General features: G+C 35.8%; 60 protein-coding genes (1 of these 60 running past the window's edge). 4 read left to right on the top strand and 56 right to left on the bottom strand.

Annotated elements, in window-relative coordinates; translation table 11 throughout:
• Positions 1-31, bottom strand: partial view of a VanZ family protein gene (locus BAQ46_RS14905; protein ID WP_001080713.1) — the 5' end (the start) only. It extends 455 nt beyond the left edge of the window; only the first 31 of its 486 coding nucleotides appear in the window; its start codon is at positions 29-31; its stop codon lies off the left edge, out of view.
• Between the two features lie 110 nt (positions 32-141).
• Between BAQ46_RS14905 and BAQ46_RS14900 the strand changes: the two genes are divergently transcribed.
• Positions 142-366: a DUF1659 domain-containing protein gene (locus BAQ46_RS14900; RefSeq protein ID WP_000257701.1), complete on the top strand. Its 225-nt coding sequence runs from the start codon at positions 142-144 to the stop codon at positions 364-366.
• Between the two features lie 66 nt (positions 367-432).
• On the top strand, positions 433-648 hold the full coding sequence (locus tag BAQ46_RS14895; protein ID WP_001197595.1) for a DUF2922 domain-containing protein: 216 nt from the start codon (positions 433-435) through the stop codon (positions 646-648).
• Between the two features lie 19 nt (positions 649-667).
• On the opposite strand, the gene BAQ46_RS14890 is transcribed toward BAQ46_RS14895, so the two are convergent.
• A complete protein-coding gene (locus BAQ46_RS14890; RefSeq protein WP_000747726.1) occupies positions 668-1,066 on the bottom strand; it encodes a DUF4359 domain-containing protein in 399 nt (132 codons plus the stop codon).
• A gap of 194 nt (positions 1,067-1,260) precedes the next feature.
• Here BAQ46_RS14890 and BAQ46_RS14885 point away from each other — a divergent pair, with 194 nt between their 5' ends.
• The gene (locus BAQ46_RS14885) at positions 1,261-1,767 is read left to right on the top strand and encodes a competence protein ComK (RefSeq protein ID WP_000997432.1); all 507 of its coding nucleotides are present in this window, start codon (positions 1,261-1,263) and stop codon (positions 1,765-1,767) included.
• A gap of 55 nt (positions 1,768-1,822) precedes the next feature.
• Here the strand turns inward: BAQ46_RS14885 and BAQ46_RS14880 are convergent, their stop codons facing one another.
• From BAQ46_RS14880 to nuoA, 54 genes are all read right to left on the bottom strand, one after another.
• The gene (locus BAQ46_RS14880) at positions 1,823-2,293 is read right to left on the bottom strand and encodes a sigma-70 family RNA polymerase sigma factor (RefSeq protein WP_000801289.1); all 471 of its coding nucleotides are present in this window, start codon (positions 2,291-2,293) and stop codon (positions 1,823-1,825) included.
• A 216-nt stretch (positions 2,294-2,509) separates the two neighbouring features.
• The gene (yknW, locus tag BAQ46_RS14875) at positions 2,510-3,187 is read right to left on the bottom strand and encodes a YknW family membrane protein (RefSeq protein ID WP_061185479.1); all 678 of its coding nucleotides are present in this window, start codon (positions 3,185-3,187) and stop codon (positions 2,510-2,512) included.
• 113 nt (positions 3,188-3,300) lie between these two features.
• Positions 3,301-4,503, bottom strand: coding sequence for an ABC transporter permease (locus BAQ46_RS14870; RefSeq protein WP_000054372.1), 1,203 nt, complete (start codon positions 4,501-4,503; stop codon positions 3,301-3,303).
• Positions 4,500-5,180 (bottom strand): ABC transporter ATP-binding protein, encoded by a 681-nt coding sequence (locus tag BAQ46_RS14865; RefSeq protein ID WP_000631600.1) that lies wholly within the window; start codon positions 5,178-5,180, stop codon positions 4,500-4,502. The genes BAQ46_RS14870 and BAQ46_RS14865 overlap by 4 nt, the downstream gene beginning before the upstream one ends.
• A complete protein-coding gene (locus BAQ46_RS14860; RefSeq protein ID WP_000249049.1) occupies positions 5,177-6,370 on the bottom strand; it encodes an efflux RND transporter periplasmic adaptor subunit in 1,194 nt (397 codons plus the stop codon). The genes BAQ46_RS14865 and BAQ46_RS14860 overlap by 4 nt, the downstream gene beginning before the upstream one ends.
• Before the next feature lie 240 nt (positions 6,371-6,610).
• Positions 6,611-7,945, bottom strand: coding sequence for an MFS transporter (gene pgtP / locus BAQ46_RS14855; protein ID WP_000477605.1), 1,335 nt, complete (start codon positions 7,943-7,945; stop codon positions 6,611-6,613).
• 19 nt (positions 7,946-7,964) lie between these two features.
• Positions 7,965-8,999: an ABC transporter substrate-binding protein gene (locus BAQ46_RS14850; RefSeq protein WP_071742098.1), complete on the bottom strand. Its 1,035-nt coding sequence runs from the start codon at positions 8,997-8,999 to the stop codon at positions 7,965-7,967.
• Positions 8,996-9,778, bottom strand: a complete 783-nt coding sequence (locus BAQ46_RS14845) for a DUF3919 family protein (RefSeq protein WP_071742097.1) — start codon at positions 9,776-9,778, stop codon at positions 8,996-8,998. The genes BAQ46_RS14850 and BAQ46_RS14845 overlap by 4 nt, the downstream gene beginning before the upstream one ends.
• A gap of 66 nt (positions 9,779-9,844) precedes the next feature.
• A complete protein-coding gene (locus tag BAQ46_RS14840; RefSeq protein WP_000054049.1) occupies positions 9,845-11,275 on the bottom strand; it encodes a HAMP domain-containing sensor histidine kinase in 1,431 nt (476 codons plus the stop codon).
• 11 nt (positions 11,276-11,286) lie between these two features.
• On the bottom strand, positions 11,287-11,958 hold the full coding sequence (locus tag BAQ46_RS14835) for a response regulator transcription factor (protein WP_048552971.1): 672 nt from the start codon (positions 11,956-11,958) through the stop codon (positions 11,287-11,289).
• 121 nt (positions 11,959-12,079) lie between these two features.
• On the bottom strand, positions 12,080-13,072 hold the full coding sequence (gene galE / locus BAQ46_RS14830; RefSeq protein ID WP_071742096.1) for a UDP-glucose 4-epimerase GalE: 993 nt from the start codon (positions 13,070-13,072) through the stop codon (positions 12,080-12,082).
• 90 nt (positions 13,073-13,162) lie between these two features.
• A complete protein-coding gene (locus BAQ46_RS14825) occupies positions 13,163-13,981 on the bottom strand; it encodes an SGNH/GDSL hydrolase family protein (RefSeq protein ID WP_071742095.1) in 819 nt (272 codons plus the stop codon).
• A 98-nt stretch (positions 13,982-14,079) separates the two neighbouring features.
• On the bottom strand, positions 14,080-14,994 hold the full coding sequence (tagU, locus tag BAQ46_RS14820) for a polyisoprenyl-teichoic acid--peptidoglycan teichoic acid transferase TagU (protein ID WP_071742094.1): 915 nt from the start codon (positions 14,992-14,994) through the stop codon (positions 14,080-14,082).
• Positions 14,995-15,140: 146 nt separating this feature from the next.
• Entirely contained in the window at positions 15,141-16,298 is a 1,158-nt protein-coding gene (gene cps2T / locus BAQ46_RS14815; protein ID WP_071742093.1) for a beta 1-4 rhamnosyltransferase Cps2T, read from the bottom strand.
• Complete coding sequence (locus BAQ46_RS14810; RefSeq protein ID WP_071742092.1) at positions 16,299-17,687, bottom strand: glycosyltransferase; 1,389 nt, start codon at positions 17,685-17,687, stop codon at positions 16,299-16,301.
• A 140-nt stretch (positions 17,688-17,827) separates the two neighbouring features.
• The gene (gene rfbB / locus BAQ46_RS14805; RefSeq protein WP_044791964.1) at positions 17,828-18,850 is read right to left on the bottom strand and encodes a dTDP-glucose 4,6-dehydratase; all 1,023 of its coding nucleotides are present in this window, start codon (positions 18,848-18,850) and stop codon (positions 17,828-17,830) included.
• A 1-nt stretch (position 18,851) separates the two neighbouring features.
• Positions 18,852-19,706: a dTDP-4-dehydrorhamnose reductase gene (gene rfbD, locus BAQ46_RS14800; protein WP_071742091.1), complete on the bottom strand. Its 855-nt coding sequence runs from the start codon at positions 19,704-19,706 to the stop codon at positions 18,852-18,854.
• 5 nt (positions 19,707-19,711) lie between these two features.
• Positions 19,712-20,272 carry a dTDP-4-dehydrorhamnose 3,5-epimerase gene (gene rfbC / locus BAQ46_RS14795; protein WP_030029423.1) on the bottom strand — a complete coding sequence of 187 codons (561 nt, stop codon included), beginning with the start codon at positions 20,270-20,272 and terminating at the stop codon, positions 19,712-19,714.
• Positions 20,273-20,287: 15 nt separating this feature from the next.
• Positions 20,288-21,166: a glucose-1-phosphate thymidylyltransferase RfbA gene (gene rfbA / locus BAQ46_RS14790; RefSeq protein ID WP_044791959.1), complete on the bottom strand. Its 879-nt coding sequence runs from the start codon at positions 21,164-21,166 to the stop codon at positions 20,288-20,290.
• A gap of 176 nt (positions 21,167-21,342) precedes the next feature.
• Positions 21,343-22,785, bottom strand: a complete 1,443-nt coding sequence (locus BAQ46_RS14785; protein ID WP_044791958.1) for an O-antigen ligase family protein — start codon at positions 22,783-22,785, stop codon at positions 21,343-21,345.
• A 15-nt stretch (positions 22,786-22,800) separates the two neighbouring features.
• Positions 22,801-23,697, bottom strand: a complete 897-nt coding sequence (locus BAQ46_RS14780) for a glycosyltransferase family 2 protein (protein ID WP_044791957.1) — start codon at positions 23,695-23,697, stop codon at positions 22,801-22,803.
• 34 nt (positions 23,698-23,731) lie between these two features.
• On the bottom strand, positions 23,732-24,778 hold the full coding sequence (locus tag BAQ46_RS14775; RefSeq protein WP_044791956.1) for an alcohol dehydrogenase catalytic domain-containing protein: 1,047 nt from the start codon (positions 24,776-24,778) through the stop codon (positions 23,732-23,734).
• A gap of 1 nt (position 24,779) precedes the next feature.
• Positions 24,780-25,490, bottom strand: coding sequence for a 2-C-methyl-D-erythritol 4-phosphate cytidylyltransferase (ispD, locus tag BAQ46_RS14770; RefSeq protein ID WP_044791955.1), 711 nt, complete (start codon positions 25,488-25,490; stop codon positions 24,780-24,782).
• Positions 25,490-26,590 (bottom strand): CDP-glycerol glycerophosphotransferase family protein, encoded by a 1,101-nt coding sequence (locus tag BAQ46_RS14765; RefSeq protein WP_071742090.1) that lies wholly within the window; start codon positions 26,588-26,590, stop codon positions 25,490-25,492. The genes ispD and BAQ46_RS14765 overlap by 1 nt, the downstream gene beginning before the upstream one ends.
• 36 nt (positions 26,591-26,626) lie before the next feature.
• Positions 26,627-28,006 carry an MATE family efflux transporter gene (locus BAQ46_RS14760; protein ID WP_145925673.1) on the bottom strand — a complete coding sequence of 460 codons (1,380 nt, stop codon included), beginning with the start codon at positions 28,004-28,006 and terminating at the stop codon, positions 26,627-26,629.
• Positions 28,007-28,073: 67 nt separating this feature from the next.
• Complete coding sequence (locus BAQ46_RS14755) at positions 28,074-28,754, bottom strand: sugar transferase (protein WP_071742088.1); 681 nt, start codon at positions 28,752-28,754, stop codon at positions 28,074-28,076.
• A 17-nt stretch (positions 28,755-28,771) separates the two neighbouring features.
• Positions 28,772-29,653 (bottom strand): UTP--glucose-1-phosphate uridylyltransferase BpsC, encoded by an 882-nt coding sequence (gene bpsC, locus BAQ46_RS14750; protein ID WP_044791947.1) that lies wholly within the window; start codon positions 29,651-29,653, stop codon positions 28,772-28,774.
• Positions 29,654-29,893: 240 nt separating this feature from the next.
• Positions 29,894-30,661, bottom strand: coding sequence for a tyrosine-protein phosphatase (locus BAQ46_RS14745; protein ID WP_071742107.1), 768 nt, complete (start codon positions 30,659-30,661; stop codon positions 29,894-29,896).
• Positions 30,662-30,773: 112 nt separating this feature from the next.
• Positions 30,774-31,475, bottom strand: coding sequence for a CpsD/CapB family tyrosine-protein kinase (locus tag BAQ46_RS14740; RefSeq protein ID WP_071742087.1), 702 nt, complete (start codon positions 31,473-31,475; stop codon positions 30,774-30,776).
• Positions 31,465-32,208 carry a YveK family protein gene (locus tag BAQ46_RS14735; protein ID WP_071742086.1) on the bottom strand — a complete coding sequence of 248 codons (744 nt, stop codon included), beginning with the start codon at positions 32,206-32,208 and terminating at the stop codon, positions 31,465-31,467. Before BAQ46_RS14735 ends, BAQ46_RS14740 begins: the two co-directional genes overlap by 11 nt.
• A 273-nt stretch (positions 32,209-32,481) precedes the next feature.
• Positions 32,482-33,159 (bottom strand): CpsD/CapB family tyrosine-protein kinase, encoded by a 678-nt coding sequence (locus tag BAQ46_RS14730; protein WP_000467939.1) that lies wholly within the window; start codon positions 33,157-33,159, stop codon positions 32,482-32,484.
• A 367-nt stretch (positions 33,160-33,526) separates the two neighbouring features.
• On the bottom strand, positions 33,527-33,961 hold the full coding sequence (gene fabZ / locus BAQ46_RS14725; protein ID WP_000931956.1) for a 3-hydroxyacyl-ACP dehydratase FabZ: 435 nt from the start codon (positions 33,959-33,961) through the stop codon (positions 33,527-33,529).
• A 422-nt stretch (positions 33,962-34,383) separates the two neighbouring features.
• A complete protein-coding gene (gene mreB, locus BAQ46_RS14720) occupies positions 34,384-35,385 on the bottom strand; it encodes a rod shape-determining protein (protein ID WP_000457987.1) in 1,002 nt (333 codons plus the stop codon).
• A gap of 161 nt (positions 35,386-35,546) precedes the next feature.
• The gene (gene spoIIID / locus BAQ46_RS14715; RefSeq protein ID WP_000544012.1) at positions 35,547-35,819 is read right to left on the bottom strand and encodes a sporulation transcriptional regulator SpoIIID; all 273 of its coding nucleotides are present in this window, start codon (positions 35,817-35,819) and stop codon (positions 35,547-35,549) included.
• 307 nt (positions 35,820-36,126) lie between these two features.
• A complete protein-coding gene (locus tag BAQ46_RS14710; RefSeq protein WP_000008903.1) occupies positions 36,127-36,261 on the bottom strand; it encodes a hypothetical protein in 135 nt (44 codons plus the stop codon).
• Positions 36,262-36,402: 141 nt separating this feature from the next.
• Positions 36,403-37,308, bottom strand: coding sequence for a stage II sporulation protein SpoIIQ (spoIIQ, locus tag BAQ46_RS14705; RefSeq protein WP_001214941.1), 906 nt, complete (start codon positions 37,306-37,308; stop codon positions 36,403-36,405).
• Between the two features lie 161 nt (positions 37,309-37,469).
• Positions 37,470-38,174, bottom strand: a complete 705-nt coding sequence (locus BAQ46_RS14700) for an ABC transporter permease (protein ID WP_071742085.1) — start codon at positions 38,172-38,174, stop codon at positions 37,470-37,472.
• A complete protein-coding gene (locus tag BAQ46_RS14695; protein ID WP_000170856.1) occupies positions 38,174-39,016 on the bottom strand; it encodes an ABC transporter ATP-binding protein in 843 nt (280 codons plus the stop codon). The genes BAQ46_RS14700 and BAQ46_RS14695 overlap by 1 nt, the downstream gene beginning before the upstream one ends.
• Before the next feature lie 181 nt (positions 39,017-39,197).
• Positions 39,198-40,205 (bottom strand): LytTR family transcriptional regulator DNA-binding domain-containing protein, encoded by a 1,008-nt coding sequence (locus tag BAQ46_RS14690; RefSeq protein ID WP_071742084.1) that lies wholly within the window; start codon positions 40,203-40,205, stop codon positions 39,198-39,200.
• A 98-nt stretch (positions 40,206-40,303) separates the two neighbouring features.
• Positions 40,304-41,323 (bottom strand): stage II sporulation protein D, encoded by a 1,020-nt coding sequence (spoIID, locus tag BAQ46_RS14685; RefSeq protein ID WP_044791935.1) that lies wholly within the window; start codon positions 41,321-41,323, stop codon positions 40,304-40,306.
• Positions 41,324-41,531: 208 nt separating this feature from the next.
• On the bottom strand, positions 41,532-42,836 hold the full coding sequence (murA, locus tag BAQ46_RS14680; RefSeq protein WP_061131866.1) for a UDP-N-acetylglucosamine 1-carboxyvinyltransferase: 1,305 nt from the start codon (positions 42,834-42,836) through the stop codon (positions 41,532-41,534).
• Between the two features lie 39 nt (positions 42,837-42,875).
• Positions 42,876-43,580, bottom strand: coding sequence for a YwmB family TATA-box binding protein (locus BAQ46_RS14675; RefSeq protein ID WP_000767901.1), 705 nt, complete (start codon positions 43,578-43,580; stop codon positions 42,876-42,878).
• Between the two features lie 51 nt (positions 43,581-43,631).
• Positions 43,632-43,868: a DUF1146 family protein gene (locus BAQ46_RS14670; protein ID WP_000940742.1), complete on the bottom strand. Its 237-nt coding sequence runs from the start codon at positions 43,866-43,868 to the stop codon at positions 43,632-43,634.
• Between the two features lie 213 nt (positions 43,869-44,081).
• Positions 44,082-45,596 (bottom strand): NADH-quinone oxidoreductase subunit NuoN, encoded by a 1,515-nt coding sequence (gene nuoN / locus BAQ46_RS14665; RefSeq protein WP_071742106.1) that lies wholly within the window; start codon positions 45,594-45,596, stop codon positions 44,082-44,084.
• Between the two features lie 7 nt (positions 45,597-45,603).
• Entirely contained in the window at positions 45,604-47,106 is a 1,503-nt protein-coding gene (locus BAQ46_RS14660; RefSeq protein WP_071742083.1) for an NADH-quinone oxidoreductase subunit M, read from the bottom strand.
• On the bottom strand, positions 47,103-48,965 hold the full coding sequence (nuoL, locus tag BAQ46_RS14655; RefSeq protein ID WP_071742082.1) for an NADH-quinone oxidoreductase subunit L: 1,863 nt from the start codon (positions 48,963-48,965) through the stop codon (positions 47,103-47,105). The genes BAQ46_RS14660 and nuoL overlap by 4 nt, the downstream gene beginning before the upstream one ends.
• A gap of 29 nt (positions 48,966-48,994) precedes the next feature.
• Positions 48,995-49,309 (bottom strand): NADH-quinone oxidoreductase subunit NuoK, encoded by a 315-nt coding sequence (gene nuoK / locus BAQ46_RS14650; protein ID WP_071742081.1) that lies wholly within the window; start codon positions 49,307-49,309, stop codon positions 48,995-48,997.
• A complete protein-coding gene (locus BAQ46_RS14645; protein ID WP_001012803.1) occupies positions 49,302-49,826 on the bottom strand; it encodes an NADH-quinone oxidoreductase subunit J in 525 nt (174 codons plus the stop codon). The genes nuoK and BAQ46_RS14645 overlap by 8 nt, the downstream gene beginning before the upstream one ends.
• Entirely contained in the window at positions 49,823-50,242 is a 420-nt protein-coding gene (gene nuoI, locus BAQ46_RS14640; protein WP_000677191.1) for an NADH-quinone oxidoreductase subunit NuoI, read from the bottom strand. Before nuoI ends, BAQ46_RS14645 begins: the two co-directional genes overlap by 4 nt.
• A gap of 25 nt (positions 50,243-50,267) precedes the next feature.
• On the bottom strand, positions 50,268-51,269 hold the full coding sequence (gene nuoH, locus BAQ46_RS14635; RefSeq protein WP_071742080.1) for an NADH-quinone oxidoreductase subunit NuoH: 1,002 nt from the start codon (positions 51,267-51,269) through the stop codon (positions 50,268-50,270).
• Positions 51,269-52,369, bottom strand: a complete 1,101-nt coding sequence (gene nuoD / locus BAQ46_RS14630; RefSeq protein WP_071742079.1) for an NADH-quinone oxidoreductase subunit NuoD — start codon at positions 52,367-52,369, stop codon at positions 51,269-51,271. Before nuoD ends, nuoH begins: the two co-directional genes overlap by 1 nt.
• Before the next feature lie 4 nt (positions 52,370-52,373).
• Complete coding sequence (locus BAQ46_RS14625) at positions 52,374-53,711, bottom strand: NADH-quinone oxidoreductase subunit C (RefSeq protein WP_071742078.1); 1,338 nt, start codon at positions 53,709-53,711, stop codon at positions 52,374-52,376.
• Positions 53,708-54,226: an NADH-quinone oxidoreductase subunit NuoB gene (nuoB, locus tag BAQ46_RS14620; RefSeq protein WP_000236331.1), complete on the bottom strand. Its 519-nt coding sequence runs from the start codon at positions 54,224-54,226 to the stop codon at positions 53,708-53,710. The genes BAQ46_RS14625 and nuoB overlap by 4 nt, the downstream gene beginning before the upstream one ends.
• A complete protein-coding gene (gene nuoA / locus BAQ46_RS14615; protein WP_000179275.1) occupies positions 54,217-54,585 on the bottom strand; it encodes an NADH-quinone oxidoreductase subunit NuoA in 369 nt (122 codons plus the stop codon). Before nuoA ends, nuoB begins: the two co-directional genes overlap by 10 nt.
• 290 nt (positions 54,586-54,875) lie before the next feature.
• Here nuoA and BAQ46_RS14610 point away from each other — a divergent pair, with 290 nt between their 5' ends.
• Positions 54,876-57,602: a putative bifunctional diguanylate cyclase/phosphodiesterase gene (locus BAQ46_RS14610; RefSeq protein WP_071742077.1), complete on the top strand. Its 2,727-nt coding sequence runs from the start codon at positions 54,876-54,878 to the stop codon at positions 57,600-57,602.
• The last annotated feature ends 69 nt before the right edge of the window (positions 57,603-57,671 follow it).

Raw genomic sequence — 57,671 nt, 5'->3', positions numbered from 1 at the left:
CAGGAATCCAAAATAACCATTTACGATTCATTCTTCCGAAACCCCTCTCTTATTCTTTTAAGAGTACCAAAAAAAAGAATAAATTTCACGCCAAAACATGACATTTGCATCCTATTTATATAGTGAAAGGGGGTGATAAACATGGCAGTCGAAACAATCGTAATGGATTTAACTTTACGTCTCGTCTTAAACAATGGATTAGATAAGAATGGAAAAACAGTTTTTAAGAACAAACAATTTAAGCGCGTAAAAACAAACGCAAACTTAGAGAAAGTACAAACCGTAGCTCGTGCTCTAGCTTCTCTACAAGCATCACCACTTCACGCTGTACAACTTGTTAGCACATCAGATCTTTCTAACCTTTAAGGTGGCAATGTAATCAGTGGGGATGTCCCCACTGATTACAGATAAATAAAAAGGAGGAAACAACGTATGCAAGTACTAGAATTAATTTTCGCGAAAGAAGATGGAAAAACAGTTGTCTTTTCTATCGAGAAGCCGATCACACCTATTGATGCACAAGTCGTAAATCAAGTAATGGATACGATCCTTGCCTCATCTGTATTTTCATCAATTAATGAAAATACCCGAAAAAAAGGAGCTCGTCTCGTAGAAAAGACTGTATCTGAAGTTCCTATTACCTTATAGACAAAAAGACGAATCTGCATCATTTTGCAGATTCGTCTTTTTTCTTCGGCATTTCAATTGGAATAAAGATTTTTGAAAAACCGACGCATACATATTTATAATGTTCTCCGCCGATATCAAATTCCGTCTTATATGTTGAGAAGAATATATAATCATCTCGCTTCGTATAATGATCGATTAATAATCCAACTTGCGGCTCAACATATTTTTTCGCCAACTTCTTACCAGCCGATGCTAAATCGCCAAGGAGACCCTCTTCATTTTCCTTTTGAACTTCATCTAGCTTCTTACTTACATCATTACGTTTCATAAACTGCTTTGCTGCCCAATCTGTATATTCACCTTTACTCGGATTACTATTTGCTAAATATACTAGAAGAACAACAACTAGAGCCATAATAATATACCTTTTCTTCATACTATCTCACCGCCTACTCTTTTCTATTTTCATATATATGTACAAGCGATGCAAATTAGAAAGACTATCATCTATTGATTGTAAACGAATAGCCAAAATTTACAATATGAAATAAAAGATTAACAATCAATTTACTTAATTCGTATATAATTATATTGAGAATTGTTATCATTTATAAAGGGGGAATTAAATTTATGAATGACGAAAATGCTATTATTATTTCTAATTCAACAATGATGTTAGAACCTTGCAAGCACCCTTCTTATTACACAAAAGTGATCGACAGTAGTGGGAACCATCTTTACTCCTGTCAAACCGCTCTCCAGCTCATAAAAAAATCTTGTTTAACCAATGTTCACTCTACTTATCAAGGCAGGCGGAAAGCAGTTCAAACAAACTTTCATTTCAAACAAAATGTCCCGATTCCAATTAATCATCGAGAATATATTTGTGCTTTCCCAACAGAGTCTCCTTCTTCTCCAAACTGTATATGGCTGTTTTATAACCATATAGATGACATAGAGTTTTTCAAAAAAAGTAAAAAAGCTACCATTCATTTTTCAAATGGCACAACTACAACTATACATATCAGTCCCCATAAGTTAAAACAACAATTATTAAAAGCTGGATATGTATTATCACGTATGAACATGCAAGATTCACTACAATTTAAAAACCTCTTATTACATTTACTACCTTAACAAAATAAGTAGAATGGAAAGCAATATCCCTTGCCTTCCATTCTTATGATACTATTTATCCTCTTAAGCTATTTCGCATTTTCTCAAGCGCCTGCCGATATATCCACCTCACTTGATAATAGGTCATCTCTGTCTCTAAAGCGATTTCCCCCATCGTCTTTCCTACAAAAAAACGTTCAAAAATAATATACTTCTCCTTCTCATCTAATACACTCATAAAATCCTTCACTTTCATTTCAATATCTTCAAAACGAAAGATATCCTCATACTCTCCTACACATACACACTTTTCTTGCACTGTGAATTCTTTTTTCAACCTCTCTAATATATAACCACGTACCGTTACAACTGCATATGCAGGAAAACTCCCTTTCTCCGCATCAAACTTTTCATACGCATGCCAAAGACCGATTAACCCACATTGATAATACTCTTCATAATCTTGATAAATCCCTAACTTCTTTATTTGATTTACGATCATTCCCTCATACAAAACAACTGCCTCTTTAAAAGTCGCTGGCTTCACACAGTACCCACTTCTAAAAGGTATACCTCTTTGTTATTCCGCCGGTACCTCCACAATATAAAAATAAAGAGGGGAATTCACTATGAGTAATTTTAAATAGTATCGCTGAAATTTGAAATTACAATGGGTAGAATTTGAAATTTTGTTGGTGCTATTTGAAATAGGGGTAAAAATAAAAAAGGTGACTCCGAAGAGCCACCTTTTTTAACAAATATATTATGCACCAATGCCAGCTAAACCTTTTACAACACCTAATGCAACTGTTAGAACGAAGAAAATTACAATTAATGTTGTAGCTTGTTTCTTACTTAAGCCAGCTACAATATGTAACCCTAGTCCCGTTAGAACTAAACTCCAAATATTGAAAATTTCAATTGAAGAGCCAATTCCATGTAACACTGTTCCTTTTTCAAATAAAGGAGCTAAACTTGTATAAACATCAACACCATTTCCATCAAATACAAAACCTAATGCTACATTTAACAATCCGCCGATATAATAAACAAGGTTAGCATATAAGTAAATAGATAATATCTTCATGTACGGAGTATCATTGCTCATAAACATCATAATAATTTTATAAAAACCTGCTGCAATAAATAGGCCTATAGGCGTACCTAACACACCAACAAGTGCTCCTCCACCAAGGGTAAATCCTTTTACCATTGCCCCTGCTTCACCATTCAATTCTTTTGCCAATTCTGGCGTATTAATTAATGTTAAGTATGCTGCACCTGTTGCCATAATCGTTCCCAATAAAATAAATAAGACAAATGCGCCCCAGACCGGACTTTTCATCTTCATTCTCTCAAACTGTTCACCTGGAGAAGTAATCATTCCAAATAATGATGGCTTTTTTGAACCTACATCTTGCGTATTAATATTTGCTTCCATTATAACGCCTCCTTCTATTTATATAACCCGTTCTAACGGGCGGTTCACTTCCTCATATAGAGGCTACGAACCGCCCACTAGAACGGTAGTGTATAGTTCTACTACACTAGTAATTACTCATAACGTAATGCTTCAATTGGATCTAATTTCGCAGCTTTGTTTGCTGGAATTAATCCGAAAATAATGCCGAGTGTCATCGAGAATAATACGCCGCCAACGACAACTTCCCATGAAACAAGAGGTGGCCATTTTGCGAACGTGGAAACGATATATGCTCCGCCATATCCAAGACCAATTCCGATCAAACCACCTAGAAGTGTTAACATAACTGCTTCAATTAAAAACTGTAATAAAATTTTACTACGCGTTGCCCCAAGTGCTTTACGTATCCCAATTTCGCGCGTACGCTCCGTTACAGATACGAGCATAATGTTCATAACGCCAATACCACCAACGACTAATGAAATACCCGCGATACCACCGATAATCATCGTCATAATATTAGTTACCTTAGAAACATTTTCTTGGAATTCTTTTAAGTTTACCAGTTCATATTTACCTGGAATTTCACTTGGCTTACGACTATTTAATACATCAACAGCCTGTTTCCCAGCTGCTTCTAAATCATCTACATTTTTAGCTTGAATTGCGATGTTTTGAATCTCATCTGTCCCGTATAAAACAGGCCATAACGTAAGAGGGATTAGCGCTTCTTCCATTTCAAATCCCATAAACTCATTATCAGAGGTATACACACCAACAATTTGCATTGGCTGCCCCTTCATCTCAATAATTTGTCCAACTGGGTTTACGTCCTTAAATAACGTTTCTTCAGTTTTTGTACTAATCATCACAACGTTATTTGCATGAGTAATATCTGATTCACTTAAAGTACGTCCCTTTACGACCTTTACTTTATTAACTGCAAAATATTCATTATCAAGACCAATAACATTCAGATTTGCCTTTTTATCATTTACGTCAAGCACCTCTGAATTCCGGTTTGTCGTAATAACGTGTGAAACATCTTTCACTTGTTTTACTTCCAAAATATCCTCTTCCGTTAACTTTGGCATTTCAAATCCACCCATAGCAAACTCATCATTAATATCTGGTTGAAATTGAATTGGCATAAGATTATTACCACCAGAACCTGCGAATTTCGACTTCAGCATTGCTTCCCCGCCTTGCCCAATCGCAACGACAGTAATAATGGAACCAACACCGATAATAATACCGAGCATCGTAAGAGCTGAACGCAGTTTATGAGCTAAAATAGAAGAGAGGGCAATTTTTATACTATCTAGTAAACTCATACCGCACACCTTCTATCTTCTGTAATTTTCCCATCTCGCAGTACAATGCGTCGGGAAGAATACGCTGCTACTTCCTCTTCATGCGTAACCATAACAATCGTCGTACCTTCCGCATTAAGCTTCGTGAAAATATCCATAACTTGCTCACCAGACTTCGTATCAAGTGCACCAGTCGGCTCATCGGCCATAATGAACGTTGGATTATTCGCGATCGCTCTTGCAATTGCGACACGCTGCTTCTGTCCACCTGACAATTCGTTCGGTAAATGATGCACGCGGTCTGCTAATCCGACTTTACCAAGCGCCTCTAAAGCACGCTTGCGACGTTCTGCTTTCTTTATGCCACCATATACGAGCGGAAGCTCAACATTTTCGACTGCTGAAAGACGCGGCAGCAAATTAAAGTGCTGAAACACAAAACCGATATATTCATTACGAATTAAAGCAAGCTTTGACTCGTCTGCTGTTAAGATATTCACATCATTGAGCATATATTCGCCTTCTGTTGGACGATCTAAGCAACCGATAATATTCATAAGCGTTGATTTACCAGAACCAGACGGTCCCATAATCGAAACGAACTCGCCGCTCTGAATCGTTAAACTAATACCGTGCAAAATCGGCACTGCCAATTTTCCTTGATAATACGTTTTAGCAATATGGTTTAACGTAATCATTTCTCTTTCACTTCCATTCCGTCATACACATCGTCGGAAGGATTTTTAACCACCTTTTGCCCCACTGTTACGCCTTCAGTAATCTCTGTCCAGTCTCCATCAGTAGAACCTTTTTTCACATTTTGTTTACGAAGCTTTCCTTTATCCTCAACATAAACAAATGCATCATCGTCTTTTTCTACGATACTCTTAGTCGGAACAGCAACCATCTTCTTATTCTCTAAATTTACTTGCAGAGAAACGTGATAACCTGGAGATAAACCATCTTGACTATCTAGACTTGCTTTATATGTATATTGAGACATATTTTGAGTCGCTTCACCCATACCGCCAGCTTGCGCCATCTCTGCACTCGTTGGGAATTCGCTTACCTCTGTAATTTTACCTGTCCACTTCTTCTTATTATTTGCTTTCGCAGTTACAGTAAATGTTTGATCCTTTTGAATTTGTGATTTTTGAAGCTCCGTTAACGTACCTTGAATTTGGAATGGATCTTTAGAAGCCACTTGTAAAAATGCTTTCCCTTGACCACCTAACGCTTGAGATGAACTTTGCGCCGCATCCTTATCTAACTTTTGAACGACACCAGCAAAATTACTATAAATCGTAAGCTCTTTCTGCTTTTTACTTAATTCTTCTTTCTGCAACTTCCCTTTTTCTTTCTCAAGATCCGTTGTCTTTTGTGCTATCTCTAACTCACTTACTTGCTCTTCCATCGGATCTGTTACTTCTTTCCCAGCTCCGCTATCTTTCGCTTTCTTAATTTCTTTCTTCAGCGAATCAATTTTCTTCTTCCCTTGATCATAACGCATATCTGCCATCTTCTGATCAAGCTCAGCTTGTTTCATTTGAAGATTAATCTCTTCATTATCATAAGAGAATAACTTCGCACCTTTTTCAACCTCTTGTCCTTCTTTTACCTGAATATCTTTCACTTTTCCTTTAGTCGGATCCGCATAAAAACTTTCAATATTCCCAGGTTTCACCTGACCAGAAATTAACTTCGTATTATTCAGCTTACGCTCCGTTACCTTCTCGAAACTTACTGCATCAGCAGACGTTGATGCCCCCTTCTTCTTACCTTGCATAACAAAAATATTAACTGCTGCTACAATAACAATTAGTGCAATAACCCCGATAATAATCCATTTCTTCTTCTTGTTTGGAGTACGAACCGTATTTGGTACCATATTCTCGCTCCTTTTTATAACTTAATAGTTTAATATAAAAATTGTATAAAACTTTCTGAAAATGAATTACATATTATTACATTCTTTTTACAAAGTTTTACACATCCATTTATATTGTAACAAAAATTCCAATGATTAGAAATATGACATTATGTCTTTTAAGATAGATTTAAGGAAAGATTATCTTAATATAAGAAAAGCTATCCAAAATAATAATTGGATAGCTTTTCAAACAAAATATTACGCTGCTTTAGGCGCTTTGCTTTCATGTCCACGTTGAACAATGAACAAGAAGATCGTTGATAAAATAGCACCTGTTAATAGTAAGATGAAGCAACCATCCCAGCCAGAACGATCAACAATAACACCAATTGCTGCGTTTGCTACAAGACTTCCACCTACGTAACCGAACAGACCACACATACCAACTGTCGTACCTACTGCAAATTTCGGTACTAATTCCATCGCACTTAAACCGATTAAGAATTGTGGTACATAAATTAAACAACCGATAATAGAAACTGCAATACTTACAACAAGTATGCTAGTTGCTTGCCAATATACAAACGTACCAATAACAACTCCGACCATACTAATGATACATAATGGCATACGTTTTCCTTTAAATAATTTATCACTTAAAAGACCAACGATTAATGAACTTGGAATTGCCATACCTTCAAAGATTGCGTACGCCGCATGTGCTTCATTTTTTGAGAAACCTTTAACTGTCGTTAAATAAAGTGGAACCCAGTTAATAACGCCGAAACGAATTAAATAAACGAATGCATTTGCAATACATAAGAACCATACAAATTTATTTTTCACTACATACTTCATTAAAATTTCTTTTGGTGACATCTTGTTAGCATGATCTGCTTTTTCAAGATTTTCATAGTCATTACGATACTCATCAATTGGAGGCAGACCTTCTGATTCCGGTGTATCCTTCGCATTAATCCAAACAAGAACTGCAATTACCATTGCGATAATCGCTGGGAAAATAAACACGCCGCCTTGCCAATGGTTTTCACCAAAAATACCTACACCAATTCCGACAAGTGGTGGCACAAGCATTCCACCAACGTTATGTGAAATATTCCAAAGACCTGTTTTCGTACCACGTTCTTTCTTCGAGAACCATTTCGTCATAACGATACTACAAGGAGGTGCACCCATACCTTGTACAATACCATTCACAACAAGTAATGTAACGATCATCCCAAATGAAGATGCAAAACCGAAGCAAATATTTACAAGCCCTGATAAGAATAAACCGACTGCGATAAAGCGCTGGGCGAAAGCTTTATCTGATAAATTCCCCATAAAGAACTTACTAAATCCATAAACAATTGCCATTACTGAACCTAGTAGACCAATTTGAGCTGTACTAAAACCATATTCTTGTACTAAATACGTACTTGATAACGTAAAGTTACTACGAACTAAATAATAAGCAGCATATCCAACTGAAATTCCGATTAACACACGAATACGTAGTAATCGATATACACGGTCGATCATATCCGCAGGCAATCTTTCAATTGCAGGTGCTGGCTTGAGCCATTTAAACATATTCTTTCGTCTCCTTTTCTCACTTCTGAGAGAGACGTTGTCTATTCCATATCTCGATTATTCCACTATTTGATATATGTTGGTTCGTTCTTCTAACCGGCTGTCCTTCTATTTCTTTCTCGTTCTTCGCAAACATCGTTGGTACGCCAAACGAAACCTTTTCTAAAATGTGACCCGCTTCTTCTGATAAACAATAATCAATAAATAAATCCGCAATAATACCATTCGGTGCACGCTTTAGTTTCGAAATCGCATTAACAGATAGCCCTGTTTGCTCAGGTACGATACTTACAACTGGAAAGCCTTGTTTTTGAAGCATTCTCTGATCTCCCATGAAATTGATGCCTATCATATACTCACCACTCGCAACAAGCTCTACTGGCATGTAACCATTCACCGTTACTTCACCAACTTGCCCTGCAAAGTTCTTAACATATTCTTTCGCTTCCTCTTCATCTACAGTATCAATAAGTGATTGAAAAAACGTATATGCTGTTCCTGAAACATTTGGATCTGGCATAACAATCTTTCCCTTATATACTGGATTTAATAAATCTTGCCACCTTGATGGATAAGGAAGTCCGAGCGGGGCTAATTCTTCGTTCCACCGCTCTTTATTGATTGCAATTGCCAGCTTCTCTACTTCATAACCGTACCAATAACCATCTTTATCTTTCACAGTTTTTGAAATACGGTTCGCATGCTGACTCGTAACAGGAATAGATAGATTTTTTTGCTTCATCATTTGATGCGCGTCTACCGTACCGCCAATAATAATATCCGCTTTCGGATTTCCAGCTTCCTCTTCTACCCTCCGAAGAAGCTCTTCTGTCGAAAGACGAATAAATTCATACGTACAGCCGCGTGGTTTACAAAATGATGAAAGCAACGCTTCCCCAACTTCCTCGCGAGCCGCTACATACGCAACAAGATGACGATCATTCAAAATAGGGAGACCACTTTTATTATATTTAATAGAGGTCGTATCTCGAGAGCAACTAGACATCGCTCCTCCAATTACTAGCAAAAAGAAGAAAAAGGCTATCTTTCTCATGACACATTCTCCTTTACAAATACATTTGCGAGGGAGCTTTTCATATACATGACATTCCCATTATTATCACCGAGATATTGCACAACAAAATACGATGGATACACAGAAATAGTAAGAATGTCTTCACGCTCATTCTTTATACGCTTACCAGTTTTATAAGCGGTAATATAAGCGATCGGTTCATTCTGTGATTGTAATAATTTCTGGATTTCTCCGTAATCTGTAATTTGCTTTGCATACCGAATCGAATCAAGTATGTGCGTAACATTCACCGCACGTTCTACATCACCTTGACGTACTATGACATCCTGTGCTGACGCAAAAAAATCATGAATACGTTCTGGTGTGTAATACAGGCTTAACAAATACGTTTGAAATGCTGAAATCATTGGATCCGTACCATTCTTTCCGTACATATCAGCCCCGTACTGGAACAAGTCACCTACTGCAAAAGTACGCTTCTGTCCATTCAAGTACGTTACTTCTCCAGTAAATACTTGTTCTTGGTCCTTAGCTTCTCTCGGTTCTATTCTAATTCGATCAAAGAATGAAACAATCGTATGCAAACGAACTTCATCCGTTATAACAATTTCTCCCCACTTTTCATGCCTAACTTTCATTTCAGTAGGCAGGGATTCATTCACTTTTTGTAAAACAGCTTGTTTGTCATTCACGATTGTGATTCGATTATATATTTGCTTCTCCATCACATAAAACAAAATAAGAGAAACAATTATACAAAGGACAAACATAAGAATTTGAAATGATAGCCTTTTCATTTCTGCCTACCTCCAAGATAAAAAAACGTTGTTTCGAAAATACCGCATAATTGTTTCATAAATGTATCATTTAACCGCTTTCAAGTTTTTTATGTCTTCCATCCGTCTCGGAAGCAAAAATGTAATAAATATGGTAGTACCTACCTCTTCACTACTCTCAATCCGCATACTTCCGCCCTGCTTATTCATAATCTCCTGACAAATATACAAACCGTAACCATTCCCGTAACTAGAAGAAAGTACCTTCCCTTCTGGCGATTCATTCCACTCTGCCAGCACCCCTTCATCGATTCCAATGCCATCATCATGAACAAACACCTTTGCCTCACGTTCATTTACAATGACATTCATACGAATTTGCGTAGCGTCGCTATATTTTATCGCATTATCAAGCACATTTAAGAAGATCTGTTTCGTCTTATCGAAATCCGCAACAACATATACATCTGTTAACTCATTAATAACTTCAATCTCAAACTTCTGCAGACGAGGTTTCACGATTGAAACTGCTTCTTCGGCTAACTCCTTTATATTCACAACTGTAGGTGATATTTCAAACGTACTCGTACCGTACTTTGAAGACTTAAGTAATTCCTCTACAAGTGATAATAAACGCTCACTTTCTACAGCTACATAACGCAAGCTCTCCTGTACATCTTCCTTCGCCTTTAACTTCGGAATTAAATCCACATAGCCAATAATCGCCGTTAGCGGTGTTTTTAGCTCATGCGTAATACGGTCTAAGAAATCTTTCTGCTTCTCTTTCTCTTCCTTCAATTGCTTAATATGTAGTTCAATCCCATCAGCCATCGCATTAAAAGACGCTGAAAGCTGCGCAATTTCCACATATTCATTTAACTCAATCTTACTTTTATAATCACCATTCGCAAGCCGGTGCGCCATTTGTCTTAACTGATCAATCGGCTTATGAAGAGACTTTGCCAAACGAATTGCAAAGAAAATACCTGCAGCTACGAGACAAAGAGACGTCATTAAAAACGTCCAACCAACATTTGTTAAAACTTCCTTCTCACCCGTTAACTCATTTATAAAACGAACACTACCAATGACATCGTTTCCATAATAAACCGGGCTTGAAAACAAAAGAATTGGAGCTGGGTCTCCCTCTTCAAACACATAAGATTTCTTTCCCTTCAAGGAACTCTCGATATCAATATTCCGATGAAGAAGCGCTCCCTTTTGCGTATCCGCCACAACATCCCCATTCTTCCCGATCATCTGTACACGGACATCCATGCGCTTCGCTAAATACGAAGCAATTAAAAGTGAATTCGGACCGAGCGTCTCGACCTCTGCTTCCTTCTCTAAATAATTCATCGTATAAATTTGTGCTTCTACACTTAACTTTTCTAAAGAATTTGCCGCGTTATGATACATATTCTTTTCTAACGTAATATAAACAACTGCGTACAAAAGAACAAAAATCGGAATTAACAGCCCAACGATTCCAAACACCATATTTCTTTTTAAAGACATACTATCACCACTTAACAATCCAGTTTATAGCCAACGCCATAAATTGTCTTAATATATTCCCCGCTACTCCCGAGCTTCTTTCGCAGTCTTTGCACCATAATATCAACCGCTCTCGTATTTCCGATATACTCAAATCCCCATACTTTCTCAAGTAACTCATCTCTCATAAATACACGCTGCGGATTTGAAACAAACAACTGACATAAATTAAACTCTCTGTACGTTAACTGAATTTCTTGTCCACTCACATGCACTTTTCTTTCCTTAGGACAAATCGTTATCTCTCCCGCCCCAATTACTTCATGGCTTACCGTTACCTCTTTCTTCTTCACGCGGCGCGTCATATTCTTAACCCGAAGAATAAGCTCCGCATAATTAAACGGCTTCGTCACGTAATCATCTGCACCAAGCTGCAAACCGAGCAATTTATCATTCATCTGACTCTTCGCAGTTAACATAAGCACTGGAATATCCCGATCCTTCTCACGGAACAAACGAAGCAACTCATACCCATCTGTATCTGGAAGCATAACATCCAAAATCAAAACATCCGGCCCTTCATTCCATCTCTCTAAAGCTTCTCTCCCGTCAGCCGCCGTAAGCACTTCATATCCTTCCATCTCAAGCTGCATCCGAATCAAATTACGAATACTCGACTCATCATCCACTACAAGTATCTTCATTATTCTCCTCCTTCCATCCTGTATTATAGTACAGTTTAGTATAGCAAAAATCTTATAAAAAAAGAGAGGGTATTGTCGAACATATATTGAACGACAATACCCCTCTTTCACTTATTATATTTTATTTCTCATACCCATTAGGTTTCTTCTGATGCCAATTCCAAGCATGCTCAATGATTGTCTTCACATTTACATACTGAGGGTCCCAACCTAACTTCTCTTTCGCTTTCTGAGAAGAAGCAACTAAACGTGCTGGATCTCCCGCACGACGCGGCGCTATTTCAGCAGGAATTTCATGATTTGTAACTTCACGAACTGCATCAACGATTTCTTTTACGCTGAAACCATTACCATTTCCTAAGTTATAGAAATCACTTTCTCCGCCGTTCTGCAAGTCTTTAAGACCTAAGAAGTGAGCCGCTACTAAATCTTCAACATGAATATAATCACGGATACAAGTACCGTCTGGTGTATTATAATCATCACCAAACATCATAATCTTCTCACGTTGACCTAACGCCACTTGCAATACAAGAGGAATTAAATGTGTCTCCGGACGGTGATCTTCCCCGATAATACCATTTGGAGTTGCACCAGCCACGTTAAAGTATCTGAAAATCTTATAACGTAAATTAGAAGCTTGGCTATACCAATGAAGCATCTTCTCGATTGCTAACTTCGTTTCTCCATACGTATTCGTTGGATTTGTCATCGTTTCCTCAGTAATAAGGTCTACATCTACCTCACCATACGTCGCCGCAGTAGAAGAGAAAATAAACTTATCTACCTTAAACTCATCCATTACCTCTAATAAACAAAGTGCACCATACACGTTATTATTATAATATTGAAGAGGCTTCTCCATACTAACTCCAACTAAAGAATCAGCTGCGAAATGCATAACCGCCTCAATATTTTCTTGTGTAAACACATCTCTTAAAAATGCTTTATCACGAAGGTCGCCATTATAAAACTTTGCACCTTCCGTAATTGCATCCTCATGACCCGTTTGTAAGTTATCTACTACTACTACAGATAAACCTTCGTCTACTAATTTTTTCACAGCGTGCGAACCGATGTATCCAGCTCCGCCGCAAATTAGGATTGAACTCATTGTCTTCCTCCTACTATATATTAGGATTTCTTATTCACTCTCTTATTATAAAAGGTATACGATTGCTCGTATACCTTTTGTGTACCTTTATTACTTAGCAACGAAATAATCCGTTACATATTGTGCCCAAACTTCGTGACCTTTAGCACTTGGGAAACCGAACTCTTCTGTTAAGTACGGCAAGACAGCTTTCGTTGATGCATCAGGCCATGCTCCCCAATGATCCACATATGTATAACCATTTTGCGTCGCAAATTGCTTTAACGCCTCAATTGCTTTTGGATAATTCTTCGCACCATACACTGGGTTTGATGGCTGAATCATAATTGTAGCACCCTTCGCGCTAGTAGAAAGTGCTTGTACAAACTTCTGTGTACTCGCAACAGAGTTTCCATTACCAGTTTTACCATTGTCAGTAATAAATGGTGGTTCAAATAAAATCACATCTGGATTTTCCTTCGCAATCTCTTTATCACGTTTATTTACAATTAACTCGTCTGTACTTTCACCCTTATATTCCTTTACAGTCACATTCCATAAACCTTTACCATAAGCAGTCTCTAAATTAGCCGTTAACTTAGCTGCCCAAGCACCTTTTTCAGATGAAGAAGCTTCATCACCAACAATAACAAGATTTACTGCCTTTTTCTCCTCAGCAGCTTTCTTTAACTTCTCTTTCACTTCATCTGGTAAATTCTTTGCATATGCTTCATTAAAAGATGACTTTGCATCTTGTTTTTTCTCTGCTTTCTTCGCTCCACTATCTTTCACTTCAGACTTCGTTTTCGTTACTTCACTCGTCTGTCCCGTCGCATTCGCAATCTTCTTATTCCAATATAATTTACCGCTCACAACCGAAGCGACAAACAATACAAAAATAACTAGGACAAGTACTGCTTTCTTATTCATCGATTCACCTCATCTATTATTCTCACAACATATAATACTAATATAAATTCACGCAAAAATAAACCCAACTCCTACCAAAGGAGTTGGGTTATTACATATTACTTAGTCACTTCAAGATGCGTTCTTAACTTATTCGTAATATCTTGTTTCGCTGCATCTGGAACGTAATAGTACCAAATACCATCAGCGGCTTTGTGGCCGTCCCCTGGGATTTGGATTTCTTCACTATTCTCCATGCAGTCTTTATAGTTCTTTTGAATATCAAACATTTGATCCTGAGTTAAACTTGTTTTAACGTTTTTCTCAATCGCTTTTAACACATCACCGTAATTTGCTAGAGAAGATACGCTTGCACCTTTTTTAATTACAGCTTGGATAACTTGACGTTGGCGCATTTGACGGCCGAAGTCACCGCGTGGATCTTCGTAACGCATACGAGTATATTTTAAAGCTGTTTCACCATTTAAATGGATATTACCTTTAGCAAAATGTGATCCCCTTGATGTAAATTCCAAATCATTATTTACATCAACACCACCAACAGCATCTACAATATCTTTGAATCCAGCCATGTTTACCTCAATATAATGATCCACTGGTACATTAAGAAAATTCTCTACTGTTTTTACAGACATATCGATGCCACCGAAAGCATAAGCGTGGTTGATTTTATCTTTTTTACCTTTACCAACAATTTCAGTATAAGAATCACGTGGAATACTTGTAATTTTCATCGATTTTTTTTGGGGATTTAAAGTAAATAACATAAGTGAATCTGATCTACCTGTTCCATTATCTTCTTGGTCTACACCCATAAGTAAAATAGATATAGGTTTATTATCTGCAATCTCTACTTTCTTATCTCGTTTATCAGACTTATCACGATCCAAAGGCTTATGCACTGCATTTAACGCATTAGACACATTAGAATATACTGTATATGCATATACACCACCAGCAATAACAAGAACACCAATGATACCTAAAATCCAAAATAGAATCTTTTTCTTCATCGTTTTTCCTTCTTTCGGGTAACAATTTCAACATTATAAATTTCATTCCATATAATACTATACGGATATACACATAACTTGTAAATGACTTGTAAACTAAATACTACTCTAATATTTCATTAGTAGAAGACATACATGTTTATATATCAAGAATTTAAAAATAAATTCTCATAATCATTCACTATTTTTTCCCACGAATATTCATGAATAATTCGATTCTTAGCTTTGTTACTTAACTTATCAATTTCATCTTCAGAATAAGCCTCTACTTCTTGAATTAAATTAGCTAAAGCGCCGTCTTCTTTAGAGAAATAAACCGCACCTTCTTCGCCAACTTCTTTATTGAATACTACATCCAAAAGCAGATTCAATTTCGTAGACGCTAACGCCTCTAATAATGATGGGTTTGTCCCACCCACTTCATGTCCATGGAAATAAGCAAATGCATCTTCACGAATTTTTCTTAGCAAATCTTGGTCATATACAGTACCAACGAATTTAATACGTGGATCTTTATTAAAATTCGTTTTTGCTAATAATTCTTGATAAAATTGATTTTCTTCAACATTAGAAATGATAACAAAATCCTTTTTTGAATTAGATTTCATAAATTCACGAACCATTAATTCATAGTTATTCTCTGGAACAAAACGACCAACTACCAAATAATATTCATTCACAGCTACATCATGTTTCTTATACCATTCAATTAATGTGCTATCATCCGCTTTTAAAGAAGAAGTTTTAACATCCGCACCATAGGCAATAAATGTTGTCTTTGGTTCATGCTTTTTATAATCTTTTTGTATATAAGACTCAATACCTTTAGAATCACATACCAGTAAATCAGCATGTTTGACCATTAGATTTTCAGATATTTTCCAATAAGCTCTAATAGCTGGACTCCATTTACTTCTTTTCCATTCGTGACCATCTGGATTTACAAAGACTTGAACACCCATTTTTTCTAACTTCTTTTTATAGAAAGAGAAAAATGGACCAATACGACATGCGAGTATATATACAATACAGTTTTTAAGATTATTTTTTTTTATATAACTAATACACTCTCTTAAACTCAATATATCATACGCTACAGCTTTCGCACTCCCAATTTCAGGGGTCTTCACGTTGAAACATCTCGCCTTATTATGCTGAAATTCTTCATTGTTATCTGCTAAGCAAGATACATGATACTGAATATTTTCACTTTGCTTACGTTCTGTTAAATACTCTACAAATGTTTCAAATCCCCCATACTTTGCTGGAATTCCTTTCGATCCAATAATAAATACGTGTTTCATCTATTCTTCTCCCGCTCTTACCTCTTGATACAGGTTTATTATTTCTTTAGTATGTTGCTCCATTAGATGAGGAAAATCCAATTTCAATAGATTTTCATTTACATAATCTAACAATGAAGTATCATCAAGAATCATTGATAATTTATCAATAAAATCATGCTTATTTACTTTATATATAAAGCCAGTTTCTCCATCTTGTACTAAGTCCTTGAAACCCACATATTCAGAGACCATGACTGGAATGCCATACGATTGTGCTTCTAACCCAATAAATCCAAAGGTTTCCTTACAAACACTAGGAATAATTAGTAAATCAACTTCACTAAAAATATCTTTTAATTGACTATAATTATATCGGCCATAAAAGGTATAATATTCAGGATTATATGTGTCTGGATCATTTACAAAATCACCATAAACTCCTAGGTGCCAATTAGTATATCCCTTTTCCTTTAAAGAATCCAATTGATTTTTTAAAGAATAAAATCCTTTATAGGTATCTATGGGTCCTAAATATCCTAACTTAACTACTTCATTTCCTTTTTGTTTAACTTTACGCTCTTGACGATAATCAGAAATGTCTTGATGACTAATAGGGACTATCTTCCCATTCACATCAAGATATTTTTCAAATTGCTCTTTTGCTATAGAACTATTGAAATGGAAGTAATCTACTAATTTGAATATGGTTAAATAATAATCGCGTAATTCTATATAATGCGTCGCTAAATTCACATCTATTTCTTCGACTTCTCGTTCCACACTAGTAGCTACAGTATTATTTTTAGTTTGATTCTTTTTAATTTTTCTAAGCGATTTTACGATACTACTATCTTTTAAATAACGATATGGATACGATTGCATCACATGAACCATTGGAAGACTTAATGCATTCACATTACATTCTATACAGCTTTTCCCATCATCAAAATCATTACAAATGTTTCCTTTTGAGTCCATCAAATTTACTTTTGGACAAAGACCAAAATAATCATGTGTAGTAAATATAATTTTTATATTTAATCTCTTTGCCGTTTCAAAAAATTCTTTGTGTATCCCCATCAAGGTATGTACATGAATTACCTCTGGTTTTAATTCTATTAAAAATTCCTCATATACCTTATGATCTATTTCCTTCATAAAATGTTCAGGTTGATTAATCCCATTTAATAAAGGAATCGGTAAAGGGTTTACTAATTCATATACCGATATACTTCCATATGATTTATTTTTCTTAATAGCTGTCCTTTTCGAAAAGGTAAATTTACCCGGATACAAAAGAAATACTTGATGCTCTTGTCCTTGTGAATGCATTAAATCTACTGAGTATTTTGTTAACCCACCCGTGCGATACGGTGGTAATCCCAGTGAAATATGCAATATTTTCAATTTGTACTCTCCTTAGTTTCGCCATGGGATTATAAATTTTCCATGTTATTATTTATAAAAAAATGAAGGTAATAAAATCTATCACCTTCACCTCAAAATCATTCTATTGAATGATACTTAATATTAATAGCCTCTATTGCTTATAGATTTGTATATTGTTTCGCAAAATAGCTCTTGTATTCACCCGATACAATTGCTTTCCACCATTCTTCATTATCTAAATACCACTGGATTGTTTGAGCAATTCCTGTTTCAAATGTGTAAGTTGGTTTCCAACCTAATTCCTCTAGTTTTGTTGGATCAATTGCGTAACGCTTATCGTGACCTAGTCGATCTTGAACAAACTCGATTAGTTCTTCCGATTTGCCAAGTGTACTAATAATAGTTTTTACTACTTCTAAATTTGTACGCTCATTATGTCCACCAACATTATAAACCTCTCCATTTGCACCCTCATGCATAACTAAATCAATTGCAGCACAATGATCAATAACGTGTAACCAGTCGCGAATATTTTTACCGTCCCCATATACAGGAACCTTTTCATCATTTAATACACGTGAAATTGTTAATGGAATCAATTTTTCTGGGAAATGGAATGGTCCATAATTGTTTGAGCAGCGTGTAATATTAATTGGTAAACCGAATGTCTCATGATATGCTCGAACTAATAAGTCAGAAGAAGCTTTACTTGCACTATATGGGCTATTTGGTTGTAAAGGTGTATCTTCTGTGAAGAATGTAGTTGGATCAAAATCTAATTCGCCGTATACTTCATCTGTTGATACGTGAACAAATTTAGTAATGCCATACTCTTTTGCTGCATCTAATAACACTTGTGTCCCTAATACATTTGTGCTAATAAATACTTCAGGTTCAGTAATTGAACGGTCGACATGACTTTCTGCAGCAAAATGAACAACATAGTCGAATTTTTCTTGTTCAAATAGTTGTGTTACCGCTTGACGGTCTACGATATCAACCTTAGCAAATGAATAGTTATCTTTATTCTCAATATCTTTATGTTTTGTTAAATCTCCCGCATATGTTAGTACGTCTAAATTAACAATATGGTATTGAGGATATTTATTTACCATATACTGAACAAAGTTCCCCCCAATAAAGCCTGCGCCACCTGTTACTAATACTTTCTTTTTTTCCAACTTATTTCACCTCTTGTTGTAATTGTGTAATATAATGTTTTATTGCTTTCTTCCAATCTTGTAATGGCTCAAATCCATTATCAATTAATTTCTGCTTCGACATACGTGAATTTTTAGGACGTACTGCGCGAGTAGGATACTCTTCTGTTGTAATACTATTTACTTTTACATCTTGTCCTGCAATCTCAAAAATTTCTTGTGCAAATTCAGCCCAACTGCAGAAACCTTCATTTGTAGCATGATATGTACCATATTTCTCTGTTACGACCATATCAACTAACAAACGAGCTAAGTCATATGTGTAAGTTGGTGATCCTATTTGATCTCCCACAACGTTCAGTTCATTACGTGTTTCGCCTAAACGAAGCATTGTTTTAATAAAGTTATTTCCATTAATACCGAACACCCATGAAATACGCACAATAAAGTTGCTATCTATTAGGCTTCTAACTACTTTTTCTCCCTCATACTTTGTTAAACCATAGTATCCAACCGGATTAGGTGCGTCAGTTTCTACAAATGCATGAGTTCCTTCTCCATCAAATACATAATCCGTACTAATATAAACAAATTTAGCATTTAATTTTTTTGCTGCTGTAGCAAGGTATTTTGTACCTTCTACATTCACATTCCAACAAAGTTCTTTATCATCTTCAGATTTATCAACAGCCGTATATGCTGCACAATGAATAATTGCATCTGGTTTTACTTTATCTACAAATTCATAAACCGCAGCTTCGTTTGTAATATCTAAATCTTCTATTCCAATACCTTGCATTTCTAGTCCTTGCTTCTCTCCACGTTTTACTACGTCATATCCAAGCTGACCATTATAACCGGTTACTAAAATTTTCATTTTTTTTACTCCCCGTATACAAAGTTAGTTTCTGCTTCTTTTAATGAAGGTGCTTTTTCATCTTTTTCAGATAACACTGGTTGAATTTCCATTGGCCACTCAACACCAATTTCAGCGTCGTTCCAAACAATGCCTCGATCACACTCCGGAGCATATAATTCATCAACCTTATACTGAACCTCAACATCGTCTGTTAATGTCATAAATCCATGTGCAAATCCTTTTGGAACTAATAACTGTTTTTTATTTTCTGCACTTAGCTCAATACCGAACCATTGACCGTATGTAGGACTTCCCTTACGAATGTCGACCGCTACATCAAAGATTGATCCACGTGTACAACGTACAAGCTTAGTTTGTGCTTTAGGATTTAACTGATAGTGTAAACCACGAAGTGTTCCTTTTGTTGCAGAAAAGGATTGATTGTCTTGTACAAATTGCAGATCAATTCCAGCTTCTTTCATTGCCTTATCGCTATAAGTTTCCATAAACCAACCACGATGATCTCCAAATACTTTTGGCTCAATTACTTTTACACCTAACAAATTTGTATCTAAAACTTTCATTACGTTCACTCCAAATTAGTATTTAATACTACCGTTTGCTACTTTTAATAAATATTGACCATAGCCATTTTTAGCGCACTGATTACCTGATTCAATTAAAGTTTCTTTATTAATCCAACCATTAATAAAACCAATTTCTTCAAGTGCTGCAATTTTAATTCCTTGATGGTCTTCAACTGTTTTGACAAAGTTTGTTGCATCCACAAGACTTTGATGTGTACCTGTATCCAACCATGTGTAACCACGGCCTAATAATTCAACTTCTAACTCACCATTATTTAAATATGCTTCATTTATAGATGTAATTTCTAATTCTCCACGTGCCGATGGTTTAACATTTTTCGCAATTTCAACTACACGATTATCATAGAAATATAAACCAGTAATTGCGTAATTTGATTTTGGCTCTTTCGGTTTTTCTTCTACACTCAATACTTTCCCGTTTTCATCGAATTCAACTACACCAAAACGCTCTGGATCATGTACATGATAACCAAACACTGTAGCTCCACTTTCTTTCTGAGCTGCACGCTGTAACATTTTGCGCATTCCGCTACCATAATAAATGTTGTCCCCTAGCACCATCGCTACAGAATCATCACCAATAAATTCTTCACCAATAATAAATGCTTGTGCTAATCCATCTGGACTTGGTTGTACTTTATATTGAAGAGAAATACCAAATTGAGATCCATCTCCTAACAAAGATTCAAAACGTGGTGTATCCTCTGGTGTTGAAATAATTAAAATTTCACGAATTCCCGCTAACATCAGTGTAGATAGTGGGTAATAAATCATTGGTTTATCGTATATAGGTAACAATTGTTTACTTGTTACCATTGTTAATGGATATAATCTCGTTCCACTTCCACCTGCTAAAATAATGCCCTTCATATAACTCTCATACTCCTTTTCATTATAAACAAATGAGGAATGAATCTAATTAGAAACATTCCTCATTACCTCCAATATATTTAATTATTGACAGAACTTTTTTAATACTACTATATTAATTTAAAATTGATATAGTAATAAATTCTATCTTACAACATTAGTCTATTAATGACATATTATTGCTCCTTGTACTTAGCTGCAATTTCATATTCAACATATAAATTAAATGCTAAACCTGTTAAACATAGAATAATAATTTGAACTTCAGCTTCCTGAAAACTAGGCAAAAAGAAATAAGAAGCACTTACTACAATCCAACTATAAAATACACTTTTTATAAATGAAGACTCTTCTTCTCTTAAAAAAGTAAACCTTTTCTTAAACGTCCATAGGATCGACATGTTGAATATAAGAAATACGAACAAACCTATTATTCCTAGCTCATATGCTATTAAAAAATATGAACTTTCTACATTAAGAAATTCACCTGTTAACGCGGATGCCTTGGGCCCAGCTATACCTAAGCCAATACCAAATGGATTATTTGCAATAAAGTTAATCCCTTCAACCCAAGAATTCCAATGTCCTAATGATGAAGAATCCTCTAAAGTTATTGTCTTTATCAAATAACTTACAATAGTATTATCAGGATTTGCAATTAACACTATAAAGAAAAGTAAACAACCTAGTGTTGCTATAAAAACAATGATCATAAATATATTTTTTTTCTTCTCTAACAATACATATATAATTATACACATGATTAGCCCTAACCAGGCACTCCGTGAAAATGTTTCTATTAAAGAAATACATTGTATCGTTAAAAATGTATAATATAACCATTTATATTTGAAATAATTTCTAAAATACACTGCAATAATTATACTAATTCCAACAAATACACCATAGTTATTAGGAGCTGCCAACGTCCCCATAGCCCTTTGGAAAGTATGCCCAGCAATAAAATATGCTGGATCCAAGCGTCCATTATTTCCATAGCCATTTTCAAATAAAAATTTAGTTCCAAGAATATTTGCTTGAAATAAGGCCCATATCGCTAAAAGAAATGAGAATATCAGGAATAATTTTAAGAAATTAAGCAATTTTTGTCTATCGAACTTCAAGTTATAAGCTGCGAATAAAATTAAAAACGGCTCATAATCATACCTATATCCACTTAAACTACTAATAAAATCTGACTTAATAAAGAGATAGGATGTCCCTAAAAATATAAAGGCTAATAAGTAAAGAAATGCATTAGGTAAAAACTTATATTTTTGACTCCCCCTAATATCCAAAAGACTCCTAAGAAATATCAATAACAACAAAACATCTTTCCAAGATAATACAATTTTTTCAGTGATTCCTGTTAATTGAAATTTAGTAACTAATATTTTACTTACTAACATAGGATGAAGAATAAATCCAAAAGTTAACAAAACTAAAAATAAAAAAGGATATCTAAAAACTAAAACTACTAATAACACACCAAACACTAATAGCAAAGATAGCCACGGATAAAATAATGCTAATACTAGTATTATTAAACTGAATCCTATGTACAAACCTAAAAAAGTAAATTTATGATCTTTAAATTCCCTTTTTACTAATAACTCCATAAATACAGGTACTCCTTATTTATTAAAAATAATTTTTCTTATAGGATATATATACCGTCTTAATAATAAGATTAAAATTTTCTCTAATTTAATAAACGGAATTAAAGCTTTAAATAGTATTCCGTTACCCTTTGAAATATCTAAATATTTTCGATGATATATATTTTTACTCTCTAATAAGATTTTCTGTTTCTTTAAATCACTAACAAATTTACTAATTGTAACAGAGTGATCATGAATATATGTTACTTTACCTAATAATATATTCTTAAAACCTACTTTTTTTAATTTATAAGCCAGTATTCTCTCTTCACAATATAAAAAGGTTTCCTCATCAAAATAATCTACCTTTTTAAAAACATCTGCTCTCGCTCCAAATAAAGAACCAGGAAGGACATCAACTTCATTTAAATCTTTTGATAACCCTTCATGATAGAGTAACGGATCACCCATTAGCTTTTTAACTATCTCAAATGAAATTACTATATCATCTTTCAATGTTGGTAACTTCCAAGCAGGAACTGCATCCTTACCATTAGAATTTACCATTGTAGGTGCTACCAAACCTATTTTATTATCAGACATACCTACCTCAATAACCTTTTCGATAACTGGTTCAGTAAATAAAACGTCCGGGTTGGAAATGATAACAAACTCTACATTTAACTCTTCTATAGCATATCTTATCCCTACATTGTTACCATATGCATATCCACCATTTTTCTCACTCTTAATAACTTTAATCTTATTACTCTCATAAACTTTTAATTTGATATAGGATTCATTTGTAGAATTATTATCCACTACAACTATATTATTAATTACACTATAATCCTTTATTGTCTCAATAAGGCCACATGTCGTCTGATAATCATTATAGTTAAGTATTACTACTGCCACATTCTGCTTCATTTAAATTTAACCCCTACTGATTTTAAAATTCATTTTACAAATTAAACTTTAAAAGGTTTTTCCCTAAACTTCTATTTTTACTCTCTAATTCAAAAACACTATAGAATTCTTTTATGTTTTTAATTGAATACTCAGTTATAATTAACTTTTTAATCAAATCAATAAATTCTTTTGATTGAAATAGTTCAATTCCACTTCTAAAATCTTCAACATTACTTCTAGTCACACCATACATACTCAAACCTTTTTCGAGTATCTTTCTCGTGTTTATCCCTACATTTTGCTCGCTAACACCTGTTAAAACAATTTTCCCACCAATACTTATAACATTAATAATTTCTTCAATAGCACTTCCTGCTCCATTTCCACCTACGCACTCAAATGCTATATCTATATTTAATTCCTTTAATCTGTTTTCCCCTATATAGAACTTATCTGTTACTAAAAATTCATTGAGTTTATGCTCATTTTTACCAACAATAAATATTTCTCCACTATGAGTTTGTCTTAATACACTACATAGAATATACCCTAATATTCCATCTCCCCATACAGCTATTGTTTCATCACCTTCAATCTTGACCCTTCGAATCGTACTCATACAAACAGAAATTAATTCACTAAATACCCCTATAGAAAAGGGGAGATCATCTGGAAGTTCCACTAAATTTCCAACAGGATAATTTACATACTCTCTTGCAAACCCGTTATAATTACTAGATGCAAATAGTGCATCGGGACAATAGTTTTCTCCTAATTCCGTTTTACTGCAAGCACGATGCTTCTCATCATTTTTATTACAATCTAGGGCAAGATTTGGAACTAACGCTACTTTTTGCCCCTTCTTAAACGTACCAGTTGGATCCTTTACAACAGTTCCAACAGCTTCATGTAACAAATTCATAGGATATTTTAGTGCTAGAAGTCTAGGATCCCTATTTCCAAGATAATATCTTAAATCCGCCTTACAAACCGCTGCGGTATCAATTCTAACTGTTGCATGATTAGGCTTACTTTGTACTTCTTCCATATATAATTCAAATTGCTTTGAATTAACAATTTTGAAACTTTTTCCAAACATGTTAAACTCTCTCCAATTTACTTAATTTTATAATTGATTTGAGTAATAATAAATCTTCAGGTGTAGTAATTTTAAAATTCAATTTTTCTCCTTCAACCAAGTAAACATTTTTATCCATTTTAAGAACTAGTTGACAATCGTCTGTAGCATCCTTTACTTCACTACCCAATACTTCCTCATGAGCCTTACTAATTATTGAATATTTAAAACTTTGTGGTGTTTGACCTAAATAAAGTTCCTTTCTAGTAGGTACATCCTTTATTGTTTTTGCATCCAAACTTCTTACAATCGTATCTGCAGTAGGAATAACCGTATCAACAGCTCCATGCTCTTTTGTATATTTTATATTGTCACCAATAATTCGATGTGAAATTAATGGTCGTGCCGCATCATGTATCACCACAATATCATCATCTTCCATAAAACTATTTAAGTATTTTAAAGAATTATAAATAGATTCTTGTCTTGTACTTCCCCCATCAACTATAGCTTTCACATTGTTAATTTCATACTTCCTTAGCCATATTCTAATATCTTCATGCCATTCTTCTAGTGCTACTATAACAATACCATCAATCTCAGGATGAGTATCAAAACTCTCTATAGTATGGATAATTAGAGGCTTCCCATATATCTCAATGAATTGCTTAGGAATGTCAACATTCCCCATTCTCATACCTACGCCACCAGCTAAAATTACACCTATATTCATCATTTTTCTCCTTTATTCTGTAAATTAAGTTCTTGTAGTATTAGATTCCAAAATCTTTTACAACTTTCGCCATCATAATAACGATAATATAGTTTTTGCGATTGTTGTCTCACTTGCTCATAATCATCCTGTCCCTTTATTACATCTTCAATATATCCCATTACTTCTTTCATATTACTTAGTTTTGGACCTGGGGTTTCTATGTCATTTTGGAAATCTATGGCTAAACCTCTATGCCTATCATACCTTTCTTTATCGAAAGGAATAAATGCAATTGCTTTTCCAATAGCCAAGAAATCTATATAAATAGAACTATAATCTGTAATCAACAAATCTGTAGCACATAGAATTTTCTGTGTATCTGGCTCTTCCTCAAACCCCACAATTTGTATATTACTTAATTCAGTTATTAATTCCTTTGTAACTATTCCTTCTAGATAATGCCCTCTATACAAAAATTTACAATTCATTCGCTTTAGGAACTCATTTAATTGAATAAAATCTTCTCTAGAGAAATTAAATTCATTTTTTAAATCATATCCTCTCCAAGTGGGAGCATATAAAACTACTTTTTCATCTGAATTTATTCCTAATTCCTTCTTTAAATCCCTCGTGTTATTTTCTATTTGAATATTATTAAATAACATATCATTTCTGGGTAATCCTAATGGAACGTACTCTGGTAAACGATGCTTTTCTAACGTTGCATGGCGCATATAATAATCCTCATCTCTTTGAGATAAAGTTACTATATAATCAACATTTTTTCTCATTGAACGATAAAAATTCATAGTTTTTTTATTATTCAACTCATCATTACCAGGTGTTTTTTTTGTACCATAGCCATGACTAACAAAAATTCCTTTTTTACTAGTTGCATAAAGTTTTGTTGGATAATCCGAAACTATTAAATCGTACCTTCCGAACATATCAATTATTCTTTTGGATAATTTAATAAACTTACTATCTTTATATTTGTAATGATTTACATACTTGATTTTTATTTTATTACCATATTCATTTTTCAAATATTGATTATAATAATTTATTAATGCCGTAATATTTCCTTCATTGTAAGTATTAAACAATATTTTCTTCAAACTTGTTCTCTCCTATAAAATATCCTTATTTAATAATTAACCTTTATTTTTTCTTGATAAAAATATAGCTTTTTGGACTTCTGAAAAGAAACAGATTACTATCAATATTAATATTCCTATCAAGTAAATTATTCCACCGAGTAATGTATTCATACTTAAAGAGCACCATAAGAATAATATTACATACAAAATTAAAAACACAGATTCTCGTATATTACTTTTCATATCCTTGAATTCTCTTCCTGAATATATATACCAGACATAAAACGATATACTTGTTGCTATTGCTATTGATTCTATCCCTGCATATATATGTATAGCTAATAAATTCATCAAAACGTTAAATACTAATACACAAAATATAGTAAGAAAATATTTCTTTTGCCTTCTTTGCAATTTATATAAATTAGAATACAAGGCATTTATAACAATAATAGCCGGAAAACTTACAAATAGAATGGATATAATTGATAAAGATTCTATATATTTCGCTATAAAACACTCTACAATAAATGCGAATAAAAAATAACTTGAACTTAATAATGCTCCTAAAATTTGAAGGTATACTCTAATATTATTTTTTATTAGTTGTTTATTCCTTGCTAAATAAGGGTATAAAGTTGTAGTCACTGCACTTATCAAAACTGTGATTACCGTCATCATCGAGATAGCAAATGAATAAAATGCAAAACTTCGAACATCCATATAATATTTAACAAACCACCTATCAATTGTATAAAACAATATAGATGAAAAATTACCAATCATCACAAAAATACCTACACGAAAATTATCTATCAACTCATCTTTATTATAGATAGCCTTAATATCTTTCTGTTTCTTTAAAAATATCAATTCCAATATAATAAAAATCAAATAATTACAAGCTATATTAGCTAAAACATAAAACTCAAAATTATCAACCTTAAAATAAAAAATTAAACATAAATTAAATATAAAAGTTATACTTGGTGCTAAAAGCGTTATTCTTGAATACACTTTAAACTCACCTATAGCTTGATAAAAAAACTTGAATAAACTTTGAATATTAATTGGAAGAATACATAATGCTATTCCTATACATATATAATCCCTTAAGTAAATACCTATAACTAAAAGCATACCTGTTATTACTATTTGGAAATATAAAAAAAATAAATTTTCACCCTTTAGTACCCTTAAATTAATATTATTTTTATGTTCTCCTCCATATTTAAGAAACAAACCATCTATATAACCAAAATGTAACAATCCTACATAAGTCAGATATAAAGTAAAAGTTTTCAAGTACGCATATTGATCAATAGGTAAAAATGCCGGTAATAAAAAACCAGTCACTATACCTATAAGAAGATTTAGTACATTGACATTCAAAACTCGTATAAAATCTTTTTTAAAATTCATCTTTTCACCCAAAGTATATTTCTATATTTATATTCCTGCCATATCTATTAGGTATAGCAACAAGACATCTTAATACTTTTTAATAAGCATTGTTTGACCCTAATAATACCTTCATCGTTTTTAATATAATTCTCACATCATAGAAAACACTTCTATTCCGTATGTATTCTAAGTCCAATTCGACCATTTCAGAAAAACCAACACTATTTCTTTCCGTCACTTGCCACAGCCCCGTGCATCCTGGAGTAACAAGTAACCTCTGTTTATCATAAGAAGTATATTCTTTTACTTCCCTCGGTAAAGGTGGACGTGGACCTACTAAACTCATATCACCTTTCAATACGTTTAATAATTGTGGTAATTCATCTATACTTGTTTTACGGATAAACCTTCCAATTTTTGTTACACGCGGGTCATCTTTCATCTTAAACATAGCACCTGATACTTCATTATGCTGTAGTAAATCTTTTAATCGTTCCTCCGCATCTGTTACCATTGAACGAAATTTATACATTCCGAATTCCCTTCCATCTTTTCCAACACGAACTTGTTTAAAAAAAACAGGGCCTTTCGGATCTTCCAACTTAATCAATATAGTAACGATAATAAAAATAGGTAATAACAAAACAATCCCGCATAATGCACCAAACATATCCATTAAACGCTTTATAAATAAATATACTACGTTTTGATTTATCTCTTCAGCAGCAAGTAATCCTTGTTCTTTTACGGTTTCATCTGATACTTTTGTCAAAGCCAATTCCTTTCCACCTCCCCTTATACATGCACATTTTCATTTTCAACAAGCTCTTTCATATATTTCATTAATTCTTCTTTTAATTCTTCATGCTGTAGCGCCATCTCAATCGTCGTCTTAATAAACCCAAATTTCTCCCCTACATCATAACGAGTTCCTTCAAAATCATAAGCAAATACACGTTGAATTTCATTTAAACGTTGAATTGCATCTGTCAACTGAATCTCTCCACCCGCACCTGTTTGTTGGTTCTCAAGAAACGTAAAAATCTCCGGCGTTAATATGTAACGTCCCATAATCGCTAAATTAGATGGTGCTGTACCTTCTGCTGGTTTCTCCACAAATTGACGTACTTGATAACGACGATCGTTTTGTTCAACTGGATCGATAATACCGTAACGATGTGTTTCATTTTCAGGTACTGTTTGTACACCAATAACTGACGATTGTGTACCTTCATACTGATCCATCAATTGACGTAAACATGGCGTTTCTGCTTGTACAATATCATCACCAAGTAATACCGCAAATGGTTCATTTCCAATAAATTTACGTGCACACCATACTGCATGTCCTAGACCTTTTGGTTCTTTCTGTCTTATGTAATGAATGTTAATCTTTGAAGATGCTTGTACTTTCTCAAGCATTTCATACTTTTCTTTTTCTAAAAGGTTTTGTTCTAGTTCGAATGAATGGTCAAAATGATCTTCAATCGCGCGCTTTCCTTTTCCAGTCACAATAATAATATCTTCAATTCCTGATTCTATCGCTTCTTCTATTATGTATTGAATTGTTGGTTTATCAACAATAGGTAACATTTCTTTCGGCATCGCTTTCGTCGCTGGTAAAAATCTCGTCCCTAAACCAGCTGCTGGAATAATCGCTTTTCTTACTTTTTTCAATTTTAGTCCCCCTACATCCTTTTATTTATATGTAACAATAACAAAAACCCTACCTATAGAGTCATTATTATAACTCCATAGGTAGAGTTTCTATCATAAATAAAATTATGGGCATCTAACCCATCCTCACGCCATACTCCCGACGACAAGCGTCTAAGGTAGGTTGAAATGTAATTTCTACCCACAGCACGACCGAGTGCCTCCGTTGATAACGGTTAGGAGACATCACCAGTTCTTTATTTAAAAAATACCGAACAATTTTTTACGACGAATTTGTTCCGGATCTTCTTTATAAATTGCTTTCCCGCTAATGATTAAGTACGGATTCTCTCTTAAATCATTCATAACACTTGCACCGAATTCTTTCTCTATTAGTTCATAGCTTTCTGCTAAATGGAATCCTCTTGATGTTGTGTTATGCGCATCTGATGCAACCATATGTGTTAAATTATGTTCTACAAGTTGAAGCGAAAACTTTTTGATTTTTTTACCAAACTTACCTAGTAAACTGCCTGCCGTTACTTGCGTTAATGCCCCTTTATTGACGAGGTTATATAACTTATCTGGCCGCTCGATTAACTCGGCATTGCGTTCGGGATGAACGATAATTGGAATCATTCCTTTTACACGTAGTTCATAAAATATTTGTTCTGCATAACGAGGTACATGATTAGATGGAAATTCAATAAATATGTATTTATTTGTTTCATTTAAAGTAACGATTTTACCAGCTTCATAGTCTTCTAATAAATCACCATATAATCTGATCTCTTGCCCCGGTAAAATGGTAAGCGGGATATTATGTTGTTGTAGTTCATCGTTTAGTTGTTTTACTCCATGAATAATTGAGGTACGTTCATTTATATATTTCCCATTTTGATGGTGTGGTGTTGCGACAATTGTATGTATTCCTTCTGACACAGCTTGTTGTGCCATCGCTAAACTATCTGTTTCTGTCTGCGCACCGTCATCGATACCAGGTAAAATGTGACAATGTAAATCTATCATTTGTTTCATCCTCCCTCTCTCCTATAAAGATCTCTTTTCCCTTGAATATGAGATGTATCTCATATTCAAGGGAAAAAAGGAGATATGTTCTTCCCATATCTCACTCTTTTAATTAATTTGCACCGTAGTAATAATATAAGCCCTGTTCACGTTCACGATCGTTCAGAACAACACCTAATAATTTCCCTTTAGCTGATTCTAATAATCCCTTTGCTTTTACTGCCGTTTCTTTTTCTGTCGATTCACTACGAACGACAAGAATAGAAGCATCACATACATTTGCCATAATTTGTGCATCCGTTACTGCTAAAATTGGTGGTAGATCAAAAATAACTAAGTCGTACATACTATACGCTTGCGCAAGAAGCTCTTGCATTGATTTTGAGCCTAACAATTCTGCTGGATTAGGCGGGATTGGGCCACAAGCTAAAAAGTGTAAATTATCTACAGCTGTCGGTTGTACACATTTCTCCAAACGTTCACTATGTGTTAATACGTTCGTTAATCCGAAAATATTATCTACTTGAAACATTTGGTGCATCGCTGGTTTACGCATATCCGCATCAATTAATAATACTTTCTTTCCTTGCTGAGCAAACACGACTGCCATATTCGCTGTTGTTGTTGTTTTTCCTTCACTTGGGTTTGCAGACGTTACCATTAATGAATGTAAATTCGTATCAACAGCTGCAAATTCGACATTCGTTCGAATATTACGATATTGTTCTGAAATTGGTGATTTCGGTTGTTGATGAGCAATTAATTGACGGCGTTGACGATGATTTTTTTTCTTTTTAAATAAATTAAGAGCCAATTGTTTGTCCCCTCACTTTTCTTGATGATGGAGCGTGTGATTTCACGTTCATTGTTTCTTCATCCATGCGAGCTACAATACCTAACACTGGTAAACCAAGTAAGTTCTCTACATCTTCTTCTTTTTTCACTGTGTTATCTAAGTATTCTAGTAAGAATGCAAGACCAACTGCAGCCATTAGACCAACAACGAAGGCAATTGCTACATTTAACATTGGACGTGGTTTAACTGGAGATTGATTTTCTGCAACTTCCGCTTTTGATAATACTGTTACGTTGTCCACGTTCATAATTTTTGCAACTTCACCTTTAAATACATCTGCAGTTGCATTTGCAATATCACGAGCTAATTTTGGATCTTTATCCTCAGCTGTTACAGAAATGACTTGTGAATCTTTTTCATTCGCAACATTAATCTTCCCTGTTAATGCTTGCGCTGTCATATTTAAATTTAATTTTTCATTCACTTGATCTAAGATTACTGGACTTTTAATAATAACCTTATATGTATTCGTTAATTGAATATTCGTTTGAACTTCACCAGCTTGAAACATCGATCCCTCTTGCTTCTTCTGATTAACAAGAATTTGTGTCGAAGACTGATAGATTGGTGTCATAAAGAAGAAGCTAATGATAGCACTTACAATGGCGGCACCAAAGGCGATTACGAGGATCATTGCTAAACGTTTTTTTAAAATATGAAATAACTCTTTCAAACTAATTGTTTCTTCCATAAGTTCCTCCAACTTTCTAAAATTTGCACATAAGAAAAATTATAACATATAATCTTACATTTTTTTATTTTAGTAATATCTATGTACGATTGTTATTTAAAAACATATATAATCTTACAAAATAATCTTAAATATGACAACACATTCCATCAATTTGCCAAAAATTCCATTATATCATGTTTTTTATATAATACGATACCAAATTTTAAAACAATTCAAAAAAGCTAGCAAAAAATTACTAGCTTTAAAAAATACTATTTCATACATTATTTTCTAATAATATCCATATTGTTCTTGTTCTTCTCTTTTATCGTTTAATATAACACCAAGTAGTTTTCCCGATGCTTTATCTAATATTTGTTTCGCTTTTATTAGTTTATCTTTTTCTGTTTTTTCACTGCGTGCTACTAATATAACTCCATCACATTTATTAGCGAGTATTTGTGCATCTGTAACGGCCAATACAGGTGGTGTATCAATCAAAACGATATCAAACATGTTATATGCCTCTAGAAGTAATTCGTCCATTTTACGATACCCAAGTAGCTCTGCTGGGTTTGGTGGGATTGGACCCGCTGACATAACATATACGTTCTCTATGTCTGTTTTTTGAATACATTGCACAAATGATGCTTGTCCTGATAATAAATTCGTTAATCCATTTGGATTGTGTGCAGCGAATAAATTTTGCAATGTTGGCTTACGTAAGTCAGCTCCAATTAACAATACTTTTTTACCTTGTTGTCCAAAAACAACTGCTAGATTAGAAATGGTCGTTGTTTTCCCATCACCTGGATCTGCCGAAGTGACAATGATAGAACGAATATGGTTATCTACAGATGTAAATTCAATATTTGTACGGATATTACGGTACTGTTCCGTAATGCGTGATTTAGGCTCTTTATGTGTAATTAATTGTCTTAATGGCTTTCTTTTCTTTCTTCCGAACATGTTATGGTCTCCTTTTTTCAGAATACGACATTTTCCACTTTTTCTCTTTTATGCTCGATATGCTACGCCAATTTTTTATTTACTTCTACCGTTAAATTTCTCCATTACATCCCTCTACTCTTCATCATAACGAATCAGAATAATCTTTGTCCTATCCCACACCTTCTATAATGTGACAACGACATCTCTATTTTTATCGTGCTATCATTTATCTTAATTTCAAGATATTTATAGCGTCATTATATACGAACTTCCATTCATTTACAACAAGAATTCTGATTAATCTGTATTTTAACATTTCGGATAAAAGATATATAAATTAAAAAAATTCTCCTGCATGTTGCAGAAGAATTTTTTTAATTCACATCTATTCTTTTTTATCACCAATCGCAAATGTAATTTCAGCTTCACAAGCAATTTCACCATCTACTGTTGCGATTGCTTTTCCTTTTCCGATTGGACCACGTACACGTGTCATTTCTACTTCTAGACGAAGTTGATCACCTGGACGTACTTGTTTTTTGAAACGACAATTGTCGATACCTGCGAAGAAAGCAAGTCTTCCGCGGTTTTCTTCTTTCTTTAATACAGCAACTGCTCCAACTTGTGCCAATGCTTCTACAATAAGTACACCAGGCATAACTGCGTAGTCAGGGAAGTGCCCGTTAAAGAATTCTTCGTTTGCGGATACATTTTTAATTCCAACCGCTCTTTTCCCTTCATCTACTTCTAATATTTTATCAACAAGTAAAAATGGATAGCGGTGAGGAATGATTTCTTTAATTTGTTCTATATTTAGCATATAACAATCGCCCCTTTTGTAATATTGGTCTTACCACTTGGACATATTGTTTATTATCCCATTTTGTTTATTGTTTGTCATTATAAAGTGAAACTTTACTTCCTATTTATAAAAAAATGCATACACTCTATTCTCTTAAAATAGTTGCATATCCTTGCAACTGACACGGAGGTAGAAAAGAGTGTATGCCCAGATTAGGGAAAGGCAATATGTATTTGAACATGATTTGCCTTAATGTCGTATTCGACTCATTATATTACAAACGTTTTCAAATACGGAAATATTAAATTTAACCATATATATGAATATTTTACCTATATTCTTCGTTTTTCTTTATTTTTCTTCTATTTTCTCAAAAAATCGAAATAAAAAAATAAAAATACAAAAAAAGAACTAAGGTTTACACCTTAGTTCCTTTCACTTTATCGTAAAGCACGCTTTGGTAATCTATCGATATTCTCTAACATAATACCTGTACCAACCGCAACGCAGTGCATTGGGTTTTCAGCAATTAATACTGGTACTTTTAGTTCTTCTGCTAGAAGCATGTCGATACCGTGTAGTAAAGCTCCACCGCCTGTTAGAATCACACCGCGGTCGATGATGTCCGCTGATAGTTCTGGTGGTGTGCGCTCTAGTACGCCTTTTGCAGCTTGTACAATAACAGCCGCATTTTCTTTTAATGCTTCTGTAATTTCTTCTGAGCATACTGTAATTGTACGTGGTAAACCTGTTACCATGTCACGTCCGCGAATTTCAAGTTCTTCGCTACGTGCACCTGGGAATACTGTACCAACTTTAATTTTAATATCTTCTGAAGTACGTTCTCCAATTAATAGCTTATACTTACGTTTAATGTAGTTTAAGATCTCCATATCAAACTTATCGCCAGCCATTTTGATAGAGGAAGAGGTAACAATATCACCCATAGATAGTACAGCGATATCTGTTGTACCTCCACCAATATCAACAACCATGTTACCGCTTGGTTGGAAGATTTCCATACCAGCACCAACTGCGGCTACTTTTGGTTCTTCTTCTAAAAATACCGTTTTACCACCTGAACGTTCAGCAGCCTCACGAATTGCTTTTTGTTCTACTGATGTGATATTTGTTGGACAACAAATTAAAATGCGAGGTTTTGAAAAGAAGCTCTTTACGTCCAATTTGTTAATGAAATACTTTAACATCGCTTCTGTAATTTCGAAATCTGCGATTACACCATCTTTTAGTGGACGAATGGCTACAATATTACCAGGCGTACGTCCCACCATACTTCTTGCTTCTTCACCTACTGCTAATACTTTACCTGTGTTACGATCAATAGCAACAACAGATGGCTCATTTAATACAATACCCTTACCTTTAACATGGATTAATACGTTAGCCGTACCTAGGTCAATTCCGATATCTCGCGCAAACATTCCCGTTTTTTCCTCCTCGATATTCAAAATCAGGTTACACCCGAATTCTTTTACACCTAATTTCTGATTTTATCATAAATTTAACAGAAACGTAATATTCGCAAAAAGAATTTTTCTGAAAAATATTACCGAATTGAAACGGAATGTTTGCGATCGCATATTTATTGACGTACCGGCTTTTCTACATCTTCTTTTCTATACTTTTGTTTTGTTGCTTCTCCGCCTCTTAAATGACGAATAGACTTATGATAATCAAGAATTTCTTTCACTTCATTTGCGAGCTCTGGATTAATTTCTGGTAGACGTTCCGTTAAATCTTTATGGACTGTACTCTTTGATACCCCAAATTCCTTTGCAATGACACGCACTGTCTTTCTTGTCTCCACGATATACTTACCAATCTTGATAGTTCTCTCTTTGATGTAATCGTGCACACCACTCGCCTCCCTAAATTGGATGTGAGAAGGGTGAAATGAGCCTCGCTGCATACGACTAAGAAGTAAGTGTGAGTGCTGTTTGTAAGCGTTAAACATTCTTGGATTTATAATGAAATGATTCACGATTTCTCACCTCAAACACTCTCTTTGCTTTGGTTTATACCATTGTATTGCCCGCACTACTGATATATGCTACATGTTCACTATTTTTGCGGACTAAGTTAAGAAAAATTACATTTTTTTGTGAGAAATACGTTAACAGTGACTATTTTGGCGAAAAAAATGACACCTTGTATACAAGGCGTCATTCTTCTCGTTCTAACTCTTCTTCTAACAATTGATGGTGGGGAACCTCTTTCTTACCGGCAATGTAATAATATAAAGTAAATAAAACAAACAATAAAATAATAGCAGTCGACAGAACAAACAAAAATGACACAGTATCCCCTCCTTTTTGTAATATATATTCGTGAATCTCGTCATTTTTCCTTGTTATTGCAACTTTTTTCTCGAAATTGAGTATTTTTATATAGAAATAAAAAAATCAGCTCTCCTAGTGAGAACTGATTTTTTCACTTTCTTATTCTTGTGAAGAAGAACTGTTAGATGATTCTGTAGAACCATTTGTTGATTTTTCTTCTTTCTTCGGTTCTTCTTTTTTGTCACTAGTTGAACCGCTAGTTGATTTCTCTTCTTTTTGAGACTTGTCTTCTGTTTTACTTTCTGGTTTCGTGCTCGTTGACTTTTCTTCTTTTTGAGATTTGTCATCAGCTTTTTTTCCAGAAGCGTTCGTTGCCTTTGCAGCACCTGCATCAGCTTTAATTTCTGCTACTGACTTATTTAAGTAGCGCTCAGGGTTCACAGCCACATTGTCTTTACGTACTTCAAAGTGAACGTGAGAACCTGCTTCTTTATTCATTGCACTTAGACCGGATTTTCCTAATACTTCACCTTGTACAACTCGTGCACCTTTTTCTACTTTCACACTGCCTAAGCTTTGATAAGAAGCTGCTACACCATTTCCGCTATCAACTGTTACAACATAACCAAGAAGTGAATCTTTTTCAGCTTTCGTTACTGTACCACTTAAAGCAGCTGTAACATTGAATTCTTTTCCATTCTTCGCAGCAATGTCAATTCCTTTGTTCGGGGAATATGTGTTGTTATAAAAGACAAGTGCTTTTTCTTGTTCCGCCTCAGTTGCTGCATCTTCATAGAACTTCTTCTGTACAACTACTTCCGCATTAGCAGGAGCTGGCATTTTCACTACTTCTGAAGACTTCGTTACTGGTACTGCTGGATCTTCCGTTTGTGTATACGGCGTTGCTTGATCTTGGTTCGGAGTCTTCTTCGGATTAGCTCCTTGGAACCATAGCGCAACCATTAAAATTACCGCTGCACAAGCAATGTATAGTGCCGGAAATACCCATCTTTTTTGAAATAAATGTACTACCTTTTGCGACTTTTTATTATTTCTTCCTCGCATTCCATCATCACCTCAGCAATCATTTTGAACAATATTCACGCATCCTATACAACCTATAACTAATTACTTTTCGACAAAATCTGTAAAAATATGTATAGGAATTGTAAAATTTCCGAGGAAATGATAGAAAAAAGAAAAAACTGAGCGTTTTGGCTCAGTTTTTAATCTAATTGTTTCTTTTTATATACGATTAAACATGCAATAAGTGAAACAATAAGCCAAGCTCCAACATTTATCATATGCCCACTAATACTACTAAACCCAGCGCCCTCTACTAAGCTTTTAATTGCCTTTTCAAGATGAGATGTTGGAAGATAACTAATTATTGTCTTAATGACTTTATTTTCAACCATTGGTTCAAATTGCACAGCTAAATACATCGTCATTAATATCGGCATTCCAATTAATGATGTTTGTGGGACAGAATCAGCTAGTAATCCAATCACCGTTCCAATTAAAGTAAATAAAATTGTTCCACATAAGAAAACAAATGCTAGTAATAAGAAATTTCCACTTAATTGATCTAAAATGAATAAGTTTACAATAGAAATACCTAGCGTTAAACATGCTGTTAATATACTTTTTCCAAGAAGGACTTCAACAGAAGAAGCTGGTGATAGCATTAACACACGTAACGTATGTTTTTCTTTCTCTTCCGCAATTACCATTGATTGAACAAACCCTGCAACGAATAGAAAGGCCATTAAAGTAATAATACCAACTCCTGCACTCCCTTGCCCAAACCTGCTAAATATAAATGCAAATATAATTGGTAAAGATGCCATTAACAACACTTGTGAATTTGTCTTAAAATCTTGTACCTCTTTTCTAAAAATAGCTGATACACGTCTCATTGAAAATGTCATTATAATCCCCTCCCAGTAACTTCAATAAAGATATCACCTAACGTTGGCTCATAAGAATGAATGGATAATAGTTCTCCTTTTTTCATCCATTCTGAAATGCGTTTTGCACCTAATTCATCTTTTTGTACCGTTTCTTTCTTCTTATCCTTTAACACGACTTGTATTTGGTCTTTCGCGTATTGTAAGCGAAGGTTCTCTGGTGTATCAAGCGCTACAATTTCTCCGCTACATAGAAAGGCAATACGGTTACAAAGCGTTTCTGCTTCGTCCATGTTGTGCGTCGTTAAGAAAATCGTCGTTCCTTCTTTATTTAAGTCTTTTAAGATTTTATGAATGTTTTGTACGTTAACTGGATCGAGTGCAGATGTTGGTTCGTCTAAGAAGAGAATATCTGGTTTATGAAGGATTGCTCTAGCTAATGTGACGCGCTGCTTCATTCCCTTTGATAGTTTCTTTACTGGTGTTTTTTTATCATCTAATAGATTTACTTGCGCTAGCACTTCATCGATTCGTTCTTTTTTACAATCGTATAAGTCACAAAATAATAGTAAGTTATCATAAATGCTAAGTCTTTCATATAAGCCACTGTTGTCTGTTAAAATACCAATTCGTTTGTAATCGATACTACTTGGCCCTGTAATATCTTTTCCTAGTACTCTTACCGTTCCAACACTATGAAGTAATTGAGAAGTTAAAATTTTTACTGTTGTTGTTTTTCCAGATCCACTCGGTCCGAGGAATCCGAAAATCTCTCCTTGCTTCACCTCAATATTTACATTTCGAAGTGCCGTTTTTTCATTGAAGCTTTTCATTACATCTTTCATTTCAATTGCCAATGTCATCTCGTCATCCCCTTTGTTTTTTTCTTTTATAGATGAAAGTCGCTTTAACGCTTTTCGTTTGCTTGCTTCGCTTTTCTTGACTCCATCATATGAAGAACAAAGGGTTTACGCAGTAAAATACCGGTAAAAGGAGTATTTTTACCGGTGAATGAATCATATTTTGAGCTTATTGGAGCACTTTTTATAGCCCAATTACACCCTTTAACTCATCCATTCGTCCTTTCGAAAGTGGAATTGAACTTTTTCTTTCGTCATCCAAAATTAAACTAAAGCTATTACGAGTCCACGTAATCACTTCTCGTACTCTTTGTAAATTCACAAGGTACGAGCGATGACATCTAAAGAAACCAAAACCTGTTAATCTTGTTTCTAGTTCACTTAATGTTAATACACATACGAAATCACCTTCACGAACGTGAATATGGGTTACTCCGTTTTGCGTTTCAATAAAATGAATTTCCATCGGGTCTAATAAAATGATTTTATCGTTCACTTTCGCTGGTATTCTTTCTAACTTCATTTGCGGAATCATTTGAATGACTTTTTCTTCATCGACTTCTTCTGCTTCTTCTTGTTCGATTTCTATTTTTTTCACACCATCATTATTTAATATGTATACATCTTCTGTTAACGAAAGGGCATCCGATAGAAATGATGACGTAATAAAAATTGCCTTTCCTTGCTCTTTCATTTTCATAATTGCTTTTCGAATCATAATCGTACTCTCTGTATCTACATTTTGCTCTGGTTCTTCCAAAATAACTAAATCCGGATTATGAATCATAACTCGCCCAATATGAAGACGACGTTTCTCTGAAAATGATAGTTTTTCTATTTTAACGTTTAATTTATCTAAAAGGCCGACATATTGTACAACTTCTTCCGTACTCATATTTGATTCATAAAGCCCTATTAAGAACTTGAAGTATTCCTTTACCTTCAAACGATCATATGCTTCATCTTTCAAAAAACAAAAGCCGATGCGAGAATAATTTCTCTTTCCAATCACTTCATCTTCAAATAGCACATTGCCAGTTGAAGCTTCTTCCTCACCAATAATAATACGGTGTAACACTTTAGCTGTATGGTTATTACATTGCAAAACAACACATTGCCCCTTCTCAACCTTCAGTTCAACTGCCGGTAACTGGTTCGTCTTACCTAACTGTTTCAACTCCAGTAACGCCATTTTGTCTCCCCCAAATACTTTTTATCTTATTATACCAAACAATTAATGGAAAATTATGATATTTTAAACAAAAAGCAGGTGCCAGGAGACCCTGACACCTACTTCTTCACCATCAACTTACCTTCATAATCGTTCATCGTCTTTATTTCAACGCCTTTATAGTAATGAGCGACGATATCTGTATATTTCTTGCCTTCTGCTGCCATGCCGTTCGCTCCGTATTGGCTCATACCAACGCCGTGGCCGAAGCCTTTCGTCGTAACGATGATTTTATCCCCTTGTTGTTTCCACGTGAAGTCGGAAGAACGTAAGTCTAACTTTTCACGAACTTCCTTTCCTGTTAATGTTTTTCCTTGAAATGCTACATCCTTTACGCGCTTTCCTTCCGTAAGATCTTTAATATTTCCAACCTTTCCGTCTGCCAGTACCTTCACACCGAGACGTTTTTGAAAGTCAGCTACGGTAAAGGTTTGCTCGCTCGTAAATTTCGGAGAAGCTTGATCCCACGGACTATCTACACTCTTTAAGTACGGATAATCATTTCCCCAATAATCGGCTGCATTTTCTGTCCGGCCATTACTCGTTGAGAAGAAGGATGCTGAGATTGGTTTTCCCTCATACGTTAAAACTTGTCCTGCGGTTTTCGAAACAGCTTCCTCGATTTTCTTCAAATTATTTTCGTAGTTATTGCCCCATTGTTTTTTCAATTCTTCTTTACTTTTGTACACTTGATCTTTCACCGTATCTGTCACGTCCGCATTGTTTTTCTTACCTCCGCTTAGCATACGCTGGACTACAAATGTTCTCGCTGCTAATGCCTGCGCCTTTAGCGCCTCTATTTCAAAACTGGCATTCATCTCAGAAGCTACTACACCGGTCACATACTCCTCCATAGGTAATGACTCTACCTTTTTCTGTTTCTCGCGATATACAGCAACTTGAACCGCTGTATCCACTTTCCCTGGAGCTGGTATACTTTCTATCGCTGGAGGAGTTTTAGAAGCTGCTTTTTCCTCTACTTTTGCTTTCGCAAACGGAATCACAAGAGCAGCAGGTACAATGATAACGAGCGCTATGAGAAGCGCTACTGTAATAAAAAGTGGCTTTGAAAATTTCATCTTATTTCCCCCAATATGAAAAAGCTTTACTCCATTCATTCTTATGGAACAACTCTTTCTTTTAGAACATACTTAAGGGGAACCATATAAAATGAAAATTTTCTAAATATTTTTACTGGTACGTGCATAAGTATAGAATTTCTTGACTATAACAGTAATAAGCCCAAAAAAATAGCCTCTATGTCAAAAGACGTAGAGACTATTTCAATTAAGCGTGAAGATCAGAAACTTCTTGTTCTTTCACTTCTTCTACTTTTTCGTTTACACGTTCAATAGTTGCACCTAATGCAGCTAATTTCTTATGGAAGTTTACATAGCCACGGTCAAGATGTTTTAACTCAGTTACACGAGTGTAACCTTCTGATACTAAACCAGCTAAGATTAATGCAGCTGCAGCACGTAAATCAGTTGCTGCTACTTCAGCACCTTGTAAGCTGTTTGGACCGTTCATAATAACAGAACGACCTTCGATTTTAATATCAGCATTCATACGACGGAATTCTTCAACGTGCATAAAGCGGTTTTCAAATACCGTTTCTGTAATCATACTTGTTCCTTCAGCTTGTAGTAATAATGCCATCATTTGTGATTGCATGTCTGTTGGGAAACCTGGGTGAGGCATAGTTTTAATATCAACCGCTTTTAACTTATCTGGGCCGATAACACGTACACCTTCATTTTCTTCGATAATTTTAACACCCATTTCTTCCATTTTCGCTGTAATTGAGCGTAAATGTTCAGGTACAGCATTTTCAATTAAGATGTCTCCACCAGTAATTGCCGCTGCAACCATGAATGTTCCCGCTTCAATACGGTCAGGAATAATAGAGTGGTTTGCACCATATAATTTATCAACGCCTTCGATACGAATCGTTCCAGTTCCAGCTCCGCGTACTTTCGCTCCCATCGCATTTAAGAAGTTAGCTAAGTCAACGATTTCTGGTTCTTTCGCTGCGTTTTCAAGGATTGTTGTCCCTTTTGCTAATGTAGCTGCAGACATAATGTTTTCTGTCGCGCCCACGCTTGGGAAGTCTAAATAAATTTTAGCTCCTTTTAGTTCTCCCTCAACGTATGCCTCAACAAAACCGTTACCAACCTGTACTTTTGCTCCCATTGCTTCGAAGCCTTTTAAATGTTGGTCAATTGGACGTGAACCAATTGCACATCCACCAGGAAGTGCAATACGAGCACGACCGTTACGTGCTAATAATGGTCCCATTACTTGAACAGATGCACGCATTTTACGTACATATTCAAATGGTGCTTCAATGTTTAGCTCTTTAGAAGCATCGATTGTTACTTGGTTATTTTCAAATACGACTTCAGCATTTAAATGACGTAATACCTCATTAATTGTGTATACATCAGACAAAACTGGTACTTCAGATAGTACATTCTTTCCATCACTCGCTAATAGGGCTGCAGCGATTATAGGTAATACAGCATTTTTTGCGCCCTCAACACGCACTGTGCCGTTTAACCGCTTTCCGCCACGGACGATGATCTTTTCCAAATTATTCCCCTCCGTGTCCTTTTTTCAGTATCTATTCACTCAATACTCAGAAGTTATGATCGGTGTGCCAACCACAATTGTATCTTTGTTGTCTGTAGAACGTATTGCTATTTGCACATTTATTTTCTCTCTATTTGTTGAAAGAGCGTCATCCCACTTTTTATTGTATGCGGAGACTGACACAAATGCTCTTTCTTCTATCTGTTCGATCGCTCTTGCTGAAAGATCTTTCAAAACCTGATTGGTTTTATTTTGCAAAACACCTTCAATCTTATCATTCAGTACACCTTGAACACAAGTGTAAATTATAGGTTTTTCACTAAAAATTTTATTCGTTTTTTGAATATACTTCGGGTCCCATTTTGCCCCGCTCACTTCAAAGATAATGAAAGTGTTTTCTTTAGTATTTTCCTTACTCCAAGTTACTACTACTCGTTCTTCATAAGAAGAAAATTTTTTATAGGATGTAGCTTTATATCCATCTGGAGATTGCTCTAATTCCCACTTTTGAATATTCGCCTTCTCCTTCACATCGTTTAACAACTTTTGAAACGTATGTATATTAGAAATTGTTTTTGTTTCTCGCGCTAACCATGACCATTTCTCTACTTTCGCATCATTTTTCTCTAAGGATGCGATCATGCCCTCCATCTTCTGTTCATCACTGATTGGTTTCATCTCTCTATACCCAACCAAAAATAAAACAACACTAAGTGCAACAATAAGAATGGCTTTAAGCTTCAATTTCATCCCCTCCTATCCCCATTGTTAACGGAGATATGAGGTTCTATACACTTACTTTACTAAATACGTTAAACTCTTTGAATAGCCTAAATAATCAAGGAAAAAGTTACTTACAGATGTCCCAATTGCAATTGTAATTAAGATGAGTAATACTCTCGTCTGCATCACCTTTCCAGGCTTCATTAAACGCTCAATGTGAATACCTTGTAAGGCCCACCACGTAATGGTAATAAACAATAAATGCGAAACGATGGCAATCAGTGCTTGTTGCCCTAAAAGATGTGCCAAAAAACCGACCCCTTTTTACCTAGCTACTACTTACGAAATCTTATAAAAACGATACCATAATAAGTAGAAGCCACACTTTTTCAAATACAAATAAGCATCTTACATGTTACATCGTAATTTTTCTCTTTAAAAGCGTATACTTATATGCATTTTCAATTGTAATTCACACAAAATAAAAAGCGCAGAGTAACGACTCCACACCTTTTATTTTCACTATTGTACCACGTTCCCTAAGAAGAAGAAATCTTTCATTAATGGAAAATATTCATAAAAGAAATTGTATCCAATCATCGGCATAATCCCTAGTATTACAATCGAAATTGCGCAAAGGCTCATCACAACCTTTATATTGAGTGGCAACCGAATTTTCTCTTCTACTTCTCCCGTACGGAAAAACATTTGCTGTAAAATACGGAAATAATATACGAATGAAATGACTGTCGTCCCCATCATAATAGAAGCTAGTACGTAATGAGCTGGCTCTACATGAAGGGCCCCTAAAAAGATGTTAATTTTCCCAATGAAACCAGCTGTTCCTGGTATCCCCGCTAGCGATAAAATAAAAATCGTCATCACGATTGCTGTAAATGGCGATCTTTTATATAATCCGGTGAAGATGGTGATATTTTCTTTGTCGCTTTGTAAGATTAAGGCGTGGATAATTGCAAACGTGCCTATATTCATAAGCATATACGCAAGCATGTAAAACCACATGCTATCCATCGTAAATGGCGATAATGCGACAAGCGGTACGAGTAAATATCCTGCATGCGCGATTCCTGAATAAGCAAATAAGCGTTTTACGTTATATTGCTTTAATGCGACTACATTTCCAATAATCATCGTAATACTAGCTAGCACAGCGATGTATATGCTCATACGTCCGTATAAAGATTGCATGTCTCCTTGCACCGATACACTTGCAAAAACCATGAGGAACAGACGGATAATGAGTAAAAACCCAGCAATTTTAGAAATCGTCCCTAGAAAAGCAGTAACAGGTGTAGCCGCTCCCTCATACACATCAGGCGCCCACATATGAAACGGCACTGTCGCAATTTTGAATGAGAGCCCAACGAGTAAGAGTAGAAATGCGAGAGCTAGCAATAACTGAATACCACCAGCCAGTTCCCCGGCAAATACTTTTTGCATATCCACGATATTGGTTGACCCTGTAATACCGTACAAATAACTCATTCCAAAGAGCGTAATTGCCGTTCCAATTCCTCCATTAATGACATATTTCATGGCTGCCTCATTTGATGCACGGTTCTTTTTTCGTATTCCTACTAAAATGTAGGAAGAAAGTGAAAGCAATTCTAAACCGACGAAAAGTGTAACGAAATCAACGCTAGAAGCCATAAACATCGCCCCAAGAAGCGCTATTAAAAATAAGTAATAATACTCTCCCTTATCTTCAATTGGATTTTTCTTATCATCGCTCATTGCGGTGCACAAAATCAGGGCCGCCCCGCCTAACAACAACGTTTTAAATCCTTTTGAAAATCCATCTAACACAAACGATCCATTTAAAATATCTCCCGCTGTTTCGCTATATAGCGTAATTAGTGACAAGATTGCTAATACGACCGCCGCGATTGCACCAAGCGCTACGTATCTATGGTTCAGCTTAAAAAACAAATCACATATGGAAAGAAGGATGGCAGCCCCGAGAATGATGAATTCTGGCTCCATGAGATGCCACGATAAGCTAAGTAACGTATTCATATCCATCCTACTTCACCCCCAATGTTTTCAATGTATTTTGAAGCGGATCCCCTAGTATTTCTGGCATTACGCCAATTGCAATAATGCAGAAGATAAGTAGCAAGATAGGAACATACTCCCATCCGTGTATATCAGCTTTCGCTTCCCACTCTTTCTTACCAAATGTTACTTGAAGTGTCGCTCTTAATACGTATACAGCTGTTAAAATGATACCAAGTACTCCGGCCGCAGCAATAACTGGCTCCCCTTGGAATAAACCGAGAAAGGCAAGAAACTCGCTAACAAATCCAGACATTCCCGGCAATCCAAGCGATGCCATTCCTCCCGCTAAGAAAAAACCGCTAAGTACTGGTACACTTTTTGCAAGTCCGCCAAGCGCTGTAATATTTGATGTTCCAAAGCGCTGTTCTATAACACCAAGTAAGAAAAAGAGTAAAGTTGCAATTAAACCGTGCGAAACAACTTGGAATAAAGCGCCTTGTGTACCTGGTGCATTTAACGCCCCAAGGCCCATTAATACAATACCCATATGTGAAATACTAGAGTAAGCAAGCACCTTCCGGAAGTCCGTTTGAATGAGTGCCAAGAAGGCTCCGTACAATAAATTGATGACTCCTAAAATCGCAATGAGCGTTGCAACCTCGCGAAAGTATTCCGGGAATAGCCCCTGGCCAAAGCGGATTATACCGTATGCTCCAATCTTCAGTAAAACACCTGCATGAAGCATAACGACAGCCGGATGTGCTTCAATATGTACATTGACCATCCAGCGATGTAACGGGAAAACGGGTAGTTTAATCGCAAAAGCGATCATTATGCTAAGAAACAAGCCGAACTGTAAGCTATTTGGGACAGCCATTCCTCCGCCAGCACCTACACTCGTTAATATTTCTTTAAGCTCTGTAATATTGGTTGTACCTGTTTTCGCAAATAAAACCGAGAAAACGATAAGCAAAATAGCGGAGCCAATACCGTTATATATTAAATAACTATAAGCAGCCTTTTCACTCGACAATTTCCCCCACTTCCCAATTAATAAAAACATCGGTGGCAATGTAATTTCAAAGAAGATAAAGAACAACATTAAATTTTGAGCAGCGAAGACACCGAGCATCCCTATTTCTAACATGAGTAACAGCATATAAAATGCTTTCAAATTCCTTTTAATCGTAAATGCCGCAATTGCTGCAAGCATCGCTAGAAGGGCCGTCAACACCATCATAACGAGCGATAAACCATCTATACCAAGTTCGTAATAAATGGAAAACCATCTTTTATCTACCGCTGCAAAATCCCCGAATTTAATCCATTTCACTTTTTCATCAAATAGAGACAAATCCCTTCCAGAAGCATATGTACAAGCGAGGACGATAGCCATTCCGAATGGAAGCACCGTTCCAAATAAACCGAGCGCTCGCACTGTACGTGATTCTTTTTTCGGTGTTAATGTAAGTAAGAGAATTCCTAAAAGCGGGGAAAAAATGAAGAACGTTAATAACAAATCATTCATCGTAAATCCCCTCCCGTATAGAGCAAAATAATGAAGAGTACTGCAAGTGAAACAGCTGTTACAGTCCCGTACACTTGTACATTTCCGTTTTGGAGTCTAGAGCCAATTGCACTTATCCCTTTCACTAAACTCCCTATTAAAACGGCAATTCCTTCGACTACATACACTTCAAATAGGCGAAGCACATGAGCGATTCCTTTCGTAATAGGAAGCACCGTCATATTGTATAGTTCATCCACATAATATTTTTCTTTCAAAAGTTTATAAAGAGGCGAGTCCTCGCCACCAGCCCAATCTCTAGCAATAGATTTCTTGCCATATATGAAATATGCAAGAGCAATCCCTGTCAAAGAAACGAGCGTCGCAACAATCATAATCCAAACTGGTCCGTGTGCCTCTCGCACTTTAAATGCTACATCTTTCGTAAGCCAATCCCCGAGAAACGTTCCAAACCACGGTGTATTTATATAGCCTGCCACGACTGCAAGAACGCCAAGGACAATCATCGGATACGTCATGATGCGGGGCGATTCATGCACATCTTCCTTCGTCTTCGCTTCCCCAGTAAAGACAAGAAAGTATAGGCGGAACATGTAGAACGCTGTTAGGAATGCTGCAATTATCGCTAAGACGAATAAAACATAATTGCCGTTCATCCAAGCTGCCGCTAAAATTTCATCTTTACTAAAGAAACCGGAAAGGAGTGGCACACCACTAATTGCAAGAGTACCGATTAAAAATAAGGCACCTGTTACTTTCATCTTCTTCTGTAAACCGCCCATTTTATTAATGTTTTGCGTATGCACGGCATGAATGACACTTCCTGCCGCCAAAAATAGCAACGCTTTAAAAAAAGCGTGTGTCGTTAAATGGAACACACCAGCTACATAACCGGCAGATCCTAATGCAAGCATCATATACCCGAGCTGGCTAACTGTAGAATAAGCAAGTACTCTCTTTATATCCGTTTGTACAAGACCGATGGAAGCTGCAAAGATTGCAGTAAAGGCGCCAACAATTGCTACCGTCTGCATCGCCACCGCACTTGCTGAAAATAGCGGAAACATCGTTGCCACTAAATATACGCCAGCTGCGACCATTGTCGCCGCATGAATAAGTGCCGAAACAGGCGTCGGCCCTTCCATCGCATCCGGTAACCACGTATGAAGCGGGAACTGACCTGATTTCCCCATCGCCCCGATAAAAATTAATATCGCCGTTATTGTAATCATTGTCGGAGTCAGATCACCCGTATGAATCGCTCTAAAAATTGCGTCATATTCAAAACTACCTGCATGCCAGAAAATTAAGATCATCCCAATAAATAAACCGACATCGCCAATACGTGTCATAATAAAAGCTTTTTTCGCAGCAGCCTTCGCTTCTTCTTTAAAGAAATAAAAACCGATGAGTAAGAACGAACCAAGGCCGACTAACTCCCAAAATATATAAAGCTGTAATAAATTCGGTGATATAACAAGCCCGAGCATCGCAAATGTAAAGAGTCCTAAATAGGCATAAAAGGTTGGTAATCTTTCCTCACCTTTCATATAACCTTTCGAATACACGTGTACAAGTAAACTCACAAGTGTAACGATAAACAACATTAAAGCCCCTAATGCTGTCACTTCAAAGCCAAATGATATATCAATATCTCCAGCTCTAAGCCATACCCACTTATGCTTCACTGGTACTGTCGAAAATCTTTCTATTAATACAAGTACCGCAAATATAAAGGAGAGAAAGACGAAGAAAATACTAAGTACACTGCTTCCTTCTCTAATTTTCTTCCCGAATATAATTAATAACAAAAACGAAACAAGCGGGAAAAGCGGTATGAGCCATGCATAATCGATCATTGTTTCCTTCCCCCTTTTCGGTCACAATGTTATCCTTTAAGCGTATCCATTTCATCTATATGAACTGTCGTACGATTACGATATAAAGCAATTAAAATGGCGAGTCCTACCGCCGCCTCCGCTGCTGCTACAGCCATCGTAAACAGAGAGAAAATTTGCCCTGTTACATTTGGGAACAAACCTAATTTACTAAACGCTACTAAGTTTAAATTGGCTGCGTTCAGCATTAATTCAATACAAACTAATACAATCACTGTATTGCGCTTCGTTAAAGCTCCAAACAAACCGATGCAAAACAAAATAATCGCAAGCGTTAAATACGCAGAAGCAGGCACGCTACTCATTGGAATCCTCCTCTTTCTCATCCTTCTTCGCAAGAATAATTGCACCGACAAGTGCTACAAGTAAAATAACTGAGGTTAGCTCAAATGGAATAATATATTTTGAATAGAGAAGTGTACCGATTTGAAGTGTGTTTTTTTCATGGAGAGGTAAACTTCCTTGTGTGCTTTCATTTGCAAAATCAATATTGTTAACAGCGAAATACATAACGGCCCCAAATGCTACAACCGCAAAGAAGATAATCCATTTTCGAAGAGTAAGACGCGATTCATTTTCTGCGTTATGTTTCGTTAACATAATGCCAAAAATCATAATAATTGTGATCGCACCCGAGTAAAGTAAAATTTGTGCAACCCCGATAAATTCAGCTGATAAAAGAAAGTACAAACCTGCAATGCTGAGAAATGTTAGAACGAGAGCTAGCATCATATGCATGACCTTCGTTAAATTCAACATAAGAACGCCGCCGATAATTGCAGACAAGGATAGTATAAAGAATGCTATAAACTCGCCATTCATGCTTTATTCTCCTTCCTGACGTTTTCGTCGTTTTCATCAAGCCACTGCAAATTTTTAAATAAGTCATCCCGTGAATATTCCGCGAGTTCAAAGTTATTTGTCATAACAATCGCCTCTGTCGGACAAACTTCTGTACATAAATCACAAAGAATACAAATTTCAAAATTAATATCGTACGTGTCGATAATTTTTCCTTTTTTCGTAGGATCCGGATGTTTTTTCCCCGTTAACTGAATACAGTCTGTCGGACAAATATTGGAGCACTGGTTACAAACGATACACTTTTCTGGATAAAACTTTTGAATCCCTCGAAAACGATCTGGCAATGGCAACGGTTGATTCGGATAATCATACGTCACTTTCTTTTTACTCAAATTGCTTAATGTATATTTTAATCCTTTAAATAGCCCTTTCATCTCTTACTGGCACCCCCTTCATAGATTAGAAGAATAACTCCTTAATCAATGCCGTTAAGAAAATATTTGCAAGTGCAATTGGCAATAATACTTTCCAGCCAAACTCCATTAACTGATCACCTCTTATACGCGGAAACGTAACGCGGAACCAAATTAATAGAAAAACTACACTGCTAAACTTTAAAGCAAACCATACGGCACCTGGAATAAATCCAAGGAACATAACTGGATTCCATCCGCCTAAAAAGAGCACTGTAATTAAAGATGCCATCCCGAAGAAATATACGTACTCTGAAAGCATAAAAAACGCCCAGCGAAACCCTGAGTATTCCGTATGATATCCAGAAACAAGCTCCGACTCAGCTTCTGGTAAATCAAACGGCGTCCTATTTAACTCTGCTACCGCTGCGATTAAAAATACGACGAAACCGATTGGTTGCACGAAAATGTACCAAACATTCTCCTGCGCTGCTACGATTTCATTTAAATTTAAACTACCAGCTAACAAAACGATCCCAATTACACTCATTACGAGCGGAATTTCATAAGAAATCATTTGCGCCGCTGCACGCATCCCTCCTAAAAGGGAATATTTATTATTCGATGCCCATCCTCCGGTTACGACGCCAATCGTCGTAATGCCAGAAACAGCAATGTAATACAGTAAGCCTACGCCAATATCCGCGAACTGAAATTTATCAGTAAATGGGATAACTGCAAGAACCATAAATGCTGGTGCGAACGCAATGACAGGTGCTAATATAAACAACGGTTTATCTGCCGCCTTCGGAATACTATCTTCTTTCAATAATAGTTTTAAAACATCGGCTACCGTTTGCAACAGACCAAACCGGCCCCCGACTTGGTTTGGCCCAATCCGCCCTTGCATAAAACCCATCACTTTCCGTTCTGTCAAAATACCATATGTAACGAAGCCAAGGACTGCAAATAATAGGAGCACCGCTAATCCGAAAAAAATGAAGAAATTCGTCCAGCTAGAAGGTGATTGTAAGAGCGTTTCAATCATTAGCCATCAACCTCCCCAAGTACAATATCCACTCCACCTAAAATCGTAATTAAATTGGCGATGTTTTCGCCTTTCAATAACTTCGGTAAAATTTGCAAATTGTAAAAAGACGGCCTGCGAAACTTCAAGCGGTACGGCTCTTTCTTTCCGTCACTAGCAATATAGCAACCAATCTCTCCTCGCGGCGACTCTATACGGACGAATGCTTCCCCTTTAGGAGCCTTAATAATTTTCGGTACTTTCGCAAGTACTGCTCCTTCTTTCGGGAACTGCTGGACTGCTTGCTCGACAATTTTTAACGACTCCTCAATTTCCTTCATGCGGCAAACGTAGCGATCCCAAGCATCCCCCACGCTCCCAACAGGAATATCGAAATCAAAACGGTCGTAAATGGAGTACGGTTCATCCCTGCGAAGATCCCAGTTTACTCCGGTGCACCGCAAATTCGCTCCGCTTAAAGAATACGAAATCGCTTCCTCCGCGCTATATATACCAACACCTTTTACACGATTTAAGAAAATCTCATTGCCGCTAACAAGATCATGATACCCTGCCAATTGTTCTCTCATATACGGAACAAATTCTTCCACTTTTTCAATCCAACCATCCGGTGCATCCCACTTTACACCGCCGACTCTCATATAGTTAAAAGTAAGCCGGGCACCGCATAATTCGTTTAATAAATTTATAATCATCTCTCGTTCACGAAACGCGTACAAAAACGGGCTAACCGCTCCTATATCAAGAAGATTTGTCCCCCACCAAACGAGGTGGCTCGCAATCCTTCCAAGCTCCATTGCAAGCACTCGCAAGTATTCGGCACGCTCCGGGATTTCAAGCCCCATCATCGTCTCTACAGCATGGCAAATGACGTAATTATTCGTCATAGCCGATAAATAATCCATCCGATCTGTATAAGGGATAATTTGCGTATACTGTAAGCTCTCTGCAATCTTTTCGGTCCCGCGATGCAAATATCCAATAACCGGTGTAGCTTCTTTAATAATTTCCCCGTCAATTTTAATAACGAGCCTGAACACACCGTGCGTACTCGGATGCTGAGGACCTACATTCAAAAGCATTTCTTCCGTACGGATCATTTAGCTACACCTCCACATCATACGGTTCATAATCTTTCCTAAGCGGGTGCCCTACCCAATCATCAGGCATTAAAATACGTGATAAATTCGGATGCCCCTTAAATACGATACCAAGCAAATCATACGCTTCCCGCTCTGGCCAATCTGCCCCTTTCCAAAGCGCTGTCACCGATTCCACTTGCGGTGCTTCCCTATCCAACTTCACCTTCACCGCTACTGACTGTTTCTTTCCATATGAAAATAAATGAACATACACTTCCATATGTGTCATAAAATCCGTCGCATGTAGCTCTGACATATAATCAAATGCAAGTCCCTCATGGAATCGCAGTAACTCCATTACTTCATAATATTTTGAGGGCTCCACTACAAGAGTTGGTACATCTTTGGAAAGTTTATTAATGTAGCAATCTACTAAAGCATCCTCTCCTACTTTTCCCTTAATAACTTCAACATACTGATTTAAATACGGTTGATTCACAGATGGCTCTTCCTGCTTCGTCTCTTCTTCCTTCTTACCTTCAGCACCCTTCATCTTCGCCCTTGCAGCCGCTGCCGCTTTTGCCTTCGCTGCTGCAATTGCCTTCGCCTTTTCATCTCCCGAATCCCCATCACCTTGCGAAGCTTTCTGCTTCGCTAGCGCCGCTGCTTTTGCTTTCGCGGCGGCGACTGCCTTCGCTTTCGCCTTGGCCTTTTCTTCTTCCGTCACTTCTTCTGTTCCTTCTCTTTTTTGCTTCGCTAACGCCGCTGCTTTCGCTTTTGCGGCTGCTGCTGCCTTCGCCTTTGCTTTGGCCTTTTCTTCTTCTGTTCCTTCTTCTGTTCCTTCTCTTTTTTGTTTCGCTAACGCCGCCGCTTTTGCTTTGGCCTTTTCTTCTTCCGTCACTTCTTCTGTTCCTTCTCTTTTTTGTTTCGCTAACGCCGCTGCTTTTGCTTTTGCAGCCGCTGCTGCCTTCGCCTTTGCTTTGGCCTTTTCCTCTTCCGTCACTTCTTCTGTTCCTTCTCTTTTTTGCTTTGCTAACGCCGCTGCTTTCGCTTTTGAGGCTGCTGCTGCCTTCGCCTTTGCTTTGGCCTTTTCTTCTTCCGTTACCTCTTCTGTCCCTTCTCTTTTCTGTTTCGCTAACGCCGCCGCTTTTGCTTTTGCCGCCGCTGCTGCACGTCGTTTTGCTTCTTCTATAGTCATATCGTCATTTTTTGGTAGCGCTTTCTCTTTTTCGCGATTTTCTTCCTCAAGTTTACTTATTTCCACACCATGTTTCGCAACGAGACGCTTTCTCGCCTCTTCTTTCGCACGCCTAGCCGCTTCTCTTTTTAAATCCTCTAAGTCTTTGTTAGGATCACTCATTTATTCGTCACCTGCTTTCCAGTCTTTGCTTCGTAACGAATTTTTTCTTTTAATTTATTAATTCCATAAATTAAAGCTGCAGGATTTGGTGGGCAACCAGGGATATACACGTCAACTGGCACAATTTGATCTACACCTTTCACAACAGCGTACGAATTTACATATGGACCACCTGCTGTCGCACAAGATCCCATTGCAATAACCCATTTCGGTTCAGGCATTTGGTCATATAAGCGCCGAACAATAGGAGCCATCTTCTTCGTTACCGTTCCCGACACAATCATAACGTCCGATTGCCTTGGTGAAGTCCGAAAAAATGACCCAAATCGATCTAAATCATAATGTGATGAACCTACTCCCATCATTTCAATTGCACAGCATGCCAGTCCGAATGTCATCGGCCATAAAGAATTACTTCTCGCCCATCCTTTCAACTGTTCCAATGTAGAAAAAAAGATATTTCGTTCTAATTCTGCTCGCTCATTTGGATGTAATTCCTCAAAATTTATAACCATTGTAACACCTTCTTTTTCCAAGCATACGCTAATCCAACTAGCAACATTACAACAAAGATGAGCATTTCAATCAGTGCAAATAAACCGAGGTTGTCATATGCAACAGCCCATGGATATAAAAATAAAGTTTCTACATCAAAGATGACAAACAATAAAGCAAAAATATAATAACGAGCATGAAACCGAATATTCGCATCATGAAAAGGCTCAATCCCGCTCTCATACGTCGTCGCTTTCGCTGCACTTGGTTTATTTGGGCGCAGCATCCTTCCTAATGTAAGAGCCACTACCGGCAGCAATATACCTAATAGCAAGAAAATCAAAACGATCATATAACTATTTTCATATACACTTGCCATTGTGAAACCCTCCCCCCTAAATTAAGAACAAGTTCACTTAGTAAACAATATGTCCTAGTTGCAGTAATTATTATTTTTAAATTTTTCTTAATAATGCAACTATTTTAATCATTATAGCAAACTTCAAATTCCTATGTCGATATGTTGGGGACAGAAACGAGAATTATTAAAATCTGTTTTTATAACTTGCTATACTTGCGCAAAATAAGTATATAGGTTATATATGTTTTTTAAGAAACTATAAAAAATACAAAAGAGGAATTTATATGTATATACCGTGGGTGAGATAGATGAAAAAACAAACACATGTAAGTATTCTTATAAGCATTACATTGCTATCTATAGTAATTCATTACGTGGCAATGCCTTTTCTATATGAATACTCATTTCCCTTTCAAATATTAATTGGAATGAGTACTTTATTCATTGATATTATCGCTTGTAGTTATATACTTTATTTTTCAAATATGAAAGAAGGGTTACCTCGTTTATTTTGGACGATATTATGCGTTGGAACTCTCTCTTATTTCATCGGGGATATCGTCGTTGCCTATCAACGTTTAATTTTAAAGGACTACTATACATTCGTTGATCCGTCCGACTTTTTTTATTTACTTTTTTTAATTAGCTTTGCATTCGCCTTTCTATATGAAATCATTTATAACCGAGATTTATTAGAAAAGCTTTTTATGATATGTGATATTTGTATTATTGTTACAGCACAATTCACTTTAAGTTACTACTTACTTATTGAAAGAACCATTCACATTTCTTCAACATCCTATATCGACATATTTGTTCAACTTACTTATCCAATGACCGATTTACTCTTTTTCCTCATAGGAATTAATCTGTTATTCAAGCCTTTATCTTTATTATCCAAAAAGGTTGGCGCACTTCTTGGCAGTGCTTTACTTTTATATGCTACTACAGATGCGATTTATGCTTATATCAAATACTTCATACCCGAGTATTCTATGTTTACAGTTACTCCTCTTTATCAAGTAACTTTAGTACTAGTAGCAATCGCATGTATTATCCATACAAAAGAACCTGAAAAACAAGAACAAGTGCTATTAACACCTAAATTTGGGGAAGCGATCAGATTATCATTACCTTATATTTCTGTCGTAATGCTTATTGTTTTCATATTAGTCGAATATGTTTTCGCGCCTATTGTAGTAATTGGGCTTATGATAACTTTCTCCTTCGTTCTCATACGCCATAGTTTAGTTCGAAAACAAAATAAAATATTATTATTAGCCCAAATGCAATTCAACTCAGAACTCGAAAAACAAATTGAACTGCGTACAGAAGATTTAGTAGAACAAAAAAATGAACTGTATCATAACCAACAAATGTTTAAATCTTTATACGAGCATCATCCAGATCCAATCTTCACATTAGATTTATACGGTAATTTTCTTAACGTGAATAACGCTGGTACGACTTTACTCGGTTATCAAACGAATGAATTATTAAATCAGCCTTACTATTCACTTACGTATGAAGAAGATTTGGAAGAAATCATTAATGCCTTTCATCGCGTAAAAAAGGGGAAATCTATTTCTTTAGAAATACGGGCATATCATAAAAATAGAGATATTTACTACTTGCATGTGACAGCTGTTCCTATCTTTTTAAAGGATCATATTTCCGGAGTTTATTTAATGATTAAAGATATTACGGAAAGCAAACAACAACAAGAACAAATTAATTTTCTAGCATATCATGATACACTAACAGAGCTTGCAAATCGACGTGCATTTCATCAATATGTAGAACAAGCAATTGCGCGATCCAAAATATCAAAAATGCCTTTTGCTGTTATGTTTCTTGACCTAGATCGCTTTAAAGTTATTAACGATACCCTCGGTCATAGGGTAGGAGACCTTCTATTAATTGCAGTAGCAAAAAGACTCGAAAGTATAGCGACACCAAATATGAAGCTTGCCCGATTAGCTGGAGATGAGTTCACAATCCTTATCGAAAATTATAAAAAGAGGCCAGACGTAAAAAAAATAGCTGATACAATTGTAGCAGCCATGAACGAACCATTCGAAATTGAAAATCAACATTTACAAATCTCACCGAGCATCGGGATTGCAATATATCCTGAAGCAGGTGAAGATCCGTTATCAATTTTACAACATGCTGATATGGCCATGTACGAAGCAAAAAATAAAGGAAAAAATGGTAGCTCTCTGTACACGAAAGAATTGTATAAAAAAACGGAACGAAAAGCCCGAATTGAAAAAGATTTACCACTCGCTTTAGTAAACGAAGAATTTTATCTCGTCTATCAACCACAAATTGATATTACGACGAAAAAGATTATTGGTGCTGAAGCATTACTACGCTGGAAACACCCACTCCTTGGTGACATTCCGCCATGTGAGTTCATTCCAATTGTAGAGGAGACTCCTCAAGTCATTCCACTTGGTCATTGGGTATTAAATGAATCTTGTCGTCAGCTAAAAATATGGCATACTTTTGGCTACAAAGATTTAAAAATAAGTGTTAACTTATCAGCTAAAGAGTTCCAGCAAAATAATTTAACCGAGAACATTTTACAAATAATAACAGACGTTAAAGTCGATCCAAAAGATGTAACACTTGAATTAACAGAACGAATTGCAATGATCGATGAAAAGGAAACGTTATCCAAGCTAAAACAATTAAAGGAATATGGTATTCAAACGTCCATTGATGACTTCGGCACCGGCTATTCTTCTCTCGCTTATTTATCTATTTTCCCTATCGATACATTAAAAGTACCGAGAGAATTTACACAACTAGCTGATCATCGACCTGAAGAGAGAGCCATCGTGTCCACTATCCTTTCCCTTGCAAATACGTTAAACCTATCTGTCGTTGCTGAAGGAATTGAAACAGAAAAACAACTTAAGTTTCTACAAAAGAACAACTGTAAATATATGCAAGGTTACTATTTCAGTAAACCACTTACTAGTCATCAATTTATAAAATTTCTACAAAAAACACCTAGTATGAACTGAAGTGAACCCTGAAAACGGGACACCAATCAAAACACCTAAACCACTTGTTCCCTAAATTCTTTAGGGGAT

This window comes from Bacillus paranthracis (assembly GCF_001883995.1).
GTDB lineage: Bacteria > Bacillota > Bacilli > Bacillales > Bacillaceae_G > Bacillus_A > Bacillus_A paranthracis.
The sequence above is the reverse complement of the archived record's forward strand: the minus strand, read 5'-3'. Positions and strand labels throughout refer to the sequence as shown.

Bases quoted from the DNA above. Each gene is read 5' to 3' on its own strand.
- BAQ46_RS14900 (WP_000257701.1), top strand. From the start codon at position 142: ATGGCAGTCGAAACAATCGTAATGGATTTAACTTTACGTCTCGTCTTA.
- BAQ46_RS14895 (WP_001197595.1), top strand. From the start codon at position 433: ATGCAAGTACTAGAATTAATTTTCGCGAAAGAAGATGGAAAAACAGTT.
- BAQ46_RS14890 (WP_000747726.1), bottom strand. From the start codon at position 1,066: ATGAAGAAAAGGTATATTATTATGGCTCTAGTTGTTGTTCTTCTAGTA.
- BAQ46_RS14885 (WP_000997432.1), top strand. From the start codon at position 1,261: ATGAATGACGAAAATGCTATTATTATTTCTAATTCAACAATGATGTTA.
- yknW (WP_061185479.1), bottom strand. From the start codon at position 3,187: ATGGAAGCAAATATTAATACGCAAGATGTAGGTTCAAAAAAGCCATCA.
- BAQ46_RS14870 (WP_000054372.1), bottom strand. From the start codon at position 4,503: ATGAGTTTACTAGATAGTATAAAAATTGCCCTCTCTTCTATTTTAGCT.
- BAQ46_RS14865 (WP_000631600.1), bottom strand. From the start codon at position 5,180: ATGATTACGTTAAACCATATTGCTAAAACGTATTATCAAGGAAAATTG.
- BAQ46_RS14860 (WP_000249049.1), bottom strand. From the start codon at position 6,370: ATGGTACCAAATACGGTTCGTACTCCAAACAAGAAGAAGAAATGGATT.
- pgtP (WP_000477605.1), bottom strand. From the start codon at position 7,945: ATGTTTAAATGGCTCAAGCCAGCACCTGCAATTGAAAGATTGCCTGCG.
- BAQ46_RS14850 (WP_071742098.1), bottom strand. From the start codon at position 8,999: ATGAGAAAGATAGCCTTTTTCTTCTTTTTGCTAGTAATTGGAGGAGCG.
- BAQ46_RS14845 (WP_071742097.1), bottom strand. From the start codon at position 9,778: ATGAAAAGGCTATCATTTCAAATTCTTATGTTTGTCCTTTGTATAATT.
- BAQ46_RS14840 (WP_000054049.1), bottom strand. From the start codon at position 11,275: ATGTCTTTAAAAAGAAATATGGTGTTTGGAATCGTTGGGCTGTTAATT.
- BAQ46_RS14835 (WP_048552971.1), bottom strand. From the start codon at position 11,958: ATGAAGATACTTGTAGTGGATGATGAGTCGAGTATTCGTAATTTGATT.
- galE (WP_071742096.1), bottom strand. From the start codon at position 13,072: ATGAGTTCAATCCTAATTTGCGGCGGAGCTGGATACATCGGTTCGCAC.
- BAQ46_RS14825 (WP_071742095.1), bottom strand. From the start codon at position 13,981: ATGAATAAGAAAGCAGTACTTGTCCTAGTTATTTTTGTATTGTTTGTC.
- tagU (WP_071742094.1), bottom strand. From the start codon at position 14,994: ATGAAGAAAAAGATTCTATTTTGGATTTTAGGTATCATTGGTGTTCTT.
- cps2T (WP_071742093.1), bottom strand. From the start codon at position 16,298: ATGAAACACGTATTTATTATTGGATCGAAAGGAATTCCAGCAAAGTAT.
- rfbD (WP_071742091.1), bottom strand. From the start codon at position 19,706: ATGAAAATTTTAGTAACCGGTTATAATGGTCAGCTTGGATATGACGTA.
- rfbC (WP_030029423.1), bottom strand. From the start codon at position 20,272: ATGAAAGTTTTAGATACAAATTTGTTAGGTGTAAAAGTAATTGAGCCA.
- rfbA (WP_044791959.1), bottom strand. From the start codon at position 21,166: ATGAAGGGCATTATTTTAGCAGGTGGAAGTGGAACGAGATTATATCCA.
- BAQ46_RS14785 (WP_044791958.1), bottom strand. From the start codon at position 22,785: ATGGAGTTATTAGTAAAAAGGGAATTTAAAGATCATAAATTTACTTTT.
- BAQ46_RS14780 (WP_044791957.1), bottom strand. From the start codon at position 23,697: ATGAAGCAGAATGTGGCAGTAGTAATACTTAACTATAATGATTATCAG.
- BAQ46_RS14775 (WP_044791956.1), bottom strand. From the start codon at position 24,778: ATGTTTGGAAAAAGTTTCAAAATTGTTAATTCAAAGCAATTTGAATTA.
- ispD (WP_044791955.1), bottom strand. From the start codon at position 25,490: ATGAATATAGGTGTAATTTTAGCTGGTGGCGTAGGTATGAGAATGGGG.
- BAQ46_RS14745 (WP_071742107.1), bottom strand. From the start codon at position 30,661: ATGATAGATTTACATTGTCACATTTTACCTGGTATCGATGACGGTGCG.
- BAQ46_RS14735 (WP_071742086.1), bottom strand. From the start codon at position 32,208: ATGGAAGAAACAATTAGTTTGAAAGAGTTATTTCATATTTTAAAAAAA.
- BAQ46_RS14730 (WP_000467939.1), bottom strand. From the start codon at position 33,159: ATGTTCGGAAGAAAGAAAAGAAAGCCATTAAGACAATTAATTACACAT.
- fabZ (WP_000931956.1), bottom strand. From the start codon at position 33,961: ATGCTAAATATAGAACAAATTAAAGAAATCATTCCTCACCGCTATCCA.
- mreB (WP_000457987.1), bottom strand. From the start codon at position 35,385: ATGTTTGCGCGAGATATCGGAATTGACCTAGGTACGGCTAACGTATTA.
- spoIIQ (WP_001214941.1), bottom strand. From the start codon at position 37,308: ATGCGAGGAAGAAATAATAAAAAGTCGCAAAAGGTAGTACATTTATTT.
- BAQ46_RS14700 (WP_071742085.1), bottom strand. From the start codon at position 38,174: ATGACATTTTCAATGAGACGTGTATCAGCTATTTTTAGAAAAGAGGTA.
- BAQ46_RS14695 (WP_000170856.1), bottom strand. From the start codon at position 39,016: ATGACATTGGCAATTGAAATGAAAGATGTAATGAAAAGCTTCAATGAA.
- BAQ46_RS14690 (WP_071742084.1), bottom strand. From the start codon at position 40,205: ATGGCGTTACTGGAGTTGAAACAGTTAGGTAAGACGAACCAGTTACCG.
- spoIID (WP_044791935.1), bottom strand. From the start codon at position 41,323: ATGAAATTTTCAAAGCCACTTTTTATTACAGTAGCGCTTCTCATAGCG.
- nuoN (WP_071742106.1), bottom strand. From the start codon at position 45,596: ATGAATACGTTACTTAGCTTATCGTGGCATCTCATGGAGCCAGAATTC.
- BAQ46_RS14660 (WP_071742083.1), bottom strand. From the start codon at position 47,106: ATGAATGATTTGTTATTAACGTTCTTCATTTTTTCCCCGCTTTTAGGA.
- nuoL (WP_071742082.1), bottom strand. From the start codon at position 48,965: ATGATCGATTATGCATGGCTCATACCGCTTTTCCCGCTTGTTTCGTTT.
- nuoK (WP_071742081.1), bottom strand. From the start codon at position 49,309: ATGAGTAGCGTGCCTGCTTCTGCGTATTTAACGCTTGCGATTATTTTG.
- BAQ46_RS14645 (WP_001012803.1), bottom strand. From the start codon at position 49,826: ATGAATGGCGAGTTTATAGCATTCTTTATACTATCCTTGTCTGCAATT.
- nuoI (WP_000677191.1), bottom strand. From the start codon at position 50,242: ATGAAAGGGCTATTTAAAGGATTAAAATATACATTAAGCAATTTGAGT.
- nuoH (WP_071742080.1), bottom strand. From the start codon at position 51,269: ATGATTGAAACGCTCTTACAATCACCTTCTAGCTGGACGAATTTCTTC.
- nuoD (WP_071742079.1), bottom strand. From the start codon at position 52,369: ATGATCCGTACGGAAGAAATGCTTTTGAATGTAGGTCCTCAGCATCCG.
- BAQ46_RS14625 (WP_071742078.1), bottom strand. From the start codon at position 53,711: ATGAGTGATCCTAACAAAGACTTAGAGGATTTAAAAAGAGAAGCGGCT.
- nuoB (WP_000236331.1), bottom strand. From the start codon at position 54,226: ATGGTTATAAATTTTGAGGAATTACATCCAAATGAGCGAGCAGAATTA.
- nuoA (WP_000179275.1), bottom strand. From the start codon at position 54,585: ATGGCAAGTGTATATGAAAATAGTTATATGATCGTTTTGATTTTCTTG.
- BAQ46_RS14610 (WP_071742077.1), top strand. From the start codon at position 54,876: ATGAAAAAACAAACACATGTAAGTATTCTTATAAGCATTACATTGCTA.